Genomic DNA, 56,195 nt, shown 5'->3' on the forward strand with positions numbered 1-56,195 from the left:
TGGATCAAAGATGGCGACGAGACGATTGCGCAGTTCATGGCGCTGACCAAGGCGCATATGCCCTTGATCTCGTGGCTCGCGGATCTGGACGGGCCGGAAAACGGCTCTGCTCCGGATGTGCCGCGATAGCACTAGCCGCGAACGGGATAGCGGTCCGGCTCCTCGAATACATCAATTGCCTCGGTTCCGGCCTTGATTTCGCCGCCATGGGATACGCCGCTTGGAATGTTATATGTGTCACCCGGGCGGTAAGTTTTGGTGTCTTCGCCAATGGTCAAGGTTGCTTCACCCTTAATGATGGTGCCCCACTGCCCTTTATGCGCGTGCATCGGCAGTGAGAAATCTTCGTGAAAGGTAAAGAACACAACCAGGCCCGCATCCGAGCGGATTGCCTTGCACGTCACCACATCTGTGGAAAACGGAACATCAAGATCAGGGAAGCTTTGAACAAACTCGGGAAATAGCATAGAGACTCCAAACTAGGGCGCAAAATGGCGCGAACTCTGTTGGGATAGCATGAATTTGCGCGATTGCGCGGTTTTCCTGCGGGATGTGCTTGCCAAGCCCGAAAACCTCATGTAAACGCGCGGCACTTCACAGGCGAAGCTAGGGCCAAACGGGGAGACATCCCGCTAGGTCCACCGGTTGGGCATATGCCCTCAATGGTTTCGCTCAGGATAAACCGGAAAGGATATAAAGCATGGCGCTTCCTGATTTTACCATGCGGCAGCTTCTTGAAGCTGGCGTTCACTTTGGTCACCAAACTCCCCGCTGGAACCCACGGATGGCTCCGTACATCTATGGTTCGCGTAACGGCATCCATATTCTCGACCTGACGCAAACTGTTCCTATGCTGGACCAGGCGCTTCAAGTTGTTCGTGATACAACTGCTAAAGGTGGCCGCGTTCTTTTTGTTGGCACAAAGCGTCAGGCACAAAAGCCAATCGCTGAAGCTGCAGAGAAATCCGCGCAATACTACATGAACCACCGTTGGCTCGGCGGCACACTGACGAACTGGAAAACCGTTTCCAACTCGATCAACCGCTTGAAGTCCTATGACGAGAAGCTCGAGACAGGCGCAGAAGGCCTGACTAAGAAAGAGCGCCTCGGCATGGAGCGTCAGCAAGAGAAACTGCAAGCCAGCCTCGGCGGTATCCGCGAAATGGGTGGTGTTCCTGATCTTCTGTTCGTCATCGACGTAAACAAAGAGCAGCTTGCTATCGCTGAAGCTAACAAGCTTGGCATTCCTGTTGTTGCGGTTGTTGATACAAACTGCTCGCCTGACGGTGTTGACTATGTCATCCCGGGCAACGACGACGCGTCCCGCGCGATCGCACTCTACACAGACCTCGTTGCTCGCGCAGCTCTCGACGGTATGACAGCACAGCTCGGTGCAGCTGGTGTTGACCTCGGCGAGATGGAAGAAGCGCCTGTTGAGGAAGCTGTTGCCGAGGCTTAAGCCCGGATCGACAGGTATCTGATCTCAGGGCGCGTGGGTAACTCCGCGCGCCCGACCACTTACAAGATTATTGATGAGGAGAGCCGATATGGCGATCACTGCTGCAATGGTAAAAGAGCTGCGCGATTCAACAGGCGCAGGCATGATGGATGCAAAAAAAGCGCTGACAGAAAGCGCCGGCGACATGGAAGCCGCCGTTGATTGGCTGCGCACAAAGGGTCTTGCAAAGGCCGCCAAAAAATCCGGTCGTACTGCTGCTGAAGGCCTCGTTGCTGTTTCCGTAAAAGACGGCAAAGGTGTTGCTGTTGAAGTTAACTCCGAAACAGACTTCGTTGCGAAGAACGCTGAGTTCCAAACAATGGTTGGTAACATCGCAGAAGCTGCGCACAACGTTGCCTCTGTTGAAGAGCTTCTCAAAGCCGAAATCGATGGCAAGTCTGTTGCTGACATCGTGACTGACAAAGTTGCGACAATCGGCGAGAACATGACTGTACGCCGCATGGCCGATATCGAAGGCGATGTTGTTGCATCTTATGTTCACAATGCTGCGGCTGACGGCATGGGCAACATCGGTGTTCTCGTTGCGCTGAAGGGTGGCGACGAAGCTCTCGGCAAACAGATCGCAATGCACGTTGCCGCTGCGAACCCACAGGCGCTTTCCGAAGAGTCGCTGGACCCAGCTGTTGTTGAAAAAGAGCGTAACGTTCAGATCGAGATCGCCCGTGAATCCGGCAAGCCGGAGCAGGTTATCGAAAAGATGATCGTTGGCCGCATGAAAAAGTTCCTCGCAGAAGTTACGCTTCTTGGTCAGGACTTCGTCATCAACCCTGACGTCACTGTTGGCCAAGCGGCTAAAGACGCAGGTGCGGAGATCGTTGGTTTTGTTCGCCTCGCCGTTGGTGAAGGTATCGAAAAAGCCGAAGAAGATTTCGCTGCTGAAGTCATGAAAACCGCAAAAGCCTAAGGTCTTCTGATTTTCTAGAAAAAAGCGTCGCGCCGGTCATTCGGCGCGGCGTTTTTCTTTGTTCAATGCATTTTGGGGTACCTTGATACCGAATCACTTTGGGCAAACGTCTCGTAGTGAATTAAGTGAACTATCTTAAGTTGAGAGAATGAGTAGGGCGCAAAACACGCGTTCTCGAGTTGTATGAAATCGCGGCTACTCTAAGTCCCGAAAAATGAAAAACAGCACAGGTTTGGGCAAAAACCTGTGCTGTTTCAATGCTTTAGTTGGCTGATGGGGATGTGCCAATGCAGCAAATCCACCTCGAGGAAGGTGGGCTCGTAGAGCGGCGTAAGGTTGCTTAAAGAAGCCGACCATCCCTGTAATTGCAGGGTGGCCGTCCCTAATGCTCCTGGCTGTAATAGCCGTCACTCACGGAACATCCCATTAATTGCGCGAAATTGACTGTGACGAAAGTAGGGAAAACCATACCTTTTGCCAATACAGGCCTATTTAGGACTTGTTCACGTATATTTGATTCTGAAGAGATGCTTTCAGAACGGCTTGTGTTGTCGTTTCGACGTCTAACGCCTGTCTGGCAAGGCGCAAATGCTTCTCAACTGTCGCTGGAGTAAGGCCGACGATCGTTGCAATGTCTTGTGCCGTTTTACCTTCGCCAACCCATTCCAATACCTCTCTTTGACGCTTGGTTAATCGTGCGCGGCCATAGCTGTGCGGCATGCTTATGACGCGGAAATGGAAGATATTGCTAAACAGGCTGATCTCGCGACCATGGCGCTCCCAGATCTCGTCGACTTCATCCTGTGTTAGGCCTACGGCAGCGATTAGAGATTGCGCTGCGCGCTCGCGGGTAAGTTGGCATCGAAATGCGATCGTATAGCCGGCTGTGACAGCCGCATTGTTGCAGAATTCAATGACTTCAATTTCTTCAGGTGTTAGCTTCTCTGGGTCGTGCCGAACCGCACCCCAGCTACACGCACCAACGTTGGAATTTGCCCATTTTGCCATAGGAGCACGTAAGTAATAGCCTTCATACATAAAGGGCAGGGTGAACGAGTCTGGAAGATTGCTCAGAAACATAATGTCTTCTGGAGCGCCGACAAATTCTTCGGTCCAAAACCGTGTAAACCCGTAGATCACGCGATCAAAGCCATACTCTGCCATCTTAGCGGTATGCAGCTTCCAGATGTCATCGGTGCAATGCGTGTTAACGAGGGCTTCGATATGGCTGATCATGGCTTCAGCTTGGTGGTTTTTGTGTGAGATGGCCGAGCATCGCATCCATACTCAAAAGATAGCCCGCAGACCCAAAGCCGCAAATCTGGCCAAGCGCAACAGGCGCAATATGCGAGACATGACGGAAACTTTCTCGCGCGTGGATATTTGAGAGATGCAACTCGATCACCGGAAGCTCGACGGAAGAGATCGCGTCACGCAGCGCAACCGACGTATGCGTATAGGCACCAGCGTTAAGGATGATCCCAGCATGCGTTCCGCGCGCTTCATGAATTAGATCAACCAGTGTGCCTTCATGATTGGATTGCGCAAATGCAAGCTCAATGCCGAGATCAGCAGCTTTGTCACGGCAACGCGCTTCGATGTCCGCGAGAGTTTCGGAGCCATAGACTTCGGGTTGGCGTGTGCCGAGCAAGTTCAGGTTCGGGCCGTTGAGTATGAGAATAGAGTGCATGGTGTCCAACTTTTTGCCTGACGTTAGACTGTATGGATCGTGATTGTCGAATGAATTCTATATGTTGCGCATAAAAGCGAATGAGTGTGGTATCGTAGATATTCCTAGGCTTCGTGTGGTTTTTATTACCATAATACCGATTATGCGACTAACGGGCGTGTCTAGTAGCGCTGCCTATCCGATAACTGAGACACATATCCACATACGTCACTCAAGACAGATTTGTTTTTAATTGTAGTCATTTAAACTGCGCACTTAACTTGAATTGCGACCGCGCCAACAAAAATAGACAAAGCGTTAAGAGTTTTGCGCAAAGCTTCGAGCGATTGTTACCACTCGTTTAATTCCTCATGGCTGAACAAAACAGAAAACGCAGTTTATGAATAAACCCTATCAGAGTGACCGTTACCGCGTGTTGATCGTTGATGACAGCGTGGTTGTACGCATGGTGCTGAGTAAGCTTCTGTCGGCAGATCCGATGCTTGAAGTGGTTGGCGCCGCCAAAGATGCTCGAGAAGCGCGCGATCTTGTCCGAAGGCTCAATCCGGACGTGATAACACTTGATGTGGAAATGCCAGAGATTGATGGGTTATCGTTTCTGCGCGTTTTGATGAAACACCACCCTCTTCCTGTTGTCATGTGTTCATCTCTTGTTGGACGTGGTTCCGACATCCTCATACAGGCGCTTGAAGCTGGAGCGTTGGATGCAATCGAAAAACCCAAAATGGGTGCCAGAGAGTTCTTTTTGGAAGCGCAAACACAGATTTGCGATACGGTCAGAGGCGCGGCCATGGCGCGAATTCCAGTGGCCGGTAAACGTCAGGAAAGACGCCGTAGGCCAAGAGATGTTGAGTATGCGGCACCAAGCCCTGGTAATAAACTGACGGCCGATGCCGTCTTGCCCCCTCGCCCGTTAGTTGCTTCACAAATCGCAAAACATCCGAAAATCATTGCAATTGGTGCATCAACCGGTGGTCCTGAGGCGTTGCGAAAATTCCTTGAGACCATGCCTGAAAACACGCCACCAATCGTTGTTGTGCAGCATATGCCCGAAGCATTTACCGGTGCTTTCGCCAATCGATTGAACAAATACTGTAAGGTTGAAGTCGTCGAGGCACAGCATGGGATGGCTTTGACGTCCGGAACCACTTTCATTGCGCCCGGAGGCAAGCATCTTGCGGTCAAACGATCCGAAAATGTGAACCGTCTACAATTGCTCGATGGTCCGCTCGTCGCGCGGCATCGACCTTCTGCAGATGTATTGTTTCGATCGGTCGCGCAACAGTACGGCGCCTCGAGTTGTGGTGTGCTGTTAACAGGTATGGGCGATGACGGTGCGCAAGGTCTGTGTGAACTCCGCCAAACCGGCGCTGTTACTTACGGACAAAGCGAAGAAAGCTGTGTGGTTTATGGCATGCCCAAGGTTGCCAAACAGCTTGGCGGTGTGGCACATGAATTGCCGCTGATGGAAATACCTGCGGCAATTCAAGACGTATTAAACTCTTAAAAACAAATAATTACAATAAGTTAACCGAGGGCGTAGCCTGCCCCGCGTACTGTTCTGATCAGATCTTCGCCGCCCGATTTTGAAAGAGCTTTTCGCAAGCGGCCAACATGCACATCAACCGTTCGTGTATCGACGTAAATATCACGCCCCCACACCCGATCCAAAAGCTGATCGCGGCTGTACACACGACCAGGTTTTTCCATAAACGTTGCCAACAGGCGAAATTCCGTTGGGCCGAGTTTAACGGGCTCTTCTCCTCGGAACACTTTATGGCTTTCGCTATCAAGTGTGATGTCGTCAAACTCCAATGTTTGGCCAACGGTGGACGGTCGTGAACGCTTTAGCTGCGTCCGAACGCGCGCCATCAATTCCGCAACGGAATATGGTTTCACCACATAATCGTCTGCGCCAGTTTCCAAGCCTCGGACCCGATCAATCTCTTCACTGCGTGCAGAAAGCATAATCACCGGAATCGCACGTGTTTCACCACGAGACTTCAGGCGACGGCAAATCTCGATGCCGGAGACATTGGGCAGCATCCAGTCGAGCAAAACCAGATCTGGTAGCTCTTCGCGGACCATCAATAACGCTTCTTCGCCGTCGGCCGCGCGCAAAACATGATACCCTTCGGCTTCGAGGTTATAAGCCAGAACTTCGCGCTGCGCAGGTTCATCTTCTACAAGTAAAACTGTGGGCTTAGGATTTGCCATGGTTTTTATTCCATTGTTTCAAATGTATAGCTGGTGTCGTCACCCTTCGGGCGCTCTTCGTCCGGGATTTCTCCGGTGACATTATAAATCACCTGCTCTGCAATCGAAGTTGCATGGTCGCCCATACGCTCGATGTTTTTCGCGATGAAGTGTAGGTGCATACATGCAGAAATGTTGCGCGGGTCTTCCATCATAAAGGTCAGGAATTCGCGGAACAACGCATTGTACATCTGGTCGACTTCTTCGTCGCGATCTCTGACATCGATTGCAAGTTCCACGTCCCCTTGAACAAATGCATCAAGCGCGTCGTGCAGCATGTTTTCGACTTGCCGCCCCATTCTGCGCAATGCGCCCGGGGCGCCTTCTATCACGGGCATCTGCACAAGTGCCGAGGTCCGTTTGCCGAGGTTCTTGGCATAATCCCCTACCCGCTCAAGGTTTCCGGCGAGTTTCATCACGGTCAGGATGGTGCGCAAATCGCTCGCTGCGGGCGCGCGGATTGCAATCACGCGGGCGGCTTCGATATTGACTTGTTCTTCAAGCGCGTCAATTGCCGCGTCATTCTTGCGAACTTGTTCGGCAAGCTCCACGTCGCGGGTTTCTAGCGCCTTGGTCGCATCGGAGATCGCAACCTCAACAAGGCCGCCCATTTTCATGATAAGTGCTTGAATTCCTTCAAGATCACGGTCAAATGCGGAAAGAATATGTGGGTCGTTCATTGGGTCCTCCTAGCCGATCCGGCCAGTGATATAGCTCTCGGTGCGGGGGTCGGTCGGATTGGTGAATACGTGGTCCGTATCCCCGAGTTCGACAAGATTACCGAGGTGGAAAAATGCGGTTTGCTGGCTGACGCGCGCGGCCTGTTGCATGGAGTGCGTCACGATCACAACCGAGAAATTGGTCCGCAACCCGTCGATCAACTCCTCGACTTGCGCGGTGGCGATTGGGTCAAGTGCGGAGCATGGCTCGTCCATCAACAAAACCTCGGGGCTTGTCGCGATGGCGCGGGCGATACATAGGCGCTGCTGCTGACCGCCCGAAAGGCCGGTGCCGGGGGCTTGCAGACGGTCTTTCACTTCGTCCCAAAGTGCGGCTTTGCGAAGGCTGTCTTCGACAATCCCGTCAAGATCAGCTTTCTTGGACGCAAGGCCATGGATGCGCGGGCCATAGGCCACATTGTCATAGATCGATTTCGGGAACGGGTTTGGTTTTTGAAACACCATCCCGACCTTGGCCCGAAGCTGAACAGGGTCCACTTTCGGGTCGTAAATATCCTCGTTATCAAGCAGGATACGCCCCTCAACGCGACAGATATCGATCGTGTCATTCATGCGGTTTAGGCACCGAAGAAATGTTGATTTCCCGCAACCCGATGGGCCGATGAACGCGGTAACTGTGCGCGATTTGATGTCTATGTTTACATCTTTGATCGCGCGCGTGTCTCCGTAGTAAACGTTGACGTTGTTTGCGGCGATTTTGGTTTTTTCGTCCGTCACGGCGCGGTTCTCCAATTGAATATCTTTCATGTCTAACCTCTTACCAGCGGCGTTCAAAGCGGCGACGCAGCATGACGGCGATCGCATTCATTACAATGAGGAACAACAGGAGAATGATAATCGCCCCCGATGCCCGTTCGACGAAGGCCGGATCGGCCCGTTGTGTCCAGTTATATATCTGAACAGGAAGTGCGGTTGCCGGATCAAACAGCCCTTCGGGCGGCCCGGCAGGATACTCGCGTACAAATGCAACCATCCCGATCAGCAAAAGCGGCGCGGTTTCGCCAAGGGCTTGAGCAAGGCCGATGATGGTTCCGGTCAGAATGCCCGGCGCGGCGAGCGGCAGGACATGGTGGAACACGGCCTGCATTTTACTTGCGCCAACGCCGAGGGCCGCATCGCGGATGCTCGGCGGTACGGATTTGAGGCTGACGCGCGTGGCGATAATAATCGTCGGGAGCGTCATGAGCGTCAGCACAAGCCCCCCAACGATGGGGGCGGATTGTGGCAGGCCAGCGAAATTGATGAAGATCGCAAGACCAAGAATACCGAACACAATCGAAGGCACAGCGGCAAGGTTGCTGATATTAACTTCGATCAGGTCGGTCCAGCGGTTGGTTGGTGCGAATTCCTCAAGATAAATACTCGCGGTTACCCCAATCGGCAGTGCCAGCAAAAGAACCACACCCATCATGTAAAGGCTTCCGAGGATCGCCACACCAAGGCCTGCGGCCTCAGGGCGTTGGTCGGAGGCGTCTGGCGCGGTTAGGAAACCGATGTTAAAGCGTGTTTCCAACGCGCCAGCGTCTTCGAGCGCTAGAGCGGCGTTCAGCTGAGCAGGCGAGACGTTTTTATCAAGCTCAGCACTCGCAAAATCAACGCGGCCTTTGAAGAATCCATCAATCCGACCGTTCGCCAATACCTCGAAGGGGATTGTCTGGCCGATAAGGTTCGGGTTGGCCAACACATGATTGCGCAACTGTGCGGCGGCTTCTTTGGAGATCATATTACCGACCTCCTTTTTCTCGATATCGGTTACGCCGAGTTCTTCAAGCTTCGCCATCAACCCGTCACGCAAGAGCGGCGCGTAAGTTACTGTGGTGGCCTTTTTCATGACCTCCGGATCGCGAACGCCAGATTTATCAAGTTTGTTTTCGGGCAACGTGACATCGATCTGGATGAACGTTTGTTTGAAAGCAGAGGCACCGTTATTTAAGATCGAGCCAACCAGCAGGACCAGAGCCAGAAGCCCCGCAAAAATCGCGGCGAGCCCATAGGCGCGGAAGCGTTTCTCTGCGGCGTTGCGTTTAAGTGTGCGCGCATCGGCAACCATGATTGAGGTTGACGCGGCAGTCGATGGGGCGGTCATTCGTATTGCTCCCGGTATTTGCGCACGATGTAAAGCGCGAGCACGTTGAGGCAGAGGGTAAAGGCAAAGAGCGTGAGGCCGAGCGCAAAAGCGACGAGCGTTTCGGGGCTGGCAAAATCGGTGTCGCCGGTAAGCTGGCTCACAATTTTCACGGTGACGGTTGTCATGGCTTCAAACGGATTGAGCGAGAGTTTGGCGGCGGCCCCCGCCCCCATGACCACGATCATGGTTTCGCCGATGGCACGGCTTGCCGCAAGGAGCACGGCGCCAACGATACCAGGCAGAGCAGCAGGCAAAACAACCTGTTTGATGGTTTCGGATTGAGTGGCCCCAAGGCCAAGCGAGGCGTCGCGCATAGTTTGGGGAACGGCATTGAGAATGTCATCGGAGAGCGAGCTTACGAAGGGAATGAGCATGATGCCCATCACGATCCCCGCAGTCATCACCGAGCTGGCGCTTTCGCCAAACCCGAGCGGCTGCGCAAAGTAATCACGTAGGAGTGGGCCGACTGTCACCAGCGCGAACAGGCCGTAAACGATGGTCGGGATGCCAGCGAGCACTTCGATCATCGGCTTGGCCACAGCGCGCAGCTTTGGACCAGCATACTCAGACATATAGATCGCGGCAAAGAGACCAATCGGAACAGCGAAAATCAACGCGATAAAACTGATGTAAAGCGTGCCCCACAGAAGCGGCAGAATACCAAGGTCACTGCCTCCACGGAAGTTTGGCGCCCAATTGGTTCCAAAGAAGAATTGAAATGCTGGGTATTGGGCGAAGAAATTGCGGCTTTCGAAAAGCATGGAGGCAACAATGCCGATCGTTGTAAATACAGCGATCGAAGCCGATAGGATCAGCAGCCCTTTAACAACGCGTTCAACCGTATTGCGGGCGCGAAATTCCTTGTCGGTTACACGGAGCGCGAGAAGCAACGCCAAGACGCTTGCAGCAAGAACAGCGACACCACGCCAGAAGCGGCTTTTTTCCGCCTTGGCACGATAGCTCTCGGCAGCATTCATTGTGGCGGTGTCTGGTGCGGAGCCGAGTGCGATGCCAACTGCGCCGAGTTGCTTGGCAATTTCCTCTGGGGTGCCTTCGAAATTATAGGATGCGTCTTTGGAAATCCGGCCTTGCGCCACCGCTTGATCAAGCCCATTGGCGATGCGCTTAACGTCGTTGAGCGCAAGATCAGCGCTTGTCTCGGAAGTCGGTAGGAGGCTCGCAACTGAGGAATTGATCATCGCTGGGCTTAGAACAGACCATAGAGCCAGAACGATCACCGCCGGCAGCAAAGCCGCCGTAGAAACAAACGCACCGTAATGTTTCGGCAAGGAATGCAGAACCCTTATGTCTCCGCCACCTGAAGCGATGGCCCGCGTGCGACCAGCAAAAAAACCGACCAGTGACAAGCCGAGAACCGCGATGAAAATCCAGAGAACGGACATTGGGAACCTTTGAGATAAAGAGGTGATGCCGCGCCCATCCGAGGCGCGACATCAGTGTTTGAAGTGGGATTACATGCCCAATGTGTTTTGCGAGGCAACGAGCTCTTGAGTTGCTTCAAGCTCTGGGTCAGCCACGAGGCCGTACTCGGCAAGTGGACCATCAGGACCAGCGATCTCTTCGGATACGAAGAACTCGGCATATTCCTGAAGACCAGGGATTACGCCGATGTGCGCTTTTTTCACGTAGAAGAACAATGGGCGGGATACAGGGTATTCGCCGGAGGCAATGCTCTCTGTGGATGGTGTTACGCCAGACATTGTCGCGACTTGCAGCTTGTCTGTGTTGTTCTCGTAGAACGCCAGACCAAACACGCCGATACCGTCTTTGTTGCTTTCGATGCGAGCGAGTGTCTCTGTGTAGTCACCGTCGATATCAACAGAAACGCCGTCTGTGCGCAGTGCGATACAGGCTTTCTCAGCGGCTTTTTTGTCGTCGCCATTTGCAGCCTTGAAGAGATCAAAAGCGCCAGTGGCTTCACAACCAGCGAGGATCACTTTGTCTTCGAAAACTTCGCGGGTTCCGTGCTTGGTTCCTGGAACGAATGCTGCAATCGGCTGTGCTGGGAAGTTGGCGTTTACGTCGGCCCAAGTCTTGTTCGGGTTGTCAACGAGCGCACCGTCAACAGCAACTTTGTCCGAAAGCGCGAGGAACCAGTCTTCTGGAGTGAATTCGAAGCTCTCGCCGTTGATGTCAGAGGCAAATACGATGCCGTCATAACCGATCTGAACTTCGATGATGTCTGTTACACCATTTTCTGCACAGGCTTTGATTTCGCTGTCTTTGATTTTGCGGGATGCGTTGGCAACGTCGATTGTGCCTTCACCAAGACCTTCGCAGAATTTCTTAAGACCAGCAGAAGAACCGCCGGATTCAACAACCGGTGTCGGGAAATCAAAGTTCTCGCCGAAAGCTTCAGCTACGATGGCAGCGTAAGGAAGCACAGTGGAAGAACCGGCAACTTGTACTTGATCGCGGGCAGAAGCAGCAGTTGCGGCAACTGTCATGGCAAGTGCGGAAACACTCAGTTTAGCAAAAGACATATGAACTCCTAATGTCATTAATGGATCCAAGAGCGGACCCTCGACGCGAGGTCTAGGCTTCGTCGGCTATGCTTTTGTGACAGTCATGTAACAGGTTTATGACAATGCTGGATTTTGTCGGAAAAAAAGGCGTCAGATCGGCAGATAAACCGAGAAACAGGAGCCTTTACCCAGTTCAGATGTAATTTTAAGGCGCCCGCGATGGCGATTTATGATGTGTTTTACAATTGCGAGGCCCAGTCCTGTACCGCCCAATTCGCGGGAACGATGCCCGTCGATCCTGTAAAATCTTTCGGTCAGACGCGGAATATGCAGCGGATCTATCCCCTCGCCCGCGTCTCGCACATCAATACGCACCGCTGGGCCACGCAATGGCATGTCTTTCTCGATCTGTGTCATATCTATCCAGATATCGCCACCACTGCTGCCGTACTTGATGGCGTTTTCGATCAGGTTCAAAAAAACTTGCTGCAATTGGTCCCAATCGCCAGGCACACGCAGATCGTCAACTGGCGGTGTGAAATGAACACTGACTTTGCTTGTTTCAATTGTTGGACGCAGTGTCCGCAGGCATGTGTTGAGCAACCCGACGATATCTTGTTTGTCGTTCGGGCGCATCCGCTCTTCGCTTTCAACGCGAGAGAGCGACAACAAATCCTCGACCAACCGGTTCATACGGGTGGCTTCATGCTCCATTATACTTAGAAAACGGTCCCGCGCTTCCGAATCGTCCTTGGCCGGACCACGCAGTGTTTCAATAAAACCAAGTACTGCAGTAAGCGGCGTGCGCAACTCATGCGACACATTTGCAACAAAGTCGCGACGCATCTGCCCTGCTTCCTCAAACACACTGATGTCTTGGAAACTTATCAGAATGCCTTTACGTTCCCTAACGTCAACTTGTGTACACGTGGCTTCATAGCGGGTGGTATGAGTTGAGCGCATTTTCTCGAAGACCGGCTTTCGCGTGACTCCGTCCGTCATGCATTTGGCGACTGAATCCAGCAGAACTGGTTGACGTAAAACGGTAATATAATGCCGTCCCTCGCCCGCTTTGCCGAAAATTTCGCATGCAGCGTCATTCATGGAAATGATGGTTTCCGATGGATCGATCAGCATTGATGCGAGTGGAAATGCGGAAATAAGATTATCAAAGTGGCGGTCGGTCATGGAGAGAATCCTGTGCCTAAAATCGCTCGAAACATGCTGAATTCGAAACAGATTGTAAATCACGCCGTTGTTACAAAGCGATTTACCACCGCCGCTCTTCGCCCTATAGTTTAGTTGTAAGTGATAAATACCGCAGTTTCAGTCGCTTAGAATTGCGCGTGTTTTGGATAATAAAGCGAAGACCATGGACAGTTCTGGTTGTGAGTAAACAAGAAAAAATCGGTGTGAACCCGAGCCGCGAACCTTTAACTCTGATTGTTGGAGATGCCGCAGCATGGTTATCAGCGGGGCGGAGCCTTCCGGACGACAAAGGGCTCCACTACACGAGCTATGAAGACCTAAGCAAAGATCTTCTGGATGATATTAATCCTGACATCGTTTTGGCGCCGCTTCTCGGCCAAGGTTTCGATGCGATGGACCTTGCAATCCAGCTCGATATCTTCGGCTATAAAGGAAGATTCCGTGCGCTAAGCCCAGACCTTCCAAACCCGAAATTGATACTCAAAGAGGTTAAATCTTTGTGTCCTAAGATCGATTTCGATCTGTTTATCGTTGATGATAGCGCAGATAGGCGTATGAATTAATCTATATAATTCAGATATTTACTCGTCTATCTTATTCAAGCCTTCGCGAAAGCGACGCATATTGGCTTGATAACCAAGTGCACTTTTTCGGTTGGCCTCAATCGCGGCCTCATCCAGATCACGAACCACTTTCCCTGGCATGCCCATGACCAGCGATCCGTCTGGAATGACCTTGCCTTCGGTGATTAACGCCCCTGCCCCAATCAGACAATTCTTGCCGATCTTTGCGCCGTTTAGAATGATTGCGCCCATGCCGACGAGTGTGTTTTCTCCAATTTCGCAACCGTGAAGCATAACTTTGTGCCCGATGGTGCATCCGGCTCCAACGGTAAGTGGAAACCCCATATCTGTGTGCAGCACGCAGTTTTCCTGAACGTTACTTCCGGCACCAATGGTAATTTTCTCGTTGTCACCGCGCAGTGTTGAACCGAACCAGACGGAGGCATCCTCTGCAATCTCTATGTCGCCAATCACGTTGGCATCGGGTGCTACCCATCCATTTTTGTGCACAACCGGACGGCGAGTTCCTAAAGCATAGAGAGTCATTTCATTGCCTCGAATTCTGCGTTGAGTCCACGCACTAAATCGTTCAATCCGGTTTGGCGGCTACGGCGTAAGCGTTCTGCTATCACGATGGCTTTTACCTCTGCCTCGGCCTGATCAACATCTTCGTTTACCAGCACAAAATCATATTCCGCCCAGTGGCTGATCTCGTCACGGCTCCGCGACATGCGCCCTTCGATAATTTCGTCACTATCTTGATTGCGGCAACGAAGCCTGCGCTCCAGCTCTGCAATCGAAGGCGGCAATACGAAGACCGAAACTACATCATCACCTTGCATGGAATTGCGGATTTGCTGCCCGCCCTGCCAATCAATATCGAACAGCACATCATGGCCAGCATCGAGCGCTTCGCCGACCTTTTTCTTGGGCGAGCCATAGAAATTTCCGAAAACTTCGGCGTGTTCGAGCATCTCGTCGTTCTCGACCATTTCCTGAAATTCTTCACGTGTATGGAAATAGTATTCGCGACCGTGCTCTTCGCCTTCTCGCGGTTTGCGCGTGGTTGCGGAGACTGAAAACTGGATGCTTGGGTCCCATGCCATCAACCGCTTTGCCAAGGTTGATTTTCCTGCGCCTGAGGGTGAGGACAAGATGATCAGGATCCCACGGCGGGATTGTTTGGACAGTTCGGCCATGACTACTCCACGTTTTGCACTTGCTCGCGCATCTGATCGATCACAGCCTTCAGGTCAAGCCCGATCCGCGTCAATTCTGTAAACTGCGACTTGGAGCACAGTGTATTGGCCTCGCGGTTAAATTCCTGCGTCAAGAAATCCATCTTGCGTCCGATCGGCTTGGACTGGGCCAGAAGGTCGCGGGCCGCTGAAATATGCGCGTGCAGTCTGTCAATCTCTTCGGTGACATCGGCTTTCACCGCCAGCAAGGCGAGTTCCTGCGCTACTCGATCCGCAGAGGCGCCATCGGTATTGTCCATCACGCGCGCTAGATTTGTTTTGAGCGTCTCGGCGACATGCGGTTTGCGGGCCTCGGCGGCTTTTGCGGCGGCATCCGTAAGGGTTTCGATCTCGTCAATCTGAGCGGAAAGAATAGCCTCAAGCGATGCGCCCTCTTTTGCGCGCATCTGTGCAAACTGGTCTAGGACACCGTCAAAATTGGTTAACAAAGCGGCTTTAAGGGCCGTGATATCATCCGGTTCTTGGGAGGTTTTCTGAACACCTCGGATGCCAAGAATCTCGGCCGCTGATGTCGGCGTTAAGGTTAACGAATGTGCCGCCGCGCGGTTCTCAATCTCGTTTAAGGCGGTAAGAACGCCATCAAGTGCAGCACCGTCAAGGGCGAGTTGTCCTTCCTCTTCGCGACGTCCGATTTTCAAGCTGATCTGGAGGCTTCCGCGGGCAAAGGATTTGTTGGCTTTAGCCTTAATTTCTTGCTCTAACCCGGTAATCCAATCCGGCATACGGAGGCGCACATCCAGCCCCCTCGCATTGACGCCGCGCATGTCCCAAACCCACTCGTGCTGCCCATGCTCACCCGTAAGGGTTGCAAAGCCTGTCATCGAATTAACCATATTGCCTGAAATCTCCCCCAAACGGTCCTGACCGGCCTATACTCGTGCCAGTATTTTGGTTTGTTTTGTTGTTCTGCCGGAAGGTTAACAGAGCCCATGGCGCGGAACAACAATCCCCAGAGGCCAATTTCTGTTCCGTCGTGAATGTCAGGACAGTCGCGGTGCAAATACTGGGGAGTTTTGGTACGAGTGTTAAGTAAAAGGACGATCTTATGTCTTTTGGTTCAGATGAAAATTCGGATAGCCGCGATCATCGCAATCCGGCGGAAAATGTTGTTCGTTTTGCCGATCTACGCAGGCGCATGACAGACCCCGCGATCACCGAAGTGCGCGCCTATTGGGAAGGGTTAAGACAGGGGCAAACCGTTCCGCGTCGAAGTGATGTGGATCCGCGTGGCATTCAGAATGCATTGGAATACGCATTTATTCTTGAACGGATCGCGCCGCGTGTTGCGCGGATACGGGTTGCGGGTTCGCATCTGACCGATCTTTTGGGCATGGAAGTCCGTGGCATGCCCTTCACGTCTTTTTTCACACCTTCCGCCCGCGCTGAAATGTCCTGCGCGTTGGAATATGTGTTTGAAGGGCCGCGCATCGTCGAGCTAACGGCTTCGGCGGAGCGTGGCATTGGTCGGCCACCACTCACTGCGCGGATTGTTCTCTTGCCGTTGAAGTCTGATCTTGGTGATGTGAGCCGCGCGATGGGGGTGTTGGTGACCCGCGGCAAAATTGGCCGCACACCGCGACGGTTTGTAATAGACGCGGTCGAGACACATGTCATTGATGGCTCTGTATCAACGGCGCAATCGGATGCGGGTTATCGTGCGGGGCGCGATGTTTTTGATCCTAAACCAGAACCAGAGCGCCCAGTTGCCTTTTCCGAACCGTCCGTTCCGTTTGAACGCAGCCACACATCATCTGTCTCCGGCACGTCTAATAAACGTCGGCGCAAACCATTTTTGCGGCTGCTCACGTTCAACGATTAGTATAGCTCAACAGCGCAAGAAAATGCCCCCGCAAACATCGGTTTACGGGGGCCATTTAATTGTAATGATCGTTGGGCTTAGCCGTTAGCGGCTTCGGCAACTTTGGCGCCGCGCTTTTGAAGCTCTTCGGCCACGAGGAACGCCAACTCAAGCGATTGGCTAGCATTGAGGCGCGGGTCGCAGGCTGTGTGGTAGCGATCCGAGAGGTCTTCTTCGGTCACGGCACGCACACCACCGGTGCATTCGGTTACGTCTTGGCCGGTCATCTCGAAATGCACGCCGCCAGGAACTGTGCCCTCTGCGTTGTGGATATCAAAGAACTCGTGAACCTCACGCAGCACGCTATCAAACGGACGAGTTTTGTAACCAGTCGAAGATTTGATCGTATTGCCATGCATCGGGTCACAGGACCAAAGAACGTTTGCGCCCTCTTCCTGAACGGTCTTGATGAGACGCGGCAAGTGATCACCGACCGAGCCGGCCCCGAAACGTGCGATCAGAGTCAGGCGCCCTTCTTCGTTTTCCGGGTTCAACTTGTTCATCAGAATCTTAAGGTCTTCGGCGGTGGTTGTGGGACCACATTTCAGACCGATTGGGTTCTGAACACCACGACAGAATTCAACATGTGCGCCGTCTGGCTGGCGGGTACGGTCACCAATCCAGATCATGTGGCCGGAACCTGCAACAGGCAGACCGGAAGTGGAATCGATGCGGCACAGTGCCTCTTCATATTCCAGCAGAAGACCTTCGTGCGAGGTGTAGAAGTCTACCGATTGCAGCGTGTGCGCAGTGTCCTGCGTGACGCCTGCGGCCTTCATGAAATCGAGCGTATCGGTGATGCGCTTGGCCATGTCACGGTATTTCGCAGCATTGTCGGCCTCTGTGAAACCGAGTGTCCAAGCGTGAACCTGATGAACATCCGCATAACCACCTTGCGAGAAGGCCCGCACGAGGTTGAGGGTTGCCGCAGCCTGTGTGTAGGCCTGAAGCATCTTCTTCGGGTCAGGTATACGCGCTTCGGGTGTGAAGGCAAGCTCGTTGATGATGTCACCGCGGAAGCTTGGCAGCTCTACACCATCCACTGTCTCGGTTGGGGCCGAACGTGGCTTGGCGAATTGGCCAGCCATGCGGCCAACCTTCACCACAGGCACCTTGGCGCCGTATGTGAGAACCATTGCCATCTGCAACATCACTTTGAATGTGTCGCGGATACCGTCAGCAGAGAATTGCTCGAAGCTCTCGGCGCAATCCCCACCTTGAAGAAGAAACGCCTCGCCACGGCTCGCTGCTGCGAGCTTGGTTTTGAGATTGCGCACTTCGCCCGCAAAGACGAGCGGCGGATATTTCGCCAGCTGAGCCTCCACGGCCTCCAGCGCGGCCTGATCCGTATACTCGGGCATCTGGATCCGCGGTTTTGCACGCCAACCAGATTTTTGCCAATTCGTCATCGTCTTTGCTCCAAAATTAGAATGAGGTGCATTTATGGCGACAGGAATCAGAATTGCCAACAGATGAAATGCGCATTTTCCTCTGGATTCTGCCAAATTCTGTTTTTCTCGTATCAATTTGTCTTGCAAGGCCCCACCAAAATTGGTTCCGTTGCAAATGATCTGAATTTGGGAGACAAAATGGATCCGAGTCGCCCCCAAGAAGCGCCTGTTCCCCACCTCAATGTGCGCAAGCGGTTTGTCTTTGTTCTGTTGAGTAATTTCACCATGCTTGGCTTTGCCAGTGCGGTCGAAGCTTTAAGGATCGCCAACAGAAACGCCCAAAACGATATTTATAGCTGGACACTGCTGAGTGAAGACGGCGCGCCGGTGACGTGTTCGGCGGGGGTCGAGTATAATGTAGATGGGCCATTGGCCGAATTGCAGCGGGACGATACCGTTATTTTGTGCGGCGGTTTAAACATCGCCGAGGCCACCACGCCGAAACTGCTCTCTTGGATCCGCCGCGAAAGCCGCCGTGGGTTGTCAATTGTCGGCCTGTGCACGTCGGCGCATGTTTTGGCCAAGGCAGGTTTGCTTAACGGGCGTCGCGCCACCATTCATTGGGAAAATCAGGACGGTTTTCTTGAGGATTTCCCCGACGTGCACATGGCGCGGTCGGTTTTTGTGATTGATGGAAAGTTCGCAACAACAGCGGGTGGAACCAGTTCAATTGATCTGATGCTCAAGCTCATTGCCGAAGATCAAGGCGAAGACCTCGCCAATTCTGTTGCGGATCAATTGATCTATACATCGATCCGCACAGATCAGGACCGCCAACGCCTATCAACACCGACGCGCATTGGGGTGCGCCATCCGAAACTTGCGACAGTGATCCAGACTATGGAGAACAACCTTGAAGACCCGATCAGCCCGTCTGTTTTGGCCGAGCAGGTTGGGATGAGTACGCGGCAGCTTGAACGCTTGTTCCGCCGGTATCTGAACCGTTCGCCGAAACGCTATTATATGGAGATCCGCCTCCAGAAGGCGCGCAACCTTCTGATCCAGACGGACATGAGCGTGATCAACGTTGCCCTTGCGAGCGGGTTCACCTCCCCCAGTCACTTCTCGAAATGCTACCGAGCGCAATATGACACGACGCCCTATCGCGAACGCGGAACCAAGGCCACGCCGCGCGCCGAAAAGGAGCCGAGTCAGCATTCATGAAATTAGAAGATTATGAGGGGAATTCAGCATGGCTTTACTTGCCCCTGCGTAACTTAAGGGCTTCGGCGCATTAACCGCAAGAAATCAACGAAGCAAGGGTAATAATCTTCTGTTTTGGGTCGAAAATTGGGAAATCCCCCCTTTCCAATCGGAAAATCCAAGAATAACCTCACCGCATCAATCAGAGGGAAAAGCTCTGATACAACTTGGGAGAACAAGATGAAAAAATTACTGATGGCAACTGCGGCAACCGCACTTTTAGCCAGCGCTGCGTCTGCGGAGGAAATCAAACTCGGCGTACTGCTCGGCTTCACCGGACCTGCGGAATCGCTTGCACCTGACATGAGCGAAGGCATCAAGCTCGCCGTGTCCGAAGTTAGCGACAGCGGTAAATTCCTTGATGGCACAACAGTTTCTACAGTTGTTGGCGACTCCACTTGCGTTGACGCTGCCGCTGCTGTTGCAGCTGGCGAACGTCAAGTTACATCCGACAAAGTTGTTGGCATCATCGGCGCGCTCTGCTCCGGTGCAACTGGCGCTGTGTTCCAAAGTGTAGCCCTTCCAAACGGCATCGTGATGATCTCGCCTTCCGCGACATCTCCGGGCCTTACAACAATGGAAGACGACGGCCTGTTTTTCCGTGCCTCCCCGTCTGATGCCCGTCAGGGTCAGATCATGACAGAAGTGATCATGGAGCGCGGCCTCAAAGAAGTCGCCGTAACCTATACAAACAACGACTATGGTAAAGGTCTTGCCGATGCATTCGCATCTGCCTTCACCGAAGCTGGCGGAACAGTCACTGTTTCCGTAGCTCACGAGGACGGCAAAGCAGACTACTCCGCTGAAGTTGGCGCGATGGCCTCTGCTGGTGGTGAAGCGCTTGTTGTTGTTGGATACCTTGACCAAGGTGGCCCAGGCATCATCCGTGCAGCCCTTGATACAGGTGCGTTTGATCTGTTCGTTCTGCCGGATGCGATGGTTGGTGACTCGATCTCTGACAAATTCGGCGACGAAATCGAAGGATCCTTCGGTCAGGTTCCAGGCACAGACAGCCCAGGTACAGGCATGCTTGCAGAGCTTGGCGCAGCAGCCGGTTACACGGGTGACGCACCATACGCACCAGAAAGCTACGATGCTGCGGCTCTGATGCTTTTGGCGATGCAGTCGGCTGGCTCCACAGATTCCAGCGTCTACAAAGACCACGTGATGAAAGTGGCCAACGCTCCGGGCGAGCAAATCTTCCCGGGTGAGTTGGAAAAAGCGCTTGAGATCCTCGCAGAAGGTGGCGAGATCGACTATGTGGGCGGTTCCGCAGTTGAGCTCATCGAGCCCGGTGAGAGCGCTGGTAACTACCGCGAAATCGAAATCAAAGGTGGCGTATTTGAAACGGTGAAATACCGCTAATCCGCCTAACGTGACTGAGAGCAGCCCGATCACCGTCGGGCTGCTTTTCTGTATACAGACACCGCGTGCCGATTGGCACAATCTTTCGTCCGCTTCCTTTCCGTTGGGTCAGGTTTCAGCTGAAACCCGCACAAAGAGCCATTCAGAGCTTGCCAATAAGGGAAACGATGATTAGAGGCGCAGAAATCAAAGAACGAGTAAGATCGCCGCAGGACGTCACCAATACCCGATGAACACTCGGGGGAGGAGTTGGGAGAGCATTCGGCGAAGACTTGAGGGGAATGTCATATGATCGTGGTCGAAGATCTGCATAAGCACTTTGGTGGCTTTCATGCGGTCGATGGAGCGAGTCTTTCAATCGCTGAGGGGTCAATCACAGGATTGATTGGTCCGAACGGCGCGGGGAAAACCACCCTGTTCAATGTTATCGCTGGTGTCTTGCCGCCCACATCTGGACGCGTGACTATGAAGGGCGAGGACATCACAGGCCTCCCCCCGCACGAGCTTTTCGATAAAGGTCTTCTGCGCACGTTCCAGATTGCGCATGAGTTTTCGTCAATGACTGTACGCGAGAACCTGATGATGGTTCCCGGCGGTCAAACGGGCGAAACGCTCTGGAACACTTGGTTCCATCGCGCCCGCATCCGCGAAGAAGAAGCCACGCTTCTAAAACGTGCTGATGAGGTGCTTGAGTTCCTCACGATCGACCATCTCAAAGACGAGAAAGCAGGCAACCTCTCTGGCGGACAGAAAAAGCTGCTTGAGCTTGGCCGCACGATGATGGTGGACGCGAAGATCGTGTTCCTTGACGAGGTTGGCGCCGGTGTGAACCGCACATTGCTCAACACAATCGGTGACGCGATCATCCGACTGAACAAAGAGCGCGGCTATACTTTCGTCGTGATCGAGCACGACATGGACTTTATCGACCGCCTCTGTGATCCGGTTATTTGTATGGCCGAAGGCAAAGTGCTTGCCGAAGGCACCCTCGCCGAGATCAAGGCCAATGAACACGTGATCGAAGCTTACCTCGGCACGGGTTTGAAGAATAAAACAGTAGGAGCATCCGCATGAGCGACCCCTATCTGAACGCCGCCGGATTGACGGGCGGCTATGGTACAGGTGCGGATATTCTGCACGATCTGACCCTCACTGTGGATAAAGGCGAAATCGCCGTGATCGTCGGCCCGAATGGTGCTGGCAAATCCACTGCGATGAAGGCCGTGTTCGGGATGCTCAACATCCACACCGGCAAGGTAACTCTTGATGGCGAAGACATTACAAACCTCTCGCCGCAGGCCCGTGTAGGCATCGGAATGGGCTTCGTGCCACAGGTGAACAATATCTTCACCTCGATGACCGTCGAAGAGAACCTCGAAATGGGTGCCTTCATTCGCGAGGATGATTACAGCCAAACCATGGAACAGGTTTATGAGTTGTTCCCGATCCTGCGCGAGAAGCGGAACCAGTTCGCTGGCGAGCTTTCCGGCGGGCAGCGCCAGCAAGTCGCCGTGGGGCGTGCGTTGATGACGCAACCCAAGCTTCTAATGCTCGACGAACCCACTGCGGGGGTTTCGCCAATTGTGATGGACGAGTTGTTTGATCGCATCATCGAAGTTGCGCGCACGGGCATCTCGATCCTCATGGTCGAGCAAAACGCCCGTCAGGCACTCGAGATCGCCGACAAAGGCTATGTCCTCGTGCAAGGCCGCAACCGTTTCACCGATACAGGACAGGCGCTCTTGGCAGATCCTGAAGTCCGCAAATCTTTCTTGGGGGGCTGAGGCATGGATTTTCTCAACGCAATCGTTGCTCTGGCAAACTTCGTTATCATCCCCGCAACCGTCTACGGCAGCCAGCTTGCGCTCGGCGCGCTTGGAGTCACGCTGATTTACGGCATTCTGCGGTTCAGCAACTTCGCCCATGGCGACACTATGGCCTTCGGGACCATGGTTACAATCCTGATTACATGGTGGTTCCAGAGCATGGGGATCAACTTCGGCATTCTGCCGACCGCTCTGCTCGCCCTGCCCTTCGGGATCGCCATAACCTCGCTCTTCCTGCTTGGAACAGACCGTGTGGTCTATAAGTTCTACCGCGAGAAGAAATCCGAGCCAGTGATCTTTGTGATCGTGTCGCTTGGTGTGATGTTCATGATGAACGGTATTGTGCGCTTCATTATCGGAACGGGTGATCAACGCTTTGCCGATGGTGAGCGGTTCATTATCTCGACTCGTGAATTCAAAGCCATGACCGGCCTTCAAGAAGGGCTCGCCATCCGCTTTACCCAAGGCATTACCGTTGTGACCGCAATCATTGTTGTTGCCGCACTGTTCTATTTCCTCAACCGTACGCGGACGGGGAAATCCATGCGCGCCTTTAGTGACAACGAAGATCTTGCGCTTTTGTCGGGTATCAACCCTGAACGCGTTGTGATGGTGACTTGGATCATCGTGGCGGGCCTCGCGACAATCGCGGGTGTTCTTTATGGCCTCGACAAAACCTTTAAGCCTTTCACGTATTTCCAACTGCTGCTTCCGATCTTTGCCTCGGCGATTGTCGGCGGTCTGGGTAATCCGCTTGGTGCGATTGCGGGCGGGTTTGTGATCGCGTTTTCCGAAGTCTCGGTGACCTATGCGTTCAAAAAGGTTCTGGGCTATCTCTTACCCGAAAGTCTTGAGCCGGACAGCCTCGTCCAGCTTCTCTCGACGGACTACAAATTCGCCGTGAGCTTTGTGATCCTGATTATTGTCCTCCTCGTGAAACCCACGGGCCTGTTTAAGGGGAAATCGGTATGAGCCAGACAACTGCACACGCACCCGCAAGTTCAAACAATTTGCGCCTTTGGCTTTCAACCGCTGTTGTGGCCCTGCTCATCATCGGCACAGGCATGTTCCAGAGTTGGAACCTCGCGCTTGTCATCGTCAACATGGGCCTCATCTCTGCGATTATGGCGCTTGGCGTGAACCTTCAGTGGGGCTTTGCCGGCCTGTTTAACGTCGGGATCATGGGCTTTGTTGCTCTTGGTGGTTTGGCCACCGTGCTTGTCTCCATGCCGCCCGTTGAAGAGGCTTGGCAAGTTGCTGGTATTCAGTTGATTTCAGGGCTGTTGATGGGGGTTGCAACAATCGTCGTTGCTATCGTTGCCGCTCAGAAAATGGCCAAAGGCCGCGCGCGCAACATCACGGTTGTTGCAATCCTCGTGGTTGGTTTCATTCTGTACCGTGCCTTGTTCGATCCGGCGGTTGGCAAGATCGAAGCTATTAACCCCGCGCAATTCGGCAATATCGGCGGGCTTAACCTACCGATTATTCTCGCTTGGCCTGTTGGCGGCCTCTTCGCCGCCGCTGCGGCGTGGGTGATTGGGAAAACGGCTCTTGGGCTGCGCTCTGATTACCTTGCGATTGCTACGCTCGGGATTTCCGAGATCATCATCGCGATGCTCAAGAACGAGGATTGGCTCGCACGTGGTGTGAAAAACGTCATCGGCCTCCCGCGCCCTGTGGCCTACGAAGTTGATCTGCAACGCGATCCGGGCTTTGCCGAAACGGCGTCCAATCTGGGCATCGACGTTACGACCGCTTCAACGCTTTACGTCAAATTCTCCTATGCGTTCCTCTTCACCATTGTGCTCGTGATCCTTCTGGTGCTGGCGCAATTGGCGTTGAAATCGCCTTGGGGTCGTATGATGCGCGCGATCCGCGACAATGAAGTTGCTGCCGAAGCCATGGGCAAAAACGTCACCGCACGTCACCTTCAAATCTTTGTTCTTGGCTCTGCTATTTGTGGCATTGCAGGCGCGATGATGACCACGCTAGATGGCCAGCTTACGCCAGGAAGCTATCAGCCGCTGCGCTTTACCTTCCTGATCTGGGTGATGGTGATTGTTGGCGGCTCCGGTAACAACTACGGCGCCGTTATTGGCGGTTTCCTGATTTGGTTCCTCTGGGTGCAGGTCGAGCCGCTTGGCAATTGGCTGATGCAACTCATCACGTCCGGCATGGAAGATGGCGCGCTCAAGAGCCACCTGCTCGGAAGTGCGGCACATATGCGTCTCTTTACCATGGGGCTGGTGCTTTTGCTGGTGCTGAGGTTTAGCCCGCGCGGCCTTGTTCCAGAGAACTAAACCGCAGTTTGCAAAATTGCATAAAGGCCGGATGCCACGCGCGTCCGGCCTTTTTTGTTGATTAGATGTTCGTTAGACGCCACTTTACCGGCATGACAAGCTGCGCCATTCTCATTCCCGCCGCCGGTGCTTCGCGCCGCATGGGCGATCGCGACAAGCTCCTTGAGCCTGTGTTCGGCGAACCAATCTTGCGGCGCGTGGTCAAACGCGCGCAGGCAACGGGAGCTTTGGTGATTGTGACAGTCCCCGATCTTGATCATCCGCGCATGGCTGCACTCAAGGGGTTAGATGTCACCACCCTGCCCGTCCCAGACGCCGCAACGGGAATGGCCACGTCCTTTCGTGCAGCGCTGGCTGAATTGCCAAAGTCAATTCAATCTCTACTCATCGCTTTGCCTGACATGCCTGACATCACCGGAGAAGATATGGCGCTGATGCTGAATGCTTTCACCGCTTTCCCCGACCAACCCATCCTGCGCGCCGCAACCGAAGGCGGCAGGCCCGGTCATCCGGTTTTGCTCCCAAACTGGTGCTTTAAGGCATTGTCCAAACTCGAAGGCGACACTGGCGCAAAATCTATTCTCAAGGCACAGGCAAACCGCGTTGCGCTTCTGCCCCTTGGCGATGAGCGCGCCATCCGAGATTTAGACACGCCCGAAGATTGGGCCGCATGGCGTAAGGCCAATCCAGACGCATAGCGATCTGAAAATACCGCGCCAACACGCAGTTACATCCAACAATTCAGGAGAGCTAAAAGGCCCCAGATTGGCAGATCCGGGGCACGCTTCAGCGCGCGAGCAGTCGCGCTGCGCGTTTGCCGATAGTTTTACGGGCTGCTGGCATGGGGTCAACCTTTCCCAAGGGTATCAACTCAGGAAAAATCTCAACAAGTTCAATCCGCTGCGAATTTCCCACAGTTGAGAGACTCATATCTGTAAGCTGGAAACTTTCGCTCCACACGCCATTGCTAAGAACCGCTTCGTGGCGGTCAAACATCATGTTGATATAGGTGGTGCCAAGGGTATCGACAGGCTTGATGCCGCGGTGATTCACAAGATGCTTCGCAGCAACAAAAACCTCGGGCTCGGAAAACTCGATAACGGCCTGCTCCGCCAACGCCAAAACACGGTGGTTCGGACTCACAAGCATATCCTGTTCGGGCAGCTCATCGCCAAGTGCCCCTGCGCGGATCAGAATCGGGCGAAGGTGTTGTTCGGCTTCAAGCCGCTGCCAAGGAATGGTGTTCGTGCCGATCCAACGAATTTGTTGAAGGCCGTTGTCGCGTGTGATGATCCTGTCGCCGACGCTCAGAGTCTCGAACCGCTTTTCGCCGCGCGGTGTGGCAATCAAGGTACCAGGGGTAAAACACATCGGAATTGGCGTTAGATGGCGCACGATCTGTGTTCCAACATCGGAAGTGTCCCGTGATTGATACGGAACGCATACGCCTTCAGATTGACGGAAACCAACAGGTCGCATCTCTCTCCTAACACTCGTTACTCATCGTGCCCGACACAGGACAATTTTACGCATTACAATCGACGACTTGCCGTAGAGACGGTATAGCAGCTTGTTTCCAACATCGCAGCAATCTCCTTATCGCCAAATGCACGTTGGCGTGAGCACCTGAGCTTCCACCAAGCGGTTTTCATAGAGGTGGACGCGATAAATGCTGTCATTGTTTCGGAAACTGGATGTTTGACCGCAAGTTTCGGCACTTTCGCTAATTAAAACGGTTGATTGTTTCACAATGCGCAACACGCAGCGAACCAGAAAAAATCTGGTTTTGAAGAAGCGCGCGTACTGTTTTGAATAGCGATTGTTTCCAGTTCGGAAAGGAACGTCACAATTTTGTCTAAAAGTTTCAGAAAAGGCGCAGGATTGGCTCTGCGTTAACCAGAATCATCTACGAATACTGCAATCACGCGAAAATACAGCCAACCGACGCCATCCCTCGCTCCGGCCTGCTTGGCCAATTCAGCGATTTGTACGTGCTCTTGCGACCCTGTTTCAAATATCACGGTTTCATTAGCAAATACCCCTGCCTCCCGAACCGAAACCTTTAGGCTGGCGTAATCCAGAGGCGATGCAAAACTCTCTCCGCCAAACATCAGAGTTTGCGGCAGCGCCTGAAGAGTTACGCCTGCGCCCTGTTCAAAGGGTAAAGCAGGAGTTGCCGTAATCCTTTGATCGCCCACAGCCAGCGTCACCGAATGAGCATCTGTGTCCTGCACACGTGCGGGAATTTGAAGCCCACTTGCCGCTGGTTGGCTGATCGTGAACGACCGCGTATCACTCGTTTCTGGCGCGAGGGTGACTGTTTTTGGACAAAGTCGGGCAACCTCTTCAGCGTCGTGGCTCACGAAAATTGCGGGTAAATTGGCCGCATGAAGTGCACGCGCGATATAAGGCAGGATGCGATCCTTTTGCCCTGTATCAAGGCCGGCCAGAGGTTCATCAAGAAGTAATAATTTGGGAGATTGCGCCAATGCGCGCGCAAGGGCAACGCGGCGCGCTTCACCGCCCGACAGCGCTTGCGGATACCGATGCAACAGCGGCGCAAGCTCCAAGGCATCAATGATATCCGTTGTAAGCGGTGGAGCCTTGCCCCAAGTCGCGGCTTGCGTAAGGTTGCCTTCGACTGTCAGATGCGGAAACAACCGCATATCTTGAAAGACAACCGCAACGGGGCGGCTCTGTGGCGAAAGGTTAACGCCCGTGTCGTCAAACCACGTTTGTTCGTTAAATCTGATTGTGCCTTGTTCCGGTGTGCTTAAGCCCGCGATACTGCGCAACAGGCTCGTCTTGCCCGACCCGCTCGGTCCCACAAGGCCCGTAATGCCACGACCGGGCAGCGACACTTGTGCCGAGAGTTGAAAATTCGGATGCCGCAGGATGAGGTTTAAATCAATCATGCACCCTCGCCATCGCCCGCCCGTTCAGGACATAAATCGCCAGCAAAGCCGCAAAGGAAAACACCAGAAGTCCAGCCGCGAGCACATGTGCGGCGGAATAATCCAAGACCTCCACACGATTGAAGATCTCGATCGAGATAACACGTGTTTTGCCTGGAATATTACCGCCAACCATTAAAACAACACCGAACTCACCGATTGTGTGCGCGAATGTCAAAACCGCAGCTGTCAGCACACCACGACGCGAGAGCGGCAGAATGAGCCGCCAGAACAAAGAGACGCGACCAGCGCCCATGGTTTGCGCCGCCTCGACTAATCCAGTGCCAACCGATTGAAACGCCGTGTGCAGCGGTTGTACGGCAAACGGAAGAGAGTAAATCACCGAAGCTAGGACCAAGCCGGTAAATGAAAAGGTCAGCGTTTCGCCGGTAAGGCGCAGGAAAAAGCCGCCAATTGCCGTATTGGGCGACAAAAGGATGAGGAAGTAAAACCCGAGAACGGTTGGCGGAACAACAAGCGGTAAGGCGGTGATCGTTTCGACAACGGGACGCAAGCGTGATTTCGTCACTGTCAGCCACCACGCCAGCGGTATACCGAGCGCCAGAAGGATCACCGTGGTGATCGCCGCCAATTGCAAAGATAACCAAACCGAAGGCCAGAGCGACGGCCAAAGCGCAGAGATCTGTGCGATATCACTGGCACCAGTCATTCGGCCACGTCCTTATCAAGAGAAGGCACGAGATAGCCGAGTTGCGGCAATGCATTTCTCACACGCGCGCTTTGCAGCGCGTCATACACGGCGCGGGCATCAGGGGTATCGTTAATCAGAAGCATATCCTGCGCGATTGTTTTCTCTGAAAGTATTTCGGCGTCAAATCCCTGAATTCCGCTGATCTGCGACGCGGCAACAAAGGCAATATCCACATTCCCTGTGGCCAGAAACCCCGCGACAGCAGAGACATTCGGCCCAAAGACAAGATCAAGTTCCGCCGCTTCAACACCGGCTTCTGAAAGCGCTTCCATGGCGAGGACACCATAAGGCGCAACCGCGGGATCGGCGATAGCAATGCGGGCAAGGGCCAATTCGGGCGCATCTGGCCGAGACAGACGCGCAAGTTGGCCAATTGCATATGTCGCGTTCGGTGTGTCGGGTTTGATTGTGAGGTATTTCTCAACATGTAGAGCATCAGCAGCGAGGAACAGATCAAAGGGTGCGTCCTGAGTGATTTGCGCATAGAGCTTCCCCGTTGCGCCATTTACCACGCGCAGTTTAACCCCCGTCTCTGCTTCGATTGTGGGCGCGAGTACAGCGAGTGCGGGCACAAAATTACTTGCAACAGCCAAGGTGACTTCGCGTGCCATCGCCGCATGACCAACAAGCGTAAATCCGACCGCCCAAACCGACAGCCGGACCCAATAGGTGATCGCTTGCGTCAAAATTCTCACCCGTTCCAACCCCTTGCGTTTGCGGCGATTTTTTACCGTACCTTTTTGCCCCTGACCCTAACCGTAATGCAAGCGTTTAGCAGATAGAACGACATTCTCTGCACGGAGCTGTGAGAGCGCGTGTGCTCACATCGGCAGCAAGATCAACAACGCGTTTCATATTGAAATCTTTCGGTTTACCGTTACCAGTAAGTAATAATTGGCAGTGAATAGGAGCGAATGTGGATCATAGCGAACTCATCAAGGCTTTCGGCGCGTTCTTCGCGATCATGAACCCATTCGTGAACTTGCCAATATTCATGGCACTTACGTCTGACCTCTCGGTGGCGCAGCAACGTACGCTGGCGGTGAAGATAACCTTCTTTTCCGCCATTATGTGCGGTGTAATCTTGGTTATGGGCCAAGAAATCATCGGATTTTTCGGCATTAACGTTGATCAGTTCCGAATTGCCGGTGGTGCTGTGCTTGCTCATATCGCATGGACGATGCTGAACGGCGGGAATATTGCCTCTCATCACGGGACCGGAGAGGAAAAACAACAGCAGACAGACTTGTCAGGCCTTGCGTTCTATCCCACCACATTCCCTATCATCGTCGGCCCCGGCACCATTGCGACGCTGATCATCTACGCTGGCAACACCACAGACCGCATTGAATTGCTGACATTGGCCGGGGTCGTTGGCGTTATCCTTTTGATGCTGTTCATCGTTCTCTACTTCGCGTCGTTCTTTGGCAAAGCACTGACCAGCACCATGCGTGTAATCATGACACGGCTTATGGGTATGATCCTCTTGGCAATTGCGGTGGAGATGATCGTGGACGGCTTGAAAGCGGTATTGCCTGGGTTGGCGTAAAGCCGACCCAACCTACTCAACCGTCATGTTTGATAATTAATTGTGGTGCCCGAGGAGAGACTCGAACTCTCACGCCCGTGAAGGCGGGGGATTTTGAATCCCCTGCGTCTACCATTCCGCCACTCGGGCCACGGAAAGGGATGTAGCGCGAGATTTTGGCGGGGAAAAGGTCAAAAACGCAAAATGATGGAATTTTCTTTTCCTGGGTGCCCGATGCGTCTTAAACCAACCAAAGCGCAAGGCTTGGAACGAGCAAGATCAGCGCAACACGCAAGATATCCGTTGCGATAAAAGGAAGCACGCCGCGGTAAGTTTCGCCGATGGCAGTATCCTTTGACAGTCCGTTGATAATAAACAGGTTCAAGCCAACTGGCGGCGTAATTAGCCCGACTTCAACAGTGATTAGTGCAAGGATGCCGAACCAGATCGCAGTCCCCTCCGCGCCGAGGCCGAAATCGAGTGTTTCAATGATCGGGAAGAATATCGGGATCGTCAGCAGGATCATAGACAGCGAGTCCATGACGCAGCCAAATATGAGGTAGAACAATAACATCGCCAAAAGAACCGCAAAAGGCGCGACGCTGTTTGCTGCAATCCATTGTGCCAGCATTTGCGGCGCTTGGGTAAAGGCGAGGAAAGAGTTGAAAAGTTGCGCGCCCAGCAAAATCAGGAAGATCATCGCCGTAGCAGAGGCCGCTTCGAGCAAACTGTCGACAAATCCCGCGCGGGTCAGATCGCCGCGAAGTGCTCCATAGAGACCCGTCAAGATCATCCCCACGGCCGCGCCTTCGGTTGGCGTAAAGAGCGCCTGCACCCCTTCCTTGCTCCAGTTCCAATCCGCCGCAATGCCACCCATCACCAGAGCGAAAATGGCGATTACCGGCCAAATCCCAACGAGCGAGCGCAAGCGTGCGGATATTGGCGCGCGCTCGTATTCAACATGGGCCGGATCAAACCCCGCCATGACGCGCACCGTTATCATATAGCCGAGTGCCGCCAGAATACCGGGGACGATTGCGGCGCTAAACATCTTGGCGATGTTTTGTTCGGCTAGGATCGCATAGATCACAAGGATCACCGAGGGCGGGATTAGAATGCCAAGTGTGCCGCCCGCCGCCAATACACCGGTTGCAAGACGATCAGAGTATCCGGCACGCCGCATCTCGGGCAAGGCCACCTGCCCCATGGTGCTGGCAGTTGCGAGAGAGCTGCCGCAAATCGCACCGAACCCTGCACAGGCCCCAACGGTTGCCATAGCAATACCGCCGCGCCGATGCCCAAGCCAATCCGCAGCGGCCTGAAACAAGGCGCGGCTCATGCCGGATTTGGTTGCGAATTGCCCCATCAAAAGGAACATGGGAACGATAGAAAGCGAGTAGCTCGAGAATGTATCAAAGCCCAGTGTTTTCAATTGGCTAAGCGGCGCAGCTGCGCTTCCGCGCATGACCCAGATGCCTACAAACCCCGTGATCCCCATAGCCACGGCAATCGGCACCCGCAAAAAGATCGCAATCAGCATGAGCGCAAAGCCAATGAGCGCAATTTCAACGCCGGTCATGCATCACCTCTTTTTAGGGATTGAATGGCCCGCACCATCGCTACAGCGAAAAACAGCGCCGCACCGACCAGACAAAGCGCGTAGGGTATCCAGATTTCAATCTGAAGCTCATAGGTTGTTTCGGCGAAAAACGGTTTGCTTCCCATCGCAAGAACAGAGCGAAGCCCCTCCGGCCCATAGGGAAATTTTTCGGCAAAACCAAGGTACAGCCGCCAGAGTAAAATGCCCGCAACAATTGCCATGAGAATTTCGGATACACCACCGAGAAAGGCGCGCGCTCGTGGCGGAAAACGGTCAACCAGAACACCAACGCTTACGTGCTTTCCTTCCATATGGGCAAACCCAAGGAAGCCAAACACCGCAATGCCCGTTGCAAGCTCAATCAATTCGAAATCACCGGAAATCGCATGAAGCCCAAGCGGCGCGAGCGCACGTCCTGCAACGGAAAGAACCGTGATAAGAGCCGCCAAAACCAAGCCACAGCCCACAACAACAGCCCAGCTTTTTACAGCACGGCGCAGCAGTTTTGGACAATCTTCAGGCGTTGGGGTCATGGCGCAATCTGGGAGCAGTCAACGTGAGTTTTTGCGGCTTTACCTGTTAATGCCCCACTCGCGCAACTCTTGTATTTCAAATGCGACTGTTTGTTGGGCATTCTCAGGCTTCCACAAACGGGTTGGATCGGATACATCCGGCTAAACAGGCAAAAAACAAAACCAAGAGGCGCGCATGTTACGATCCCTTTACGACTGGACAATGGGACTGGCTCAAAGCCGCTATGCCCTGCTTGCGCTTGGTATTGTCGCGTTTTTTGAAAGCTCTGTATTTCCGATCCCGCCAGACGTCTTGATGATCCCGATGATTATCGCCGCGCCAAAGCGGGCGTGGATCATTGCCAGTGTTGCGCTCGTTGGTTCTGTGCTCGGCGCGTTGCTTGGGTATTACATCGGCGCTGCATTGTTTGACTCAGTCGGACGGCCTGTTTTGGAATTTTATGGCAAAGACGCCTATTTCGGTGAATTCGCCACGCGCTATAACGAATATGGCGCATGGGCGGTGCTGATCGCGGGTGTAACCCCCTTCCCGTTCAAGGTTATCACGATATTGTCAGGAACAACGGGGCTGTCATTCCCTGTCTTTATCGTCGCCTCAATCATCGCGCGGGGCCTGCGTTTCTTTATTGTGGCGGCTCTTTTGCGTGCATTCGGCGAGCCAATCCGCGACTTTATAGAACGGCGATTGGGGCTTGTATTTATCGTCTTTTGCGTGCTCCTCTTTGGCGGATTCTATGCGGTAAAGGTTATGTAAATGACACGCCTCTTGCTTTTGATTGCGACGCTTGGCTCTGCGGCTCTGATGATTGGGGCGCTTGGCTTCCAGTACATCGGCGGGCTTGCGCCCTGCCCCATGTGCCTCTGGCAGCGGTATCCGCATGTGGTCGCAATTGTGCTTGGTGTTCTGGCCCTTTCGGGTGGTCCACGCATACTTGCACTGCTTGGTGGTCTGTCGGCCCTAACAACAGCAGGCATTGCGCTATTTCACACAGGTGTTGAGCGTGCGTGGTGGGAAGGCCCGTCTACATGCACCTCCGGCGCAATAGCAGAGCTCTCGCCTGAACAACTCATGGACCAGATTATGAACGCCCCTTTGGTGCGGTGTGATGAGGTAGCGTGGGAGTTCCTTGGCCTTTCAATGGCAAGCTGGAACGGCATTGCTTCGTTGGTACTGGCTGGTGTCTGGTTTGCTGCTTGGTTGCGCGGGTAGTTACTTCAAGCTGCGCGTGCGGCGCGATTTAAGCAGCAGGTTCGTTTCGCTGTTTTGAACGCCATCAATCCGGCGAATATCGGCAAGGATCGTATCGAGCGAGGCAAGGCTATCGGTGCCGATCTCTACGATCAAGTCCCATTTGCCATTGGTGGAATGAACTTCGCGAACAGCCGTGAGTCCGAGCAACCGATGTAAAATCCGATCAGTTCCCCGCCCCTCAATCGCCAGCATCATCAAGCCACGCACGGCATCAGTTTCCACGTCCTGACGTAGGCGTACGGTGAAACCGACGATCTCGCCGCTCTCTACCAACCGCTCAAGCCGCGATCGAACGGTGGTTCGCGAAACCCCCAAGTCATGCGCCAAATCGGATAGACCACGTCGTGCGTTTTGACGAAGTGCGCCAATGAGTTTCTTGTCCGTTTCGTCCATTTATGAGTTCCGTTATGTAAAACTACATCTCAAATTATCCGAATTTCAAGGTAAACGCGACTCGTTTTGGTGGTATTTTCGACAAAACATTAATTGTCTTGGGAATACTCAATGGAAAAGCAAACTTGCCATCTGATCGGTGCGCCTGTGGATTGCGGCAAGGCCCGACGTGGTTGTGTAATGGGGCCAGACGCGTTTCGCGTGGCTGGACTTGATCTCGCGCTCAAAGACCTCGGCCACGAGGTTGAAGATTGGGGTAACCTTGCCCCGCAAATCGGGCCAGAAGTCACAAGCAGCAACCCCGCCGTGCATGGGCTGACCGAAACGATTGGCTGGAGTGCGGCCATCCGTGAGGCTGGGCATGCTGCGGTTAAGAAAGGTACCCCAGTATTCCTTGGCGGCGATCACGCCATTTCGCTCGGAAGCGTTGCGGGCATAGCGGATTACGCACAAGAAGTCGGCCGCCCGCTTTTCCTACTCTGGCTCGATGCGCACACCGATATTCACACGCTCAACACCACCACAACCGGCAACCTCCACGGAACACCTGTGGCTTATGCGATGGGGCTAGATGGATTCGAAGGGTTTGCGCCGATGCCGAAGGTTCCCGGCGCGCATATCTGCTATATTGGCCTGCGCTCGGTTGACCCTGAAGAGCGCAAAGCCGTGGCCGAACATGGCCCGAAAGCCATCGATATGCGTTATATTGATGAGCACGGTATCGCAAAGCCTCTCGGGGATTTCCTGCGTAAAGTGGCGGCGATGAACGGGCTTCTACATGTCTCGCTTGATGTGGATTTCCTTGACCCTTCGATTGCCCCCGCCGTTGGCACAACTGTTCCTGGTGGAGCGACAATCCGCGAAGCGCATCTTGCCATGGAAATGATCTGCGACAGCGGCCTCATGACGTCACTCGATTTGGTCGAGTTGAACCCGTTTCTGGATGACCGTGGTCGCACAGCCGAAGTCATGGTGGACCTTACGGCCTCGCTCTTTGGTCGGCGCGTGTTTGACCGCGACACAGTTCGGATTTGAGGTCAGAAGATGAATAAAGTAGCGCAAACAATTGAAAATATGAGTAAAGGATCAATCATGACAACAGACGCACCGGCGCCATCCGATCTGGCATTCGTCCCCTTCGTGTCTGTTCAAAACATGATGCGATTGGTCCAGTCCATCGGTGTCGAAAGCTTTATCGAAGGGATTGCCGCCTATCTCGAAGAGGATTTCCGCAATTGGGAAGCCTTCGACAAGACCCCTCGGGTGGCAAGCCACTCTGCCGAAGGTGTGATTGAGCTTATGCCAACCAGCAATGGCGAGGTTTACGGCTTCAAATACGTCAACGGTCACCCGAAAAACACCCGTGAAGGCCTTCAAACCGTGACCGCATTTGGCCTTCTGGCGCAGGTGGATACAGGGTATCCAGTTCTGCTATCGGAAATGACGATGCTGACAGCCTTGCGCACAGCGGCAACCTCCGCGCTTGTGGCCAAGAACCTGATGCCAAAGGGAAGCCATACAATGGCAGTTATCGGGAACGGCGCGCAGAGTGAGTTCCAATGTCTTGCAATGAAAAAACTTTGCGGAATTCGCCGTGTGAAACTCTATGATATTGACCCCGCAGCCACCGCCAAAGCCGCGAAAAACCTTGAGGGTCAAGGACTTGAAGTCGTATCTTGCACCACAGCACAAGATGCAATCGAGGGCGCACAAATCCTCACCACCTGCACGGCCGACAAGCAATGCGCCACGATCCTAAGCGACAATATGGTCGGCGCGGGTGTGCACATCAACGCGATTGGTGGCGACTGCCCCGGAAAAACCGAGCTGCATGTCGATATTCTGAAACGTTCGGATATCTTCGTAGAATACCCGCCGCAAACCCGTATCGAAGGTGAAATTCAGGCCCTGCCCGATGATTACCCCGTCGAGGAAGTCTGGGAAGTGATTGCCGGCCGCAAGCAAGGCCGTACATCGGAAAGCCAGATCACCTTGTTTGATGGTGTGGGCTTTGCCATTGAGGATTTCTCGGCGCTGCGTTTCGTTCGCGACCGCATCAAAGGTACGCCATTCATGGAGCAGCTCGACATGCTCGCAGACCCGGATGATCCACGTGATCTCTTTGGTATGCTGCAACGTTCTTCTGGCGAGTGACCACGGCGTTTGGAATTGGCATGAAAAACCGGCCTAAAACCGGATAAAAAACCGCACAGCCATTGCACCCAAGATCATGGGGCGTGTATACTCGCGCTAACAAGATCTTGGGTACACTAAAACGAGCGGTATCAATACGTGAACGACACGCCAGAAACCCCCGAAAACGAAGAAGAAAACCTGCCCGAACGACCACAATACGACGGGCCGTCAATTTCAATCGCAGAGGAGATGAAAACCTCCTATCTCGATTACGCCATGAGCGTGATCGTGAGCCGCGCGATTCCGGACCTTCGAGACGGGTTGAAACCGGTGCATCGACGCATCCTTTATGCGATGTACGAGACCGGAAACACCCACGACAAAGCCTATCGTAAATCGGCCCGCCCTGTTGGCGATGTGATGGGTAAATACCACCCGCACGGCGATAGCGCGATTTATGACGCGCTCGTGCGGATGGCGCAGGATTTCTCGATGTCGCTGCCGCTTCTTGACGGTCAGGGCAACTTTGGTTCGATGGATGGCGATAATCCGGCGGCCATGCGCTATACCGAAGTTCGGATGGACAAGCCTGCTGGGTTTGTGCTGGCCGATATCGACAAGGATACTGTCGACTTCCAAGACAACTATGATGGCAAGGATAAGGAACCGAGCGTTCTGCCGAGCCGGTTCCCCAATATGCTCGTCAATGGCGCGGGCGGTATTGCCGTTGGTATGGCAACCAATATCCCGCCGCACAACCTTGGCGAGGTCATAGACGCAACTCTTGCGCTGATCGAAGATCCTGATCTGACCAGCGAGCAGTTGATCGAATACGTCCCTGGTCCTGATTTCCCAACGGGCGGCATTATGCTTGGCCGTTCCGGTGCGCGCAAAGCCTATCTTGAGGGGCGCGGCTCGGTGATCGTTCGGGCGAAAACCCGCGTTGAAGAGATTAGGAAAGACCGCTACGCCATTGTTATTGATGAGATTCCTTATCAGGTGAACAAGGCGGCGATGATTATGAAGATCGCCGAACAGGTCCGCGAGAAGAAGATCGAGGGTGTTACCCACGTTCAGGATGAAAGCGACCGTAATGGTGTTCGCGTTGTTGTGGAACTTAAGCGTGATGCAACGCCGGAAGTGGTACTGAACCAACTCTTCCGCTTTACACCGACACAGACCTATTTTGGCTGTAACATGCTTGCGCTGAACGGCGGACGCCCAGAAACACTCACTCTGCGCCGTTTCCTGACGTGTTTCCTTGATTTCCGCGAGGAAGTTGTTGCACGTCGTACCGCGTTTGAATTGCGCAAAGCACGAGAGCGCAGCCACGTGTTGTGTGGCCTTGCGGTTGCAGTTTCGAACGTGGACGAGATCGTGGCGACCATCCGTGGCTCTGCTGATCCTGCTGAAGCGCGTGAGAAGCTGATGACGCGTCGTTGGCCTGCGAAGGACATCCTTGAGTATATCGCGCTTATTGATGACCCAACCCACCGCGCCAATGATGACGGCACGTATAACCTGTCGGAAACACAGGCCCGCGCTATCCTTGAATTGCGCCTTCAGCGCCTGACAGCGATGGGTGTGAAAGAAGTTACCGACGAACTTCAAGAGTTGGCAGGTAAGATACGGGAATACCTAGATATTCTTGGAAGCCGTGAACGGATCATGGCGATCATTTCCGATGAGCTTCGTGAGGTCAAAGAACAATTCGCCGTTCCGCGCCGCACAGAGATCGTGGATTGGTCCGGTGATATGGACGACGAGGACCTGATCGAACAGGAAGACATGGTCGTGACCATCACCTCCGGCGGCTATATCAAACGAACACCACTTGCCGATTTCCGCGCGCAGCGCCGTGGCGGCAAGGGGCTGTCGGGCATGCAGACCAAGGAAGAGGATGTTGTTACCAACCTCTTTGTGGCCAACACGCATACACAACTTCTGTTCTTTACGACCGATGGTATGGCTTACAAGCTCAAAACGTGGCGCCTACCCCAAGGTGGCCGCACCAGCAAAGGCAAGGCGATCGTCAATATCCTGCCAATCCCGACAGGCGTTTCCATTGCGGCGATCATGCCGGTGGATGCACCCGAAGAGGAATGGGGCAACCTTCAGATCATGTTTGCCACGTCCAAAGGTACGGTGCGGCGCAACGCGCTTTCGGATTTCACCAATGTGAAGAGCAACGGCAAGATCGCCATGAAGTTCGAGGATGATTTTGCGGAGGCGTCGCTCGTCAACGCACGGATTTGTTCCGAGGATGAGGATGTGATGCTCGTGACCAACTCTGGCCGCGCAATCCGCTTCCCGACGACAGAAGTTCGTGTCTTCCAAAGCCGCGCCTCCACAGGTGTACGCGGTGTGAAGCTGAAGGATGGCGAAAAGGTCGTTTCGATGTCTGTTATCCGCCACTTCGAGGCCGAGCCGTGGGAGCGCACAGCCTTTATCAAACGTTACCGTGCCGAATTGGGTGCCGAAGATGAAGCGCTCGATGACGTCAGCGACGGTGACGAGGAAGAAGGCGAAGGCATCCTCACGGATGAGCGGTATCTGGAGATGCGCGATGCGCAGGATCTCATCCTGACGATCACGCAATCTGGTCTGGGTAAGCTCTCTTCCTCGCATGATTATCCGGTCCGTGGCCGTGGTGGTCAGGGCGTGAAGGCGATTTCCGCGGGTTCCCGCGGCGGCGCACTTGTTGCGAGCTTCCCTGTGGATATGGGCGATCAGATCATGCTCGCCACCTCCACTGGCCAATCCATCCGCTGCCCAATCGAAGGCATTTCTTTCCGGTCGCGTTCGGCTGGTGGTGTGAAGGTCTTTGACACTGGCAAAGGCGAAACTGTTGTTTCGGTTGCATGGATTGCTGAAAGCCAAGAAGACGAAGTAATTGACGCCGAGGTGATTTCCGACGCGGCGCCAGAAGGTGACAGCGGCGAAGAATGATCCGCTAAGCGCGCGAAAATAAATCAAAAGCCCCCGTTGACCACAAGTTGACGGGGGCTTTTTCGTGGGAGTTTTGACGTCTTTGGCGAATCCTTCCCCCTTTTCATTTCACCGCATCGGGGCTACATGCCACTCATGACAGAAAAACTTCATATCATCGGCGGCGGAATGGCCGGATCAGAGGCCGCATGGCAAGCCGCAGAGGCTGGCGTTGACGTGGTCATTCACGAAATGCGCCCCAAGGTCGAAACCTTCGCGCACCGTACAGGCAATCTTGCGGAAATGGTGTGCTCCAATTCCTTCCGTTCGGATGACGATGAGCAGAACGCGGTTGGCCTGTTGCATTGGGAAATGCGCAAGGCAAACGGGCTCATTATGGGCATGGCAGACAAGCACAAGCTCCCTGCGGGCGGCGCTCTGGCTGTTGATCGTGATCCGTTTGCGCAATCTGTAAACGATGCGCTCCACGCCCATCCGCGCGTGAGCGTTGAAGCTGGTGAGATCACAGAGCTGCCGAGCGATGGTCATTGGATTATCGCCACTGGTCCGCTGACCTCGCAGGGTTTGGGTAAAGCAATTCAAGCCGAAACCGGTGCAGATGCGCTGGCCTTTTTCGACGCCATCGCTCCTATCGTCTATACCGAGAGCATCAACATGGATGTCGCTTGGTTTCAGAGCCGGTATGACAAGGGTGAAACCGAAGAAGAGCGCACGGCCTATCTCAACTGTCCGATGTCAAAAGAGCAGTATGAAGCCTTCATCGACGCGCTTTTGGCTGCGGATAAGACAGAGTTTCACGAGGGCGAAACAGCTGGCTATTTTGATGGCTGCTTGCCGATTGAAGTAATGGCCGAACGCGGCCGCGATACATTGCGATTTGGCCCCATGAAGCCCGTGGGCCTGACCAATGCTCATGATCCAGAGAACAAGCCCTATGCTGTGGTGCAACTGCGTCGCGACAATGCGCTTGGCACGCTGCTTAATATTGTCGGCTTCCAGACGAAGATGAAATACGGAGCGCAGACCGAAGTTCTTCGGATGATCCCCGGACTTGAAGAGGCGAGTTTTGCCCGCCTTGGCGGTATCCACCGCAACACGTTTATCAACTCTCCTACATTACTTGATGCCGAGATGCGTTTGAAATCAAAGCCGAATATTCGGTTCGCAGGACAAATCACCGGTGTCGAAGGCTATGTAGAGAGCGCGGCCATGGGCCTGCTCGCGGGGCGTTTCGCAGCGGCGGAAATCCTTGGCAAACCAGTGCCTGATTTACCGCAGGATACGGCCATGGGTGCGCTTGTCCATCACATCACAGGTGGTGCAGATGCCAAGACCTTCCAGCCGATGAACGTTAACTTTGGGCTGTTCCGCCCAGTTGATGGATTAAAATCTGGCCGTCGGGGGCGCAAAGACCGCTACAAAGCCTATACAGATCGCGCAAAAACCGCGTGGTGTGACTGGCTTGGGATTGAAGCGCCGGCTCCGAAACAAGAAGCGGAGGACGCATGAATTACGTCCTCGCCATACTTCTCCCGCCTCTGTCGATCATGATCGCCGGACGTCCGATCCTTGGCATCATTACGTTCCTGATCTGGGTTCCGGCGCTTATCTTTTCTGGCGGCTTGACCCATCCGATGTTTATCATTTTGGCATGGCTCCTGATCCATCAAGGCGCAGTCTCGCGCGAGCGATGATCACCCGTTTCGCCCCCTCGCCAACTGGCCCACTGCACCTTGGCCATGCCTTTTCGGCACTCTGTGCGTTTGACATGGTACAGGCGGCGGGCGGAACCTTCCTACTGCGGATCGAAGACATCGACCAATCCCGCGCCAAACCCGAATGGGAACAACAAATTTACGACGATCTGGCGTGGCTTGGCCTAAGCTGGCCCCTGCCCGTTTTGCGTCAATCGGACAATCTCGCCACGTATCGAGACGGGTTAGACCGTTTAGCCGCTCTTGGGCTGCTATACCCCTGTTCCTGTACCCGCCAAGATATCAAGCAGGCCGCCTCCGCTCCACAGGAAGGCGCGCCGATGTTTGGGCCAGATGGACTTATCTATCCTGGAACCTGCCGCGGCCGTGAATTTTCAGAGCGGAAAGAGACTGATGCTCTACGCCTTGATATGGCGAAAGCCGTTGCGTTTCTTGAGCAAGGTGAACTCGTTTATTACGAAACAGGTGACGGAACTCGTCAGAAAATTCGCCTAGACACAGCAAGGCTTTCGGAAACCGTTGGCGACATCGTTTTGGCGCGTCGGGATATGGGAACGTCTTATCACCTTTCTGTTGTGCTTGATGACGCGGCACAAGAAATCACCCATGTCGTGCGTGGCGCCGACCTTGCCGAAGCCACGCAAATCCATGTTTTGCTGCAACATTTGCTCGGTTTGCCGATACCCGAGTATCACCACCACCGTTTAATTCGTGATGAAGCTGGCAAACGCCTCGCCAAACGCGACGACGCCCGCGCCATTGCCAAATACCGAGCCGAAGGCGCAACTCCCGCCGACATTCGCACGATAGTTGGGCTTTAAGATACGAACTAGGCGATTGGTTTCATCAATTCGCGCTCGGTTCCGTCAATAACCGAAGTATAGAAACAAGACCGACGCATGGTATGACACGCCGCGCCCTCCTGCTCTATCACCAGCAACAAACAGTCACGGTCGCAGTCCACCCGCATATCCAGCAGCTTTTGTGTATGACCGGACGTTTCCCCTTTGATCCAAAAGGCCTGTCGCGACCGCGACCAATAGGTCACGCGCTTTGTTTCCAGCGTCTGCGCCACGGCCTCTGCGTTCATCCACGCCATCATCAAGACTTCGCCGGATGTGTCCTGTGCAATCGCCGGAATCAGCCCTTGATCGTTATAAGTCAGGCTCGCGGGATCAAATTTCATGGTTCATACCTTGTACTTGCTTCGCTGCACCGCTTATCTAAGACATAACACGCCGAATAAACACCACTGAAATGCCCTAGCCACCGCAAGGACCGGATATGACAACACCAAGCCCCGAAACCGATCTGGTCAAGCTCTATTCGGCCCGTATTCTTGCATTGGCCGCAGATATCGGCCTGACGGATCGGCTCGATGCCCCTGATGCCACCGCAAAAAAGCGAGCGCCCCTTTGCGGATCCACGGTGACTGTCGATCTAAAGCTTGATGGCGATACGATTACGGCTTTTGGCCAAGACGTTAAAGCCTGTGCGCTTGGACAAGCATCGGCCGCTGTCTTGGCGCAATCGGTGATCGGCAGCAAAGTTTCGGACGTGCGCGAGGCGCGTGATGCGCTCAAGGATATGCTGAAGAATGAAGGCCCTGCCCCCACAGGCAGGTTCGAAGAGCTCAAGGTGCTTTTGCCCGCACGGGACTACAAAAACCGCCACGCTTCCATTCTGCTCGCCTTCGAAGCCACCCTCGAAGCTGCGGAGACAGCCAAAGCACAAGACACGGCTTAACACTTACGCAAGCAATTGGCGGTAACACTGGCCCAACTTGAGAGGGAGCCGCCAATGATACCTGCGCCAGATTTCACCGATTCCATGCCCGCAGACGCGCGGCTCAGCCAGATTGCCGAATGCGCGTCGGGTCTTGGATTTGAAATCGTCGATATTGCGGGGTTTCTTGACCAGATTGACGAAAAGTCGAAAGAACAACTCGCGGCCCTTAACCAAGTTCGATCCGGAGCCGCGCGTGTTCAAGAAGCCAACACCGCCGTCAGCTCGGCTGTGGAAACCGTTTCCAACTCCACCTCCCAGATGATCGCCGATGTCGAAACCTCGATGAAGGATCTTCGCATCGCGAACGAACAAACCCAATCGGTTGCCCACTGGGTACAGGACATTGACCGTCGAATGACCTCGGTTGAGAATACCCTGACTGCCGTGCAGGAGAACAACGACGAAATCGCCCAGATCGCCAGTCAGGTGAACATTCTCGCCATCAACGCAAAGATCGAAGCGGCCCGCGCGGGCGAATCCGGGCGTGGCTTCGCTGTGGTTGCGGAGGCCATAAACGAGTTGTCGCGCAAAACTGCGCGCGCTGCCGAAGAAATATCAGAGAACATCACGGCGCTTTCCGGTTCCGTCGGGGCGCTGAAGTCAGAAGCCGCTGAGGTTTCGGGCACAGCAAGTGATGTCATTGCCGAGGCCGCCAATACGGACTCGACGCTCTCTGGGATATTTGAATCCGTCAAAGCAACGCATCAACAGGCTGAAAAAATCGCTACCCACGCAAGCGCTGTGCGCGACGCAGGAGCGGCTTTCATTCCTGGATTTCAAAACATCGGCCAAACCATCGAAGAAACTGCCCATGGTATCCACGACACCCGTGGCCGGGTGCATGGCCTGATCGACCGATCCGAGACCATGGTTCAACTTTCGACTGAACTTGGTGGCGCAACCGACGACCGGGAATTCATCGAGTTTGTGAAGGCGACAGCAGCTAAAATAAACGCTCGTATTGAGAAAGGGCTGCACAATGGAGAGATAAGCCATTCAGAACTGTTCTCTCGCAATTACAGCGCAATCCCGAACACGGATCCGCAACAACTCCTCGCACCATTCACACATTTCATGGACAACATTCTTCCCGCAATTCAGGAAGAAGCACTCAATTTCTCAGATAAAGTCGTCTTCTGTGCCTGCGTAGATCAGAACGGATACCTTCCGACCCACAATAAGAAATTTTCACATCCTCAATCTGCTGACCCTGTCTGGAATTTGGCGAACTGCCGAAATCGTAGAGTCTTTGACGACCGTGTTGGTTTGAAATCCGGCAGAAACACAGAACCATTCCTGCTTCAAGTCTATCGTAGAGAAATGGGCGGCGGTGAGTTTGTTCTTATGAAAGACCTATCCGCGCCGATCATCATCAATGGTGAACACTGGGGCGGGTTACGCCTTGCCTATCGCGGATAAAAAATGCCGCCACCTCGGGACAGGTGGCGGCAGTAAAACCCGATGTGTTTTGTGATAAATCCGGAAGAGGTATTCTCAGATTTCAGCAACAGGCAGTGGCATATGGGGTATCACTTTGGGGACAAGATACTCAAAAGCCAAAACACTCGGGCGGGCAACTAGGCAAAAACGGGCAGAAACAATGACGCCATCAAAATTACAACCAGTGCTGTAAGTCCGATGAAATCCTGAACCAATGTTCCGGATGATCGTGAGATAACGCTGCGAACTTCCTTAATCATCTTTCTCTCCCATCTTTGTTTACACTTTGTTCTCATATTATTTACGCTTCGTAAAGAACTTTTTGAGAACATTTGTGAACAAAACGGCATTTTCGGAGAGAGATTTGAGCTAACCTATTGATAATAAACCAATTGCGCGATCTTGTTCCATTAACCAAAGAAGAACGCGTGCCGCCCGCCCGCGCGGGCTTTCAAGCGTGGGGTCTTTTGAAAGTAGGTTACGGGCGTCTTTTTGCGCCGTTTCCATCAAACCGGCTTGCCGCTCCAAGTTCGCAATACGAAAACGCGGCAGACCTGATTGCGCTGTACCGATCATGTCCCCTGCTCCGCGGATCGCTAGATCTTCCTCGGCAATTTTGAACCCATCTTCGGTTTCACGCAGAATTTCTAATCGCCGCCGCCCCGTTTCCGAAAGCGGCGGTTGATACATTAGCAAGCAAGTTGACTTTTCAGAGCCTCGTCCAACACGGCCACGCAACTGGTGCAATTGCGCCAATCCAAAACTTTCCGCCCGCTCAATGACCATGATACTTGCCGAAGGAACATTCACTCCGACTTCAATAACTGTTGTCGCAACAAGAACTTTCTTTTGACCGGACACAAACTCCGCCATTGCAGCATCTTTTTGTGCGGGCGGCATTTGCCCATGCACTAAGGTGACAACGTCCTCACCCAAATCGGCGCGTAACCGTTTAAACCTCTCTTCCGCCGCGGTCATATCAACCACTTCGCTTTCCTCAACGAGCGGGCAAACCCAATAGCACTGCTTCCCCTCCGCGACGGCGGCTTTCAACTTCGAGACAACTTCATCAAGCCGACCAGATGACACCATAACCGTCGAAACTGGCTTCCGTCCCGCTGGCTTTTCATCAAGAATTGAAACGTCCAAATCACCATACTGAGACAAAGCAAGGCTGCGTGGAATTGGCGTCGCCGTCATGACAAGCACATCAGATTTCGCACCTTTGGCACCAAGTTTCGCGCGTTGCGCAACACCAAAACGATGCTGTTCGTCGACAACCGCTAGGCGCAAATCTGAAAATTCCACATCATCCTGAAACACGGCGTGTGTACCAACCAAGATGTCGATCTCGCCTGATTTCAAACGATCAAGCTTGTTTTTGCGATCAGACGAGCGATCTCGTCCGGTCAATAATTCCGCTTGAACATCGATACCTGTTAACAATTCGCCGAGTGCTTCGGCGTGTTGGCGAGCAAGAATCTCTGTCGGGGCCATCATGACCGCCTGCCCGCCTGCCTCGACAATCGTTAACATGGCGGCCAATGCCACAAGGGTTTTCCCCGCTCCAACATCGCCTTGTAATAACCGGTTCATCCGCAAAGGTGCCGCAAGATCTTCGTTGATTTCCTTTATCGCGCGTGTCTGAGCTTGTGTTGGCGGAAAACCGAAATTCCTTAGAACCTGCTCATACAATGCTCCGGTCCCTCGCGAAGAAATTCCGGTTTTCTTTTTTGAAACCTGACGGGCGAGTGCGAGTGTTAACTGATGCGCAAACAATTCATCATAGGCTAGTCGAAGGCGATCCAATGTCTCTGAACTAAGGTCGTCTTGCGACTCTGGAGCATGAACCTTTTGAATCGCAGACTGCCAACTTGGCCACCCCCGTTCGGACAAAAGTCCTGGGTCTATCCATTCGTCGAGGTGCACAGCGGCCTCGACTGCTCCGCCAACCGCTTTGCGAACAAGTTTTTGCGTTATCCCTGCCGTTAGCGGATAGACAGGTTCAAACTTCGGAATGTCTTCGATCTTATCTGTGGGAACCACCAAGTCAGGGTGCGAAATCTGTGGTGATCCGTCGAATATTTCCAGTTTTCCTGAAACCACCCGCTCCTTACCGACCGGAAGCAGTTTCTCCAGGTAATCTGGGTGCGCATGGAAAAACACCAACTGAAATTGGCAATGTTTGTCACGCACGAAAACACGATACGGGCCGCCACGTCTTTGCGGCGCTTGATGTGAAAGCGTTTCAACGACAACGGTGACGGTGTGATTGGGCAACGCATCTTTGACTGTTTCCTGCAAAGATCGATCAATCCCTGAATGCGGCAACAGGAACAGGAGATCTTTCGGTTTTTCGACCTGTAATTGCTTGAAGTTTGACGCAGATTTTGGTCCCACGCCGGGGAGCTTCTGCAAATCTGCGAATAAGGGGAAAAGAACTTCCGGCCGCGAGCTCATGCGTCGCCTATCAGAGCAAGCCAGTCATCTTCGCTGATTGTCTCGATCCCGAGGTCTGCCGCTTTTTTTGCCTTTGAGCCTGCTCCAGGGCCAGCAACAAGTAGGTCGGTCTTCCCAGAAACACTTCCTGAAACCTTTGCTCCAAGCGACTCTGCTCTGGCTTTAGCCTCGGATCGGGTCATCTTTTCTAGCGATCCTGTAAAGACAATCGTTTTGCCTTGCACGGCGCTATTTCCCGTATCTGCAATTTCGACAGGTATCGGATTGAGAAACGAAACAAGCCTTTCGATCTCAGCCCGTTCTTTATCATTCTTGAATGTCTCAATAAGCGATTCCGCAAGAACATGCCCAATCCCGTCAATCGACAAGAGGTCTTCCCATTCTGCTCCGTCGCCGACATTTGCGCTGGTAACGGCGTCGAAAAAGGTGCCCCAATTCTTGTAGTGGCGCGCGATCAGGTTCGCGGAATTTTCACCGATATGTCGAATGCCCAAACCAAAGATCAATTTGCCCAACGGAATTTCACGTTTCTCGTCGATCGCTGCGAATAGTTTGGAGGCAGATTTCTCTCCCCACCCTTCGCGATTTCGAAGCTGTTGAAGTCCTTCTGAGAAGCGTTCTTTCAACGTGAAAATGTCAGCCGGTGAAGAAATCCAACCATCATTATAGAATTGCTCCACCTGCTTCGCGCCAAGCCCTTCGATATCGAACGCAGAACGCGAGACGAAATGTTTCAATTTTTCAACGGCTTGGGCGGGACAGATTAATCCTCCCGTGCAGCGCCTAACAGAATCGCCTTCTTCGCGAACCGCCGGTGATTTGCAATCGGGGCATTCGGTTGGGAATTGATATGGGACAGCGGATTCGGGACGTTTCCCAAGATCAACATCGCTCACTTTTGGAATGACATCGCCGGCACGATAGACCTGAACCCAATCCCCTTCGCGCAGGTCTTTGCCGCCGCGGATCTCTTCACCGGAGTTCCCGCGTCCGGCGATGTAATCTTCGTTGTGAAGCGTCGCGTTACTGACGACGACTCCACCAACGGTTACGGGCGTTAAGCGAGCAACAGGTGACAGCGCTCCGGTTCTTCCAACTTGGATTTCGATTTTCTCGAGATGTGTCCAGGCGAGTTCAGCAGGGAATTTATGTGCGATGGCCCAACGCGGTGTGGTTGAACGAAACCCCAGCCGGTTTTGATAAGCGAGATCATTAACCTTATAAACCACGCCATCGATATCATAATCCAGATCGGCACGCGCCTGTTCGATCACACGGTAATGATCAATGAGTTCCTGAGAATTGCGAAGCACTTTGGTAAATGGATTAACATCAAATTTCAGACTCTTTAGTCGCTCGATCGCTTCCATCTGAGTAACCGCCAGCGGTTCGGATGTTTCACCCCATGCATAAGCAAAGAACATTAAAGGGCGGGACGCAGTGATCGACGAATCCAATTGTCGTAAGGAACCAGCCGCAGCATTGCGCGGGTTGGCGAACAGTTTCTCGCCTAATTTGTCTTGTTGTTTGTTGAGCGCTTCGAAATCCCGATGGCTCATGTAAACCTCGCCACGGACTTCGAGCACTTCGGGGGCGTCGGTTAAGCTTTTGGGGATATTTGAAATTGTCTTGGCATTTTCGGTGACGTTTTCCCCGATCTCGCCATCTCCGCGCGTGGCGGCATAGACCAACTCTCCGTTTTCGTAGCGAAGCGAAAGAGACAGGCCGTCAATTTTGGGCTCTGCGGTAAATTCTAGAGGCTGCTTTTCCAGGCCAAGGAATTTGCGGATACGCTCCTCAAAAGCAAAAACATCTTCATCCGAGAACGCATTGGCAAGAGAAAGCATGCGCTGGCGGTGCTTGATTTTTCCGAAACCGTCTCTTGGCGCGGCGCCAACTTGTTCGGTAGGGCTGCTTTCAAGTTTGAGGTCAGGAAAACGCTCTTCAATCTCAAGATTACGTTTCTTTAGCCTATCATAGTCCGCGTCACTCATCTGAGGAGCGTCTTCACCATGATAGTCGATATTAGCTTTCGCCAGTATCTTGGCGAGCCGTTGAAGCTCGATTTGCGCTTCTTCGCGCGACAGGTCGTGTGGAGCTTTTTCCGTCATCCGGTCCTCTCTGAAAGTAAGCTCAAATTAAGGGCCTACCCCAGAGAGTCCAGAGGAGAGAGCGAGAAAGCAATGCGTTTTTTAGGCGCCGACGGCGAGTGGCTCCTTCATGCTGGCTTCTTCCGGGTCACGAAGTACATATCCACGGCCCCACACCGTCTCGATATAATTGGTCCCGTCAGTCGCCTCGGAGAGTTTTTTGCGAAGTTTACAGATAAACACGTCAATAATTTTGAGTTCGGGTTCATCCATGCCGCCATAAAGGTGATTTAGGAACATTTCCTTGGTTAGGGTTGTTCCCTTCCGCAAGGACAACAATTCAAGCATCTGGTATTCTTTGCCAGTTAGGTGAACCGTTTTTCCGTCAACATCGACCGTTTTTGCGTCAAGGTTGACTGAGATTTTCCCAGTTTTAATAATGGATTGGCTGTGGCCTTTGGAGCGGCGGATGATTGCATGGATACGCGCAACCAGCTCTTCACGATGGAATGGCTTCGTCATGTAGTCATCCGCGCCGAATCCGAAACCCTTGATCTTGTTTTCGGTATCATCCGCGCCAGACAAAATGAGGATTGGCGTATCAATCCGCGCGAGGCGCAGCTGTCGCAACACTTCGTGACCGTTCATATCGGGCAAGTTTAGATCCAATAGGATCAGGTCGTAATCATAAAGCTTTGCAAGATCGACCCCTTCTTCTCCGAGGTCGGTGCAATACACATTCAGGTTTGCGTGGGTCAGCATCATTTCGATGCTTTTTGATGTTGTTGGATCGTCTTCTACCAAGAGGACTCGCATTTTAAATCTCCGCTATTTTTCCTTCTCACAAGTGGACCATGACCAAAATTGGTTAACCACAAGTTACCATTGCAGAAACTTAGCTAAATACAACCTAAAGTTGTCTATACTTTTGCAAAGTCGTGGATTTTAGGGCGGATTCTCCGTGTTGTTCGATTGCAGCGCACCAAGAATCGAACTCCTCTTCGCTTAATCCATATTTTGAAAGTGCTTCTTTTAATGGAATTAAACCGTGCAAAACGCCCCGTACGACGGCAGCTTTTCGACTTGCGACCCATCGTCGGGTGTTGGCGGGCGGCAGGTCTGCACGCGATAAAACACTTCCATCCGGTAGGGTTACGGCTCTTGGACCCTCTACTTTTTTCAAAAACATGCGATTCCCCTCGTATTTTCCGGTGTTCAATCTGAGCAAACACCCTTAAGGGAGGGTGAAAACGCCCCCTTGTTAGTAATTAGCATTTTCCTATATTCTGCTGGACTTCTTGAAGTGGAACGACACATGGCTCTTGACAACACACCGCCGCTTAACTCGCTAGGCTTTGCGAAACCGCCCGCAGAAACACGGGTTGTGGTTGCGATGTCTGGTGGCGTGGACAGCTCTGTTGTAGCGGCAATGCTCGCAGATGAAGGCTATGACGTGGTTGGCGTTACGCTTCAGCTTTACGATCACGGCGCGGCTTTGGCCAAAAAAGGGGCATGTTGCGCGGGCGTGGACATCCACGATGCGCGCCGCGTGGCCGAGGAAATGGGCTTTCCGCATTACGTGCTGGATTATGAGAACATTTTCCAAGATGCCGTAATCAACGAGTTTGCCGATTCATACCTTGCTGGCGCAACTCCTGTGCCGTGTATCCGATGCAACGAGCGTGTGAAGTTTAAAGATTTGCTTGAAACGGCCAAAGACCTTGATGCCGACTGCATGGCCACGGGGCATTATATCCAGCGTAAAATGGGCGCGAATGGGCCAGAGCTTCATAGTGCTGCCGATTCAAACCGTGACCAAAGTTATTTCCTGTTCTCGACAACCGAAGAACAGCTTGAATACCTGCGCTTTCCACTTGGGCATTTGCCGAGCAAGGATGAAACCCGCAAGCTTGCCTCGAAATACGGGCTGGTTGTGGCGGATAAGCCGGACAGCCAGGATATTTGTTTCGTGCCGAACGGGAACTACGCCAGCGTTATCGAAAAGCTGCGCCCTGAGGCCGCTGATCCAGGACAGATTGTTGATCTGGAAGGCAACGTACTGGGCGAACATAAAGGTGTGATCCACTATACAATCGGCCAACGCCGCGGGCTTGGCATTGGTGGTTTGGCTGATCCGCTTTACGTTGTGAAACTAGACGCGGATAAGAAGCAAGTGGTCGTGGGGCCAAAAACGGCACTGGCCACACGGACTATTCCGGTTCGTGAAATCAACTGGCTTCATGACGCACCCATGACCAGCCGTGAGGAATGGCATCTTTCGGTTCGTGTTCGCTCAACACGCCCGCCGCGCGAAGCGATCTTGCGTCCGATCTCGGAAACAGAAGCGACTGTCGAATTGCTATCACCAGAAGAAGGCGTGTCTCCAGGACAGGCCTGCGTGTTCTACGATACAGAGAGCACACGAATTTTCGGTGGCGGTTGGATTTGGCGCGGGTACTAGGCGTTTGATTTAAGGCGCGAGACAGCATCAACGACGGATTGCGCAGCCCGCAAACCCGGATCAGTCCCCTCGCCCAATCGTTTCATCGCAAGCTCCATCGCCGCGCGCTGTTTGTCTGGTGCAAGCCAAGTTTCAACGACGGCATTTGCTATCGGTTCTGGTTGGCAGTCTTTGCCCAGAAACTCCGGCACATCACGCCGTTCACTCACCAAATTGACCAAGGTGACCGTATCAACCTTGAGCATGCGTGCGATGAGCATTCGGCTGAACCAATTCATGTCATAAGCGATGACCATTGGCGTTCTCGCTGCTGCAAGCTCAAGCGATACGGTGCCGGACGCCGCGATTGCCACATCTGCCGCGACAAAAGCCGCCCTCTTGTCTGCAATTGTCTCTGCGGATGTTTCCAGCAGAATTGGCGCAATTGTATCTGGCCAGTGGGCAACCACCTGCTCAACGATTGGCAACTTGCCGTTAGCCACAGGAAGTACAACGCGGGCGTTGGGAATATCCGCGACTGACCGTGCAAGAGCCTCACCCAATACCGGGCCAAGCCGCTCGATTTCGCCGCGCCGTGATCCAGGCAAGGCAAGGATCAGCGGAGCATCTGATGCAATACCCTGCGCGGTACGGAATGCCTCGGCCTCTTCGAAACTGGCCTGTGGTTCGGCAACAATTGGATGGCCGACAAAATCACAGCTCATCCCTGCAGCTTGCATCAACGGCGGCTCAAACGGCAAAAGCGCGAGCACATGGTCGATCACCTTGGCCATTTTAGCCGCGCGCCCCTCGCGCCATGCCCAGACACTCGGCGCAACATAATGAACTGTCGGAATATTGCGCGCGGCTTTAACGATCGCCGCAACGCGCAGGCAGAAATCGGGACTGTCGATTGAGACGATTACATCCGGTTCCCATGCCAAAGCGTCCTCGGCCACTTCACGGATACGGCGCTTGAGGTGCCGATATTTTGGCAGCACTTCGGCTATCCCCATCACCGAAAGCTCGCTCATATCAAAGAGTGAACCCATACCTTCGGCTTGCATCTGTGGGCCGGCAACGCCGCGAAACTCCACTTCTGGCACCAAAGTTTTCAGCCCCACCATCAAGGCCGCGCCAAGCTTGTCGCCCGACTGTTCTCCGGCAATCAGAAAAACCTTCACGGGCCCGCCTCCCCAAAGAGGAAAATGCCATAATCCTCGGAAAGACGCAGAACTTCGTCGCGCTCGACAATCATCACTTTGCCCGCCTGAACGCAAATCCCCGCCAGACCAGCCAGATGCGCCATCTTGAGCGTCTGCGGCCCGATCACAGGCATATCCACCCGCAACTCTTGCCCCCGCTTGGCGCGTTTGAGCAGAATGCCGGACCTTTCAAGATCGGAACGTGCCACAAAGCGCAGCATCTCGTCGGTGCCTTGAATGGTTTCGATCCCGTGGCACAACCCGTTGGCAACCACGCAGCCTTGCCCCACATCAACATCTGCGAGCGCTTCAAGGATTGCGCCTGCGCGCGCGAGGTCCTGCAAAGATTGCTCATCTGGCTCAGAGCCGGAGATCACACCCAATGTTGCAAGAAGGGTTGGTTCAACATCATGAGCGCCAACAATTGCGAACCCTTCAGCCTCAAACACTTCAATCACCAGCCGAAGGAGCGCATCATCGCCCCCTTTCATCGCCGCCAGAATGCGCGGTGCGAGACGGATCATCGTCGCGTCAAACCGCAATGGATTGAGCGCAGGACGCGCAAGACCGCCAGCAAAAACAACGCGTGTCACGCCCTCTTTATGAAGGCGCTTAAACAGGCGGCCGAGCTTTTCAAAGCTGGCGGTATAGGCCGTTTCAAAATCAATCGGGGCGCCTTTGAACGAAACCGTAAAGGCATCCGGATCAGACTTCGCGAGCGTAGCAGGCAATTGACCTCCGCCAGCGAGAATGGCCAAACGGCCCGCAGTGGCGGCATGTTCAGTGTCGGAGACAGTTTTGGCTCCTGTGATTTTGCCCGCCTCGCTCATTTAGCTTGGCGTCAAAAATCCACGGTCGCTTTCGCCCAAGACAAAGCGCGTGATTTCCTGAACATAGGGGCTGTCGCTTTCCTCGGCCAAACGCTCAGCTCGGTCTTGAAAGGCGCCTTCGCCCTGTCGCAACATTTGAAGTGCTGCACGCAGCGCGGAAATATCAGCGCGCGACACGCCTCTGCGCTTGAGCCCCACGAGATTTAGCCCGTCAAGCTCGCCACGCGGCCCCTGTACAAGACCATGAGGAATAACATCATTCGTCACCATGGTGACCGCACCGATGATCGCGCCGGTGCCGATCCGCACCCATTGATGGATGCCAGAAAGACCACCGATGATCACGTTGTCTTCGATTTCGCAATGCCCTGCGAGAGCGGCTTGGTTGGCGAGGATGACATGATTGCCGACCGTGGTGTCATGGCCAACATGCGCCCCAGTCATAAACAGACAATCATCGCCCACGCGCGTGACACCACCACCACCTTTGGTACCGGTGTTCATGGTTGCGCCTTCGCGGATCGAATTGCGTTTTCCGACGATCAGGCGGGTTTCCTCGCCCTCGAACTTAAGGTCCTGCGGAATCTCACCGATTGAAGCAAAGGAAAACACCTCGGTCTCGTCACCGATCTCGGTTAAGCCGGTAATAACCACGTGGCTTTTGACGATAACCCCTGTGCCAAGCGTAACCTTTGGCCCGATAACAGAGAATGGCCCGATCCGGCACTTGGGGCCGATGACCGCGCCCTCTTCGATAACCGCGCTCGGGTGAATCTCTGCGGATGGGTCAATGCTCAAGGATTAGTCCTCACCTTGCAGATCGATCATCGCTTTGAACTCGGCTTCGGCAACAACCTTGCCGTCGACTTTGGCTTCGCCATGGAACAGCCAGATCATGCCGCGCGCCTTTTTCACCGTAACGTGCAATTCCAGTACATCACCAGGAACAACCTTTTGGCGGAACTTGGCGTTATCAACGGACATGAAATAAACCAACAAGGGCTTATCCACCATCTCCAGCCACAACCCGACGAGAACCGCAGCCGATTGCGCCATAGATTCAATGATCGTGACACCCGGCATAATCGGCGCACCCGGGAAGTGACCCTGAAAATGCGGCTCGTTATAGGTGACGTTCTTGATTCCGACGGCGCTTTTGCCCGGATCCACATCAACCACTTTGTCGATCAACAGGAAGGGATAACGGTGCGGAATGATCCGCTGAATAATATCCAGATCGGCTTCGGTCATGTGTTTGGACTGCATGGGGTCTCCTCTCGCACCGCGAAAAATGTTTTCCCTGAGTATCAAGCGAGGTGCAGCGCATCAATAGGCGTTGCATGATTCCTCTTAAATCAGGCGTGTTTCAAAACGTATATTTGATGAATTTTCGTTATTCAGAGCCGTCGCCAAGTATTTGATCTACAAGGCGGATTGCATCGTCTGTGATATTGATATCTGGCGAAGGCAACAAGACAACCCGAGAATCAAGAATGCCGGCCGCGCCCCGCTCTTTCAGGATGGCCTGAAGAACTGGAACAATGGCACGGGCAAAGTTGTTGCGCGCCACTTCTTCCTGCTCTCCCAGTTCTTGAAGCTTACGGTCTTGGGCCGCGCGGATGGCTTGAACCTTCTCGTCAAATGCATCGGCACGGCGGCGAAACTCGTCAGGCTCCATATTGCTGCGGTTCTGCGCAAGCTCGTTTTCCTCGGCTTCTAGGTCCTGCGTTAGGGTGCTGTTTTCCGATTGTAACGCACGGGCTTGCTCCTGCAATTCCTCAAGCGCGCGTTTCCCATAGGCCGATTCAAAGAACAGTCGATCCTGATTGAGAATAACAAACCCTGCCCCGTTAACGCCGCCGCCTGCAACAGCCGCATTTAAAGGCGTCCCCGTCGAAAACTCGATCGGGCGAAAACCCTGTGCTGGCGCAGTTTCGGGAGCGTTTGCTTCCTCCTCGGGGCTGCTCGCAAGTGCGTCAACCTGTTCGGTGGTTTGCAAAGAAGTCTCGTCCGTTTCTTGCGCCTGAGCAAAGACGAACGAAGGTATTGACGACAGGAAAACGCAAAGCGCGGCCCCCGTTAGGAAACCGCGACATGCCGTATTAAGCTGAAACATCTTAGAACTCTGTCGAGATCGTGAATTCGAACTGTTGTTCCTTGTCATAGCTTTCTTTCTGCAACGCCTTGGTGAAGTTAAAGCGCAAAGGACCAATTGGCGTGTCCCAATAGAGCGCGAAACCGACCACAGATCGTAGGCGCATGGAATCATCCACGGTACAGTCAGCAACCGGACAAGCGCCGTTGGCAGGACCACCGTTTGTATCATCCAAGGACCAAACCGAGCCTACATCAAGGAACACACCGCCTGAAATCCCGTATTCCTCAGGAATACCAATCGGGAAGTCCGCTTCAAGACGCATCACAGCATACATGTTACCGCCCAAGGCGTCTTCGTTCGGCACATTGAGATCACGAGGGCCGATACCGTAGCTTTCAAAGCCACGCATCACATTGGTGCCCATGTAAAAGCGATCGACAACCTTCGTGCTGCCGCCGTCGAAGACACCGATGGCGCCACCTTCTGCAACGGCGCGAATAGTGATGAGATCGTTAAAGATGGTTGTTTGCATCCCAACAAGTGCAGTGGATCGTACAAATGGATTAACGTCGTTCAGGCCGAAATCCTGACCGAAGCGAGCAACGAAGCTGAGGTCTTCGTCAATTTTGCTGCGGCGTGTATCGAAGGTATAATAGTAACCGATGCTGTTATCGCGACGGCGGCCTTCGTCTTTCACGATGATCCGCGAGCTGTTATCGCGGTCCACGTCATACACATCTGTATTCTCATACTCATAGTTCAGCCGCACACGGCCACGGTCGCTCACGGGGAAGTCGAGATACGGCCGGAATTTACCTGTTGTTGTCTTATAAAACAGGTTGTTGTTTTGGTTGTTCACATAGCTCAGATCAAGCCCGAAACCGAGTTCACGGCTAAAGATGCTTGGTTCATAGAAGCTGAACCGATAGCTGTTCTGTTGAGATGCCGTACTGATACCAAGTCCAAGACGCTGCCCACGACCAAGGAAGTTCCGTTGGTCATAGGTCGCGTTGATACCGAAGCCGTCGTTGGTGCTATAGGCAAGGCCAAGCCCCAATGTACCAGTCGTTGTTTCCTCAACATCAACATCGACAATAACGCGATCCGGGCTACTGCCCTCACGGGTGCTGACGTCAGTTGTTGCGAAGTAACCAAGCGCTTCGATGCGTTCCTGAGCCTGCTGAATTTCACGCGGGTTGTAAGGGTCTCCCTCTACGGTGCGGAATTCGCGACGGATCACACGGTCAAGCGTTGTTGTGTTGCCTTCGATGTCGATCCGCTCCACGAACACACGTGGACCACGAACAAGCGCAAG

The 56,195-nt window shown here is 53.6% G+C and carries 58 protein-coding genes and 1 tRNA gene (2 of these 59 running past the window's edge); 25 read left to right on the forward strand and 34 right to left on the reverse strand.

The features are described from left to right. Positions 1–129 carry the final stretch of a DUF2461 domain-containing protein gene (locus tag OU789_RS06605; RefSeq protein WP_274654304.1) on the forward strand. It extends 588 nt beyond the left edge of the window, so only the last 129 of its 717 coding nucleotides appear in the window; its start codon lies beyond the left edge, outside the window; its stop codon occupies positions 127–129. A 2-nt stretch (positions 130–131) separates the two neighbouring features. On the opposite strand, the gene OU789_RS06610 is transcribed toward OU789_RS06605, so the two are convergent. Next, entirely contained in the window at positions 132–467 is a 336-nt protein-coding gene (locus OU789_RS06610; RefSeq protein WP_274654306.1) for a cupin domain-containing protein, read from the reverse strand. Positions 468–700: 233 nt separating this feature from the next. Between OU789_RS06610 and rpsB the strand changes: the two genes are divergently transcribed. After that, positions 701–1,459: a 30S ribosomal protein S2 gene (gene rpsB / locus OU789_RS06615; protein ID WP_263953180.1), complete on the forward strand. Its 759-nt coding sequence runs from the start codon at positions 701–703 to the stop codon at positions 1,457–1,459. Positions 1,460–1,547: 88 nt separating this feature from the next. Beyond that, entirely contained in the window at positions 1,548–2,423 is an 876-nt protein-coding gene (gene tsf, locus OU789_RS06620) for a translation elongation factor Ts (protein WP_263953179.1), read from the forward strand. Positions 2,424–2,915: 492 nt separating this feature from the next. Here the strand turns inward: tsf and OU789_RS06625 are convergent, their stop codons facing one another. Together OU789_RS06625 and aroQ are read right to left on the reverse strand one after the other, a co-directional pair. After that, entirely contained in the window at positions 2,916–3,659 is a 744-nt protein-coding gene (locus OU789_RS06625; RefSeq protein ID WP_274654309.1) for a helix-turn-helix transcriptional regulator, read from the reverse strand. Between the two features lie 4 nt (positions 3,660–3,663). Then, a complete protein-coding gene (gene aroQ / locus OU789_RS06630; RefSeq protein ID WP_274654311.1) occupies positions 3,664–4,113 on the reverse strand; it encodes a type II 3-dehydroquinate dehydratase in 450 nt (149 codons plus the stop codon). Between the two features lie 379 nt (positions 4,114–4,492). Here aroQ and OU789_RS06635 point away from each other — a divergent pair, with 379 nt between their 5' ends. Beyond that, the gene (locus tag OU789_RS06635; RefSeq protein ID WP_274654313.1) at positions 4,493–5,620 is read left to right on the forward strand and encodes a protein-glutamate methylesterase/protein-glutamine glutaminase; all 1,128 of its coding nucleotides are present in this window, start codon (positions 4,493–4,495) and stop codon (positions 5,618–5,620) included. Positions 5,621–5,640: 20 nt separating this feature from the next. Here the strand turns inward: OU789_RS06635 and phoB are convergent, their stop codons facing one another. From phoB to OU789_RS06670, 7 genes are all read right to left on the reverse strand, one after another. Then, a complete protein-coding gene (gene phoB, locus OU789_RS06640; protein ID WP_274654314.1) occupies positions 5,641–6,330 on the reverse strand; it encodes a phosphate regulon transcriptional regulator PhoB in 690 nt (229 codons plus the stop codon). A gap of 5 nt (positions 6,331–6,335) precedes the next feature. Continuing rightward, positions 6,336–7,049: a phosphate signaling complex protein PhoU gene (phoU, locus tag OU789_RS06645; RefSeq protein ID WP_274654316.1), complete on the reverse strand. Its 714-nt coding sequence runs from the start codon at positions 7,047–7,049 to the stop codon at positions 6,336–6,338. A 9-nt stretch (positions 7,050–7,058) separates the two neighbouring features. Further along, a complete protein-coding gene (gene pstB / locus OU789_RS06650) occupies positions 7,059–7,856 on the reverse strand; it encodes a phosphate ABC transporter ATP-binding protein PstB (protein WP_274654318.1) in 798 nt (265 codons plus the stop codon). A 10-nt stretch (positions 7,857–7,866) separates the two neighbouring features. Continuing rightward, entirely contained in the window at positions 7,867–9,195 is a 1,329-nt protein-coding gene (gene pstA / locus OU789_RS06655; protein ID WP_274654320.1) for a phosphate ABC transporter permease PstA, read from the reverse strand. Next, positions 9,192–10,640: a phosphate ABC transporter permease subunit PstC gene (gene pstC / locus OU789_RS06660; RefSeq protein WP_274654322.1), complete on the reverse strand. Its 1,449-nt coding sequence runs from the start codon at positions 10,638–10,640 to the stop codon at positions 9,192–9,194. Before pstC ends, pstA begins: the two co-directional genes overlap by 4 nt. A 69-nt stretch (positions 10,641–10,709) precedes the next feature. After that, a complete protein-coding gene (locus OU789_RS06665; RefSeq protein ID WP_274654324.1) occupies positions 10,710–11,741 on the reverse strand; it encodes a substrate-binding domain-containing protein in 1,032 nt (343 codons plus the stop codon). 132 nt (positions 11,742–11,873) lie between these two features. Continuing rightward, a complete protein-coding gene (locus OU789_RS06670) occupies positions 11,874–12,911 on the reverse strand; it encodes a sensor histidine kinase (protein WP_274654326.1) in 1,038 nt (345 codons plus the stop codon). A gap of 200 nt (positions 12,912–13,111) precedes the next feature. Here OU789_RS06670 and OU789_RS06675 point away from each other — a divergent pair, with 200 nt between their 5' ends. Next, positions 13,112–13,495, forward strand: coding sequence for a hypothetical protein (locus OU789_RS06675; protein ID WP_263953168.1), 384 nt, complete (start codon positions 13,112–13,114; stop codon positions 13,493–13,495). Between the two features lie 18 nt (positions 13,496–13,513). Here the strand turns inward: OU789_RS06675 and OU789_RS06680 are convergent, their stop codons facing one another. Genes OU789_RS06680 through OU789_RS06690 form a run of 3 tightly spaced genes read right to left on the reverse strand, consistent with a single transcriptional unit; the run spans position 13,514 to position 15,575 of the window. Continuing rightward, complete coding sequence (locus OU789_RS06680) at positions 13,514–14,041, reverse strand: gamma carbonic anhydrase family protein (protein ID WP_274654329.1); 528 nt, start codon at positions 14,039–14,041, stop codon at positions 13,514–13,516. Continuing rightward, on the reverse strand, positions 14,038–14,694 hold the full coding sequence (gene gmk / locus OU789_RS06685; protein ID WP_274654331.1) for a guanylate kinase: 657 nt from the start codon (positions 14,692–14,694) through the stop codon (positions 14,038–14,040). Before gmk ends, OU789_RS06680 begins: the two co-directional genes overlap by 4 nt. A 2-nt stretch (positions 14,695–14,696) precedes the next feature. Beyond that, positions 14,697–15,575 (reverse strand): YicC/YloC family endoribonuclease, encoded by an 879-nt coding sequence (locus tag OU789_RS06690; protein ID WP_274654333.1) that lies wholly within the window; start codon positions 15,573–15,575, stop codon positions 14,697–14,699. A 224-nt stretch (positions 15,576–15,799) separates the two neighbouring features. Between OU789_RS06690 and OU789_RS06695 the strand changes: the two genes are divergently transcribed. Further along, positions 15,800–16,573 (forward strand): PAS domain-containing protein, encoded by a 774-nt coding sequence (locus OU789_RS06695; protein ID WP_274654335.1) that lies wholly within the window; start codon positions 15,800–15,802, stop codon positions 16,571–16,573. A 77-nt stretch (positions 16,574–16,650) separates the two neighbouring features. Here OU789_RS06695 and OU789_RS06700 read toward each other — a convergent pair whose 3' ends face one another. Further along, complete coding sequence (locus tag OU789_RS06700) at positions 16,651–18,021, reverse strand: class II 3-deoxy-7-phosphoheptulonate synthase (RefSeq protein ID WP_263953163.1); 1,371 nt, start codon at positions 18,019–18,021, stop codon at positions 16,651–16,653. Between the two features lie 180 nt (positions 18,022–18,201). Between OU789_RS06700 and OU789_RS06705 the strand changes: the two genes are divergently transcribed. The 7 genes from OU789_RS06705 to OU789_RS06735 all read left to right on the forward strand — a co-directional run bounded on the left by OU789_RS06705 (position 18,202) and on the right by OU789_RS06735 (position 25,455). After that, entirely contained in the window at positions 18,202–19,227 is a 1,026-nt protein-coding gene (locus tag OU789_RS06705; RefSeq protein WP_274654337.1) for a GlxA family transcriptional regulator, read from the forward strand. A gap of 219 nt (positions 19,228–19,446) precedes the next feature. Beyond that, positions 19,447–20,631 (forward strand): ABC transporter substrate-binding protein, encoded by a 1,185-nt coding sequence (locus tag OU789_RS06710; protein ID WP_274654339.1) that lies wholly within the window; start codon positions 19,447–19,449, stop codon positions 20,629–20,631. Between the two features lie 288 nt (positions 20,632–20,919). Further along, positions 20,920–21,705, forward strand: a complete 786-nt coding sequence (locus tag OU789_RS06715; RefSeq protein ID WP_263953160.1) for an ABC transporter ATP-binding protein — start codon at positions 20,920–20,922, stop codon at positions 21,703–21,705. Continuing rightward, positions 21,702–22,415, forward strand: a complete 714-nt coding sequence (locus OU789_RS06720; protein WP_263953159.1) for an ABC transporter ATP-binding protein — start codon at positions 21,702–21,704, stop codon at positions 22,413–22,415. Before OU789_RS06715 ends, OU789_RS06720 begins: the two co-directional genes overlap by 4 nt. A gap of 3 nt (positions 22,416–22,418) precedes the next feature. Beyond that, positions 22,419–23,429, forward strand: coding sequence for a branched-chain amino acid ABC transporter permease (locus OU789_RS06725; RefSeq protein ID WP_263953158.1), 1,011 nt, complete (start codon positions 22,419–22,421; stop codon positions 23,427–23,429). A 92-nt stretch (positions 23,430–23,521) separates the two neighbouring features. Next, positions 23,522–24,757 (forward strand): branched-chain amino acid ABC transporter permease, encoded by a 1,236-nt coding sequence (locus tag OU789_RS06730; protein ID WP_274654532.1) that lies wholly within the window; start codon positions 23,522–23,524, stop codon positions 24,755–24,757. Between the two features lie 65 nt (positions 24,758–24,822). Further along, positions 24,823–25,455, forward strand: a complete 633-nt coding sequence (locus OU789_RS06735) for a nucleotidyltransferase family protein (protein WP_274654342.1) — start codon at positions 24,823–24,825, stop codon at positions 25,453–25,455. A gap of 88 nt (positions 25,456–25,543) precedes the next feature. Here OU789_RS06735 and OU789_RS06740 read toward each other — a convergent pair whose 3' ends face one another. The 4 genes from OU789_RS06740 to modA all read right to left on the reverse strand — a co-directional run bounded on the left by OU789_RS06740 (position 25,544) and on the right by modA (position 29,118). Beyond that, a complete protein-coding gene (locus tag OU789_RS06740) occupies positions 25,544–26,236 on the reverse strand; it encodes a Hint domain-containing protein (RefSeq protein WP_274654344.1) in 693 nt (230 codons plus the stop codon). A gap of 413 nt (positions 26,237–26,649) precedes the next feature. After that, entirely contained in the window at positions 26,650–27,672 is a 1,023-nt protein-coding gene (locus OU789_RS06745; protein WP_274654346.1) for an ATP-binding cassette domain-containing protein, read from the reverse strand. Continuing rightward, complete coding sequence (modB, locus tag OU789_RS06750; protein ID WP_263953154.1) at positions 27,665–28,381, reverse strand: molybdate ABC transporter permease subunit; 717 nt, start codon at positions 28,379–28,381, stop codon at positions 27,665–27,667. Before modB ends, OU789_RS06745 begins: the two co-directional genes overlap by 8 nt. Beyond that, a complete protein-coding gene (gene modA, locus OU789_RS06755; RefSeq protein WP_274654349.1) occupies positions 28,378–29,118 on the reverse strand; it encodes a molybdate ABC transporter substrate-binding protein in 741 nt (246 codons plus the stop codon). The genes modB and modA overlap by 4 nt, the downstream gene beginning before the upstream one ends. Positions 29,119–29,339: 221 nt before the next feature. On the opposite strand from modA, the gene OU789_RS06760 reads away from it, so the two are divergent. Next, on the forward strand, positions 29,340–29,972 hold the full coding sequence (locus tag OU789_RS06760; protein WP_274654351.1) for a MarC family protein: 633 nt from the start codon (positions 29,340–29,342) through the stop codon (positions 29,970–29,972). Positions 29,973–30,015: 43 nt separating this feature from the next. Here OU789_RS06760 and OU789_RS06765 read toward each other — a convergent pair. From OU789_RS06765 to OU789_RS06775, 3 genes are all read right to left on the reverse strand, one after another. Further along, positions 30,016–30,101: transfer RNA gene (locus OU789_RS06765), tRNA-Leu, on the reverse strand. Positions 30,102–30,192: 91 nt separating this feature from the next. Then, positions 30,193–31,530 carry a TRAP transporter large permease gene (locus OU789_RS06770; RefSeq protein WP_274654353.1) on the reverse strand — a complete coding sequence of 446 codons (1,338 nt, stop codon included), beginning with the start codon at positions 31,528–31,530 and terminating at the stop codon, positions 30,193–30,195. Further along, positions 31,527–32,084 carry a TRAP transporter small permease gene (locus tag OU789_RS06775; protein ID WP_274654355.1) on the reverse strand — a complete coding sequence of 186 codons (558 nt, stop codon included), beginning with the start codon at positions 32,082–32,084 and terminating at the stop codon, positions 31,527–31,529. The genes OU789_RS06770 and OU789_RS06775 overlap by 4 nt, the downstream gene beginning before the upstream one ends. A gap of 175 nt (positions 32,085–32,259) precedes the next feature. On the opposite strand from OU789_RS06775, the gene OU789_RS06780 reads away from it, so the two are divergent. After that, positions 32,260–32,838 carry a YqaA family protein gene (locus OU789_RS06780; protein ID WP_263953149.1) on the forward strand — a complete coding sequence of 193 codons (579 nt, stop codon included), beginning with the start codon at positions 32,260–32,262 and terminating at the stop codon, positions 32,836–32,838. Beyond that, positions 32,839–33,294, forward strand: a complete 456-nt coding sequence (locus tag OU789_RS06785) for a disulfide bond formation protein B (protein ID WP_274654358.1) — start codon at positions 32,839–32,841, stop codon at positions 33,292–33,294. On the opposite strand, the gene OU789_RS06790 is transcribed toward OU789_RS06785, so the two are convergent. Continuing rightward, entirely contained in the window at positions 33,295–33,729 is a 435-nt protein-coding gene (locus OU789_RS06790) for an Lrp/AsnC family transcriptional regulator (RefSeq protein ID WP_263953147.1), read from the reverse strand. Positions 33,730–33,840: 111 nt separating this feature from the next. Here OU789_RS06790 and rocF point away from each other — a divergent pair, with 111 nt between their 5' ends. From rocF to gluQRS, 6 genes are all read left to right on the forward strand, one after another. Beyond that, entirely contained in the window at positions 33,841–34,764 is a 924-nt protein-coding gene (gene rocF, locus OU789_RS06795; RefSeq protein WP_274654361.1) for an arginase, read from the forward strand. 57 nt (positions 34,765–34,821) lie between these two features. After that, the gene (locus OU789_RS06800; protein WP_263953301.1) at positions 34,822–35,883 is read left to right on the forward strand and encodes an ornithine cyclodeaminase; all 1,062 of its coding nucleotides are present in this window, start codon (positions 34,822–34,824) and stop codon (positions 35,881–35,883) included. Between the two features lie 138 nt (positions 35,884–36,021). Beyond that, positions 36,022–38,814, forward strand: a complete 2,793-nt coding sequence (gene gyrA / locus OU789_RS06805; RefSeq protein ID WP_274654364.1) for a DNA gyrase subunit A — start codon at positions 36,022–36,024, stop codon at positions 38,812–38,814. A gap of 135 nt (positions 38,815–38,949) precedes the next feature. Continuing rightward, positions 38,950–40,323 (forward strand): methylenetetrahydrofolate--tRNA-(uracil(54)-C(5))-methyltransferase (FADH(2)-oxidizing) TrmFO, encoded by a 1,374-nt coding sequence (gene trmFO / locus OU789_RS06810; protein ID WP_274654366.1) that lies wholly within the window; start codon positions 38,950–38,952, stop codon positions 40,321–40,323. Beyond that, entirely contained in the window at positions 40,320–40,508 is a 189-nt protein-coding gene (locus OU789_RS06815) for a hypothetical protein (RefSeq protein ID WP_274654368.1), read from the forward strand. Before trmFO ends, OU789_RS06815 begins: the two co-directional genes overlap by 4 nt. After that, a complete protein-coding gene (gene gluQRS / locus OU789_RS06820) occupies positions 40,505–41,350 on the forward strand; it encodes a tRNA glutamyl-Q(34) synthetase GluQRS (RefSeq protein WP_274654370.1) in 846 nt (281 codons plus the stop codon). The genes OU789_RS06815 and gluQRS overlap by 4 nt, the downstream gene beginning before the upstream one ends. 8 nt (positions 41,351–41,358) lie before the next feature. Here gluQRS and hisI read toward each other — a convergent pair whose 3' ends face one another. Further along, positions 41,359–41,715, reverse strand: a complete 357-nt coding sequence (gene hisI / locus OU789_RS06825) for a phosphoribosyl-AMP cyclohydrolase (protein WP_263953141.1) — start codon at positions 41,713–41,715, stop codon at positions 41,359–41,361. Positions 41,716–41,813: 98 nt separating this feature from the next. Here hisI and OU789_RS06830 point away from each other — a divergent pair, with 98 nt between their 5' ends. Both OU789_RS06830 and OU789_RS06835 read left to right on the forward strand, forming a co-directional pair. Beyond that, positions 41,814–42,275 carry an iron-sulfur cluster assembly scaffold protein gene (locus tag OU789_RS06830; RefSeq protein WP_274654372.1) on the forward strand — a complete coding sequence of 154 codons (462 nt, stop codon included), beginning with the start codon at positions 41,814–41,816 and terminating at the stop codon, positions 42,273–42,275. A 54-nt stretch (positions 42,276–42,329) separates the two neighbouring features. Next, positions 42,330–43,736, forward strand: a complete 1,407-nt coding sequence (locus tag OU789_RS06835; protein WP_274654374.1) for a methyl-accepting chemotaxis protein — start codon at positions 42,330–42,332, stop codon at positions 43,734–43,736. A 158-nt stretch (positions 43,737–43,894) separates the two neighbouring features. On the opposite strand, the gene OU789_RS06840 is transcribed toward OU789_RS06835, so the two are convergent. The 5 genes from OU789_RS06840 to sciP form a co-directional block, all read right to left on the reverse strand. Continuing rightward, a complete protein-coding gene (locus tag OU789_RS06840; protein ID WP_263953138.1) occupies positions 43,895–44,017 on the reverse strand; it encodes a hypothetical protein in 123 nt (40 codons plus the stop codon). A gap of 109 nt (positions 44,018–44,126) precedes the next feature. Continuing rightward, a complete protein-coding gene (gene recG / locus OU789_RS06845) occupies positions 44,127–46,217 on the reverse strand; it encodes an ATP-dependent DNA helicase RecG (RefSeq protein ID WP_274654377.1) in 2,091 nt (696 codons plus the stop codon). Next, positions 46,214–48,328, reverse strand: coding sequence for an NAD-dependent DNA ligase LigA (ligA, locus tag OU789_RS06850; protein ID WP_274654379.1), 2,115 nt, complete (start codon positions 48,326–48,328; stop codon positions 46,214–46,216). Before ligA ends, recG begins: the two co-directional genes overlap by 4 nt. Before the next feature lie 81 nt (positions 48,329–48,409). Beyond that, a complete protein-coding gene (gene ctrA / locus OU789_RS06855) occupies positions 48,410–49,123 on the reverse strand; it encodes a response regulator transcription factor CtrA (protein WP_263953135.1) in 714 nt (237 codons plus the stop codon). Between the two features lie 94 nt (positions 49,124–49,217). Continuing rightward, positions 49,218–49,496: a CtrA inhibitor SciP gene (gene sciP / locus OU789_RS06860; RefSeq protein ID WP_263953134.1), complete on the reverse strand. Its 279-nt coding sequence runs from the start codon at positions 49,494–49,496 to the stop codon at positions 49,218–49,220. 126 nt (positions 49,497–49,622) lie between these two features. Between sciP and mnmA the strand changes: the two genes are divergently transcribed. Further along, entirely contained in the window at positions 49,623–50,768 is a 1,146-nt protein-coding gene (gene mnmA / locus OU789_RS06865; protein WP_274654381.1) for a tRNA 2-thiouridine(34) synthase MnmA, read from the forward strand. Here mnmA and lpxB read toward each other — a convergent pair. The 6 genes from lpxB to bamA form a co-directional block, all read right to left on the reverse strand. After that, a complete protein-coding gene (gene lpxB, locus OU789_RS06870; RefSeq protein WP_274654383.1) occupies positions 50,765–51,931 on the reverse strand; it encodes a lipid-A-disaccharide synthase in 1,167 nt (388 codons plus the stop codon). The two genes, mnmA and lpxB, sit on opposite strands and share 4 nt — an antisense overlap. Beyond that, positions 51,928–52,782, reverse strand: coding sequence for an LpxI family protein (locus OU789_RS06875; RefSeq protein ID WP_274654385.1), 855 nt, complete (start codon positions 52,780–52,782; stop codon positions 51,928–51,930). Before OU789_RS06875 ends, lpxB begins: the two co-directional genes overlap by 4 nt. Beyond that, positions 52,783–53,580, reverse strand: coding sequence for an acyl-ACP--UDP-N-acetylglucosamine O-acyltransferase (lpxA, locus tag OU789_RS06880; protein ID WP_263953130.1), 798 nt, complete (start codon positions 53,578–53,580; stop codon positions 52,783–52,785). 3 nt (positions 53,581–53,583) lie between these two features. Then, positions 53,584–54,048 (reverse strand): 3-hydroxyacyl-ACP dehydratase FabZ, encoded by a 465-nt coding sequence (gene fabZ, locus OU789_RS06885; protein WP_263953129.1) that lies wholly within the window; start codon positions 54,046–54,048, stop codon positions 53,584–53,586. A gap of 127 nt (positions 54,049–54,175) precedes the next feature. Beyond that, positions 54,176–54,898 carry an OmpH family outer membrane protein gene (locus OU789_RS06890; protein WP_274654388.1) on the reverse strand — a complete coding sequence of 241 codons (723 nt, stop codon included), beginning with the start codon at positions 54,896–54,898 and terminating at the stop codon, positions 54,176–54,178. Position 54,899: 1 nt separating this feature from the next. After that, on the reverse strand, positions 54,900–56,195 hold the 3' portion of the coding sequence (bamA, locus tag OU789_RS06895) for an outer membrane protein assembly factor BamA (protein WP_274654390.1). The gene runs 1,089 nt beyond the window's last position; the window shows 1,296 of its 2,385 coding nt (coding positions 1,090–2,385); its start codon lies off the right edge, out of view — the gene reads right to left on this strand; the stop codon is at positions 54,900–54,902.

It is taken from the genome of Halocynthiibacter sp. C4 (assembly GCF_028823805.1).
In the GTDB taxonomy this organism is placed as follows: domain Bacteria; phylum Pseudomonadota; class Alphaproteobacteria; order Rhodobacterales; family Rhodobacteraceae; genus Falsihalocynthiibacter; species Falsihalocynthiibacter halioticoli.

Excerpts from the sequence above, each read along its gene's own strand:
- pstB (WP_274654318.1), bottom strand. The coding sequence starts at position 7,856 with ATGAAAGATATTCAATTGGAGAACCGCGCCGTGACGGACGAAAAAACC.
- OU789_RS06735 (WP_274654342.1), top strand. The coding sequence starts at position 24,823 with ATGTTCGTTAGACGCCACTTTACCGGCATGACAAGCTGCGCCATTCTC.
- sciP (WP_263953134.1), bottom strand. The coding sequence starts at position 49,496 with ATGTTTTTGAAAAAAGTAGAGGGTCCAAGAGCCGTAACCCTACCGGAT.
- OU789_RS06730 (WP_274654532.1), top strand. The coding sequence starts at position 23,522 with ATGTTCCAGAGTTGGAACCTCGCGCTTGTCATCGTCAACATGGGCCTC.
- OU789_RS06670 (WP_274654326.1), bottom strand. The coding sequence starts at position 12,911 with ATGACCGACCGCCACTTTGATAATCTTATTTCCGCATTTCCACTCGCA.
- OU789_RS06690 (WP_274654333.1), bottom strand. The coding sequence starts at position 15,575 with ATGACAGGCTTTGCAACCCTTACGGGTGAGCATGGGCAGCACGAGTGG.
- gmk (WP_274654331.1), bottom strand. The coding sequence starts at position 14,694 with ATGGCCGAACTGTCCAAACAATCCCGCCGTGGGATCCTGATCATCTTG.
- OU789_RS06725 (WP_263953158.1), top strand. The coding sequence starts at position 22,419 with ATGGATTTTCTCAACGCAATCGTTGCTCTGGCAAACTTCGTTATCATC.
- gluQRS (WP_274654370.1), top strand. The coding sequence starts at position 40,505 with ATGATCACCCGTTTCGCCCCCTCGCCAACTGGCCCACTGCACCTTGGC.
- trmFO (WP_274654366.1), top strand. The coding sequence starts at position 38,950 with ATGACAGAAAAACTTCATATCATCGGCGGCGGAATGGCCGGATCAGAG.
- fabZ (WP_263953129.1), bottom strand. The coding sequence starts at position 54,048 with ATGCAGTCCAAACACATGACCGAAGCCGATCTGGATATTATTCAGCGG.
- pstA (WP_274654320.1), bottom strand. The coding sequence starts at position 9,195 with ATGACCGCCCCATCGACTGCCGCGTCAACCTCAATCATGGTTGCCGAT.
- OU789_RS06740 (WP_274654344.1), bottom strand. The coding sequence starts at position 26,236 with ATGCGACCTGTTGGTTTCCGTCAATCTGAAGGCGTATGCGTTCCGTAT.
- OU789_RS06610 (WP_274654306.1), bottom strand. The coding sequence starts at position 467 with ATGCTATTTCCCGAGTTTGTTCAAAGCTTCCCTGATCTTGATGTTCCG.
- tsf (WP_263953179.1), top strand. The coding sequence starts at position 1,548 with ATGGCGATCACTGCTGCAATGGTAAAAGAGCTGCGCGATTCAACAGGC.
- phoB (WP_274654314.1), bottom strand. The coding sequence starts at position 6,330 with ATGGCAAATCCTAAGCCCACAGTTTTACTTGTAGAAGATGAACCTGCG.
- mnmA (WP_274654381.1), top strand. The coding sequence starts at position 49,623 with ATGGCTCTTGACAACACACCGCCGCTTAACTCGCTAGGCTTTGCGAAA.
- OU789_RS06680 (WP_274654329.1), bottom strand. The coding sequence starts at position 14,041 with ATGACTCTCTATGCTTTAGGAACTCGCCGTCCGGTTGTGCACAAAAAT.
- ligA (WP_274654379.1), bottom strand. The coding sequence starts at position 48,328 with ATGACGGAAAAAGCTCCACACGACCTGTCGCGCGAAGAAGCGCAAATC.
- OU789_RS06800 (WP_263953301.1), top strand. The coding sequence starts at position 34,822 with ATGACAACAGACGCACCGGCGCCATCCGATCTGGCATTCGTCCCCTTC.
- rpsB (WP_263953180.1), top strand. The coding sequence starts at position 701 with ATGGCGCTTCCTGATTTTACCATGCGGCAGCTTCTTGAAGCTGGCGTT.
- OU789_RS06785 (WP_274654358.1), top strand. The coding sequence starts at position 32,839 with ATGACACGCCTCTTGCTTTTGATTGCGACGCTTGGCTCTGCGGCTCTG.
- OU789_RS06790 (WP_263953147.1), bottom strand. The coding sequence starts at position 33,729 with ATGGACGAAACGGACAAGAAACTCATTGGCGCACTTCGTCAAAACGCA.
- OU789_RS06710 (WP_274654339.1), top strand. The coding sequence starts at position 19,447 with ATGAAAAAATTACTGATGGCAACTGCGGCAACCGCACTTTTAGCCAGC.
- OU789_RS06700 (WP_263953163.1), bottom strand. The coding sequence starts at position 18,021 with ATGACGAATTGGCAAAAATCTGGTTGGCGTGCAAAACCGCGGATCCAG.
- OU789_RS06635 (WP_274654313.1), top strand. The coding sequence starts at position 4,493 with ATGAATAAACCCTATCAGAGTGACCGTTACCGCGTGTTGATCGTTGAT.
- OU789_RS06875 (WP_274654385.1), bottom strand. The coding sequence starts at position 52,782 with ATGAGCGAGGCGGGCAAAATCACAGGAGCCAAAACTGTCTCCGACACT.
- OU789_RS06815 (WP_274654368.1), top strand. The coding sequence starts at position 40,320 with ATGAATTACGTCCTCGCCATACTTCTCCCGCCTCTGTCGATCATGATC.
- OU789_RS06720 (WP_263953159.1), top strand. The coding sequence starts at position 21,702 with ATGAGCGACCCCTATCTGAACGCCGCCGGATTGACGGGCGGCTATGGT.
- OU789_RS06780 (WP_263953149.1), top strand. The coding sequence starts at position 32,260 with ATGTTACGATCCCTTTACGACTGGACAATGGGACTGGCTCAAAGCCGC.
- OU789_RS06665 (WP_274654324.1), bottom strand. The coding sequence starts at position 11,741 with ATGTCTTTTGCTAAACTGAGTGTTTCCGCACTTGCCATGACAGTTGCC.
- modB (WP_263953154.1), bottom strand. The coding sequence starts at position 28,381 with ATGACTGGTGCCAGTGATATCGCACAGATCTCTGCGCTTTGGCCGTCG.
- OU789_RS06745 (WP_274654346.1), bottom strand. The coding sequence starts at position 27,672 with ATGATTGATTTAAACCTCATCCTGCGGCATCCGAATTTTCAACTCTCG.
- OU789_RS06705 (WP_274654337.1), top strand. The coding sequence starts at position 18,202 with ATGGATCCGAGTCGCCCCCAAGAAGCGCCTGTTCCCCACCTCAATGTG.
- OU789_RS06830 (WP_274654372.1), top strand. The coding sequence starts at position 41,814 with ATGACAACACCAAGCCCCGAAACCGATCTGGTCAAGCTCTATTCGGCC.
- OU789_RS06840 (WP_263953138.1), bottom strand. The coding sequence starts at position 44,017 with ATGATTAAGGAAGTTCGCAGCGTTATCTCACGATCATCCGGAACATTG.
- aroQ (WP_274654311.1), bottom strand. The coding sequence starts at position 4,113 with ATGCACTCTATTCTCATACTCAACGGCCCGAACCTGAACTTGCTCGGC.
- OU789_RS06775 (WP_274654355.1), bottom strand. The coding sequence starts at position 32,084 with ATGACCCCAACGCCTGAAGATTGTCCAAAACTGCTGCGCCGTGCTGTA.
- phoU (WP_274654316.1), bottom strand. The coding sequence starts at position 7,049 with ATGAACGACCCACATATTCTTTCCGCATTTGACCGTGATCTTGAAGGA.
- OU789_RS06835 (WP_274654374.1), top strand. The coding sequence starts at position 42,330 with ATGATACCTGCGCCAGATTTCACCGATTCCATGCCCGCAGACGCGCGG.
- recG (WP_274654377.1), bottom strand. The coding sequence starts at position 46,217 with ATGAGCTCGCGGCCGGAAGTTCTTTTCCCCTTATTCGCAGATTTGCAG.
- pstC (WP_274654322.1), bottom strand. The coding sequence starts at position 10,640 with ATGTCCGTTCTCTGGATTTTCATCGCGGTTCTCGGCTTGTCACTGGTC.
- OU789_RS06695 (WP_274654335.1), top strand. The coding sequence starts at position 15,800 with ATGTCTTTTGGTTCAGATGAAAATTCGGATAGCCGCGATCATCGCAAT.
- OU789_RS06625 (WP_274654309.1), bottom strand. The coding sequence starts at position 3,659 with ATGATCAGCCATATCGAAGCCCTCGTTAACACGCATTGCACCGATGAC.
- OU789_RS06715 (WP_263953160.1), top strand. The coding sequence starts at position 20,920 with ATGATCGTGGTCGAAGATCTGCATAAGCACTTTGGTGGCTTTCATGCG.
- OU789_RS06890 (WP_274654388.1), bottom strand. The coding sequence starts at position 54,898 with ATGTTTCAGCTTAATACGGCATGTCGCGGTTTCCTAACGGGGGCCGCG.
- hisI (WP_263953141.1), bottom strand. The coding sequence starts at position 41,715 with ATGAAATTTGATCCCGCGAGCCTGACTTATAACGATCAAGGGCTGATT.
- ctrA (WP_263953135.1), bottom strand. The coding sequence starts at position 49,123 with ATGCGAGTCCTCTTGGTAGAAGACGATCCAACAACATCAAAAAGCATC.
- rocF (WP_274654361.1), top strand. The coding sequence starts at position 33,841 with ATGGAAAAGCAAACTTGCCATCTGATCGGTGCGCCTGTGGATTGCGGC.
- OU789_RS06770 (WP_274654353.1), bottom strand. The coding sequence starts at position 31,530 with ATGACCGGCGTTGAAATTGCGCTCATTGGCTTTGCGCTCATGCTGATT.